The sequence below is a fragment of the Pseudomonas sp. RGM 3321 genome (assembly GCF_022836805.1).
Classification (GTDB): Bacteria; Pseudomonadota; Gammaproteobacteria; order Pseudomonadales; family Pseudomonadaceae; genus Aquipseudomonas.
Window position 1 is genome coordinate 1 of sequence record NZ_JALHBH010000114.1, and the last position, 56781, is coordinate 56781.

The 56781-nt window shown below is 58.2% G+C and carries 53 protein-coding genes (1 of these 53 only partly in view); 33 read left to right on the forward strand and 20 right to left on the reverse strand.

Annotated elements, in window-relative coordinates; all coding sequences use genetic code 11:
• Positions 1–53: 53 nt before the first annotated feature.
• Positions 54–839, forward strand: a complete 786-nt coding sequence (locus tag RGM3321_RS17320; RefSeq protein ID WP_244394085.1) for an aldo/keto reductase — start codon at positions 54–56, stop codon at positions 837–839.
• 221 nt (positions 840–1060) lie between these two features.
• On the opposite strand, the gene RGM3321_RS17325 is transcribed toward RGM3321_RS17320, so the two are convergent.
• Positions 1061–1651 (reverse strand): alpha/beta hydrolase, encoded by a 591-nt coding sequence (locus RGM3321_RS17325; RefSeq protein WP_244394086.1) that lies wholly within the window; start codon positions 1649–1651, stop codon positions 1061–1063.
• A 548-nt stretch (positions 1652–2199) separates the two neighbouring features.
• A complete protein-coding gene (locus tag RGM3321_RS17330; protein WP_244394087.1) occupies positions 2200–3777 on the reverse strand; it encodes a diguanylate cyclase in 1578 nt (525 codons plus the stop codon).
• 222 nt (positions 3778–3999) lie between these two features.
• Here RGM3321_RS17330 and RGM3321_RS17335 point away from each other — a divergent pair, with 222 nt between their 5' ends.
• On the forward strand, positions 4000–4692 hold the full coding sequence (locus RGM3321_RS17335) for a hypothetical protein (RefSeq protein ID WP_244394088.1): 693 nt from the start codon (positions 4000–4002) through the stop codon (positions 4690–4692).
• 107 nt (positions 4693–4799) lie between these two features.
• Here the strand turns inward: RGM3321_RS17335 and RGM3321_RS17340 are convergent, their stop codons facing one another.
• Entirely contained in the window at positions 4800–5987 is a 1188-nt protein-coding gene (locus RGM3321_RS17340; protein WP_244394089.1) for an MFS transporter, read from the reverse strand.
• A gap of 110 nt (positions 5988–6097) precedes the next feature.
• Between RGM3321_RS17340 and RGM3321_RS17345 the strand changes: the two genes are divergently transcribed.
• From RGM3321_RS17345 to RGM3321_RS17355, 3 genes are all read left to right on the forward strand, one after another.
• Positions 6098–6724 (forward strand): TetR/AcrR family transcriptional regulator, encoded by a 627-nt coding sequence (locus tag RGM3321_RS17345; RefSeq protein WP_244394090.1) that lies wholly within the window; start codon positions 6098–6100, stop codon positions 6722–6724.
• Between the two features lie 101 nt (positions 6725–6825).
• Positions 6826–8679, forward strand: coding sequence for an ABC transporter ATP-binding protein (locus RGM3321_RS17350; RefSeq protein WP_244394091.1), 1854 nt, complete (start codon positions 6826–6828; stop codon positions 8677–8679).
• A gap of 58 nt (positions 8680–8737) precedes the next feature.
• Complete coding sequence (locus RGM3321_RS17355; protein WP_244394092.1) at positions 8738–9610, forward strand: LysR family transcriptional regulator; 873 nt, start codon at positions 8738–8740, stop codon at positions 9608–9610.
• A 54-nt stretch (positions 9611–9664) separates the two neighbouring features.
• Here RGM3321_RS17355 and RGM3321_RS17360 read toward each other — a convergent pair whose 3' ends face one another.
• The 3 genes from RGM3321_RS17360 to RGM3321_RS17370 all read right to left on the reverse strand — a co-directional run bounded on the left by RGM3321_RS17360 (position 9665) and on the right by RGM3321_RS17370 (position 11445).
• Entirely contained in the window at positions 9665–10090 is a 426-nt protein-coding gene (locus RGM3321_RS17360; protein WP_024660034.1) for a VOC family protein, read from the reverse strand.
• A gap of 178 nt (positions 10091–10268) precedes the next feature.
• Entirely contained in the window at positions 10269–11144 is an 876-nt protein-coding gene (locus RGM3321_RS17365) for a nickel/cobalt efflux protein RcnA (RefSeq protein ID WP_244394093.1), read from the reverse strand.
• 7 nt (positions 11145–11151) lie between these two features.
• Positions 11152–11445, reverse strand: coding sequence for a metal-sensing transcriptional repressor (locus RGM3321_RS17370; protein ID WP_244394094.1), 294 nt, complete (start codon positions 11443–11445; stop codon positions 11152–11154).
• Positions 11446–11607: 162 nt separating this feature from the next.
• Between RGM3321_RS17370 and RGM3321_RS17375 the strand changes: the two genes are divergently transcribed.
• The 5 genes from RGM3321_RS17375 to RGM3321_RS17395 all read left to right on the forward strand — a co-directional run bounded on the left by RGM3321_RS17375 (position 11608) and on the right by RGM3321_RS17395 (position 15332).
• Complete coding sequence (locus RGM3321_RS17375) at positions 11608–12189, forward strand: TetR/AcrR family transcriptional regulator (protein ID WP_011268097.1); 582 nt, start codon at positions 11608–11610, stop codon at positions 12187–12189.
• A gap of 56 nt (positions 12190–12245) precedes the next feature.
• Positions 12246–13349, forward strand: a complete 1104-nt coding sequence (locus tag RGM3321_RS17380) for an alkene reductase (protein WP_244394095.1) — start codon at positions 12246–12248, stop codon at positions 13347–13349.
• 72 nt (positions 13350–13421) lie between these two features.
• A complete protein-coding gene (locus RGM3321_RS17385) occupies positions 13422–14165 on the forward strand; it encodes an SDR family oxidoreductase (RefSeq protein WP_244394096.1) in 744 nt (247 codons plus the stop codon).
• Between the two features lie 62 nt (positions 14166–14227).
• Positions 14228–14614, forward strand: coding sequence for a nuclear transport factor 2 family protein (locus RGM3321_RS17390; protein WP_003400789.1), 387 nt, complete (start codon positions 14228–14230; stop codon positions 14612–14614).
• Positions 14615–14675: 61 nt separating this feature from the next.
• Positions 14676–15332, forward strand: a complete 657-nt coding sequence (locus RGM3321_RS17395; RefSeq protein ID WP_244394097.1) for an NAD(P)H-binding protein — start codon at positions 14676–14678, stop codon at positions 15330–15332.
• Between the two features lie 16 nt (positions 15333–15348).
• Here the strand turns inward: RGM3321_RS17395 and RGM3321_RS17400 are convergent, their stop codons facing one another.
• Positions 15349–16446 carry an NADH:flavin oxidoreductase gene (locus RGM3321_RS17400; RefSeq protein WP_244394098.1) on the reverse strand — a complete coding sequence of 366 codons (1098 nt, stop codon included), beginning with the start codon at positions 16444–16446 and terminating at the stop codon, positions 15349–15351.
• 139 nt (positions 16447–16585) lie between these two features.
• On the opposite strand from RGM3321_RS17400, the gene RGM3321_RS17405 reads away from it, so the two are divergent.
• On the forward strand, positions 16586–17470 hold the full coding sequence (locus RGM3321_RS17405; protein ID WP_244394099.1) for a LysR family transcriptional regulator: 885 nt from the start codon (positions 16586–16588) through the stop codon (positions 17468–17470).
• 26 nt (positions 17471–17496) lie between these two features.
• Here RGM3321_RS17405 and RGM3321_RS17410 read toward each other — a convergent pair whose 3' ends face one another.
• From RGM3321_RS17410 to RGM3321_RS17440, 7 genes are all read right to left on the reverse strand, one after another.
• On the reverse strand, positions 17497–18453 hold the full coding sequence (locus RGM3321_RS17410) for a diguanylate cyclase (RefSeq protein ID WP_244394100.1): 957 nt from the start codon (positions 18451–18453) through the stop codon (positions 17497–17499).
• A gap of 18 nt (positions 18454–18471) precedes the next feature.
• Positions 18472–22101, reverse strand: coding sequence for a PAS domain S-box protein (locus tag RGM3321_RS17415; protein ID WP_244394101.1), 3630 nt, complete (start codon positions 22099–22101; stop codon positions 18472–18474).
• A gap of 332 nt (positions 22102–22433) precedes the next feature.
• On the reverse strand, positions 22434–23306 hold the full coding sequence (locus RGM3321_RS17420) for a transporter substrate-binding domain-containing protein (RefSeq protein WP_244394102.1): 873 nt from the start codon (positions 23304–23306) through the stop codon (positions 22434–22436).
• A complete protein-coding gene (locus RGM3321_RS17425; RefSeq protein WP_244394103.1) occupies positions 23303–24064 on the reverse strand; it encodes an amino acid ABC transporter ATP-binding protein in 762 nt (253 codons plus the stop codon). Before RGM3321_RS17425 ends, RGM3321_RS17420 begins: the two co-directional genes overlap by 4 nt.
• Positions 24061–24720 carry an amino acid ABC transporter permease gene (locus RGM3321_RS17430; protein ID WP_244394104.1) on the reverse strand — a complete coding sequence of 220 codons (660 nt, stop codon included), beginning with the start codon at positions 24718–24720 and terminating at the stop codon, positions 24061–24063. Before RGM3321_RS17430 ends, RGM3321_RS17425 begins: the two co-directional genes overlap by 4 nt.
• Positions 24701–25366, reverse strand: a complete 666-nt coding sequence (locus tag RGM3321_RS17435) for an amino acid ABC transporter permease (protein WP_011268107.1) — start codon at positions 25364–25366, stop codon at positions 24701–24703. Before RGM3321_RS17435 ends, RGM3321_RS17430 begins: the two co-directional genes overlap by 20 nt.
• Positions 25367–25673: 307 nt before the next feature.
• A complete protein-coding gene (locus RGM3321_RS17440; protein ID WP_244394105.1) occupies positions 25674–26576 on the reverse strand; it encodes a LysR family transcriptional regulator in 903 nt (300 codons plus the stop codon).
• Positions 26577–26718: 142 nt separating this feature from the next.
• Here RGM3321_RS17440 and RGM3321_RS17445 point away from each other — a divergent pair, with 142 nt between their 5' ends.
• From RGM3321_RS17445 to RGM3321_RS17465, 5 genes are all read left to right on the forward strand, one after another.
• Positions 26719–26916, forward strand: a complete 198-nt coding sequence (locus tag RGM3321_RS17445; RefSeq protein WP_003400770.1) for a 4-oxalocrotonate tautomerase family protein — start codon at positions 26719–26721, stop codon at positions 26914–26916.
• 86 nt (positions 26917–27002) lie between these two features.
• Positions 27003–27356 carry an antibiotic biosynthesis monooxygenase gene (locus RGM3321_RS17450; protein ID WP_003400769.1) on the forward strand — a complete coding sequence of 118 codons (354 nt, stop codon included), beginning with the start codon at positions 27003–27005 and terminating at the stop codon, positions 27354–27356.
• A 76-nt stretch (positions 27357–27432) separates the two neighbouring features.
• On the forward strand, positions 27433–28047 hold the full coding sequence (locus RGM3321_RS17455) for a nitroreductase family protein (protein ID WP_244394106.1): 615 nt from the start codon (positions 27433–27435) through the stop codon (positions 28045–28047).
• 85 nt (positions 28048–28132) lie between these two features.
• Positions 28133–28717, forward strand: a complete 585-nt coding sequence (locus tag RGM3321_RS17460; RefSeq protein WP_011268111.1) for a hypothetical protein — start codon at positions 28133–28135, stop codon at positions 28715–28717.
• A gap of 198 nt (positions 28718–28915) precedes the next feature.
• Positions 28916–29863: an alpha/beta hydrolase gene (locus RGM3321_RS17465; protein WP_244394249.1), complete on the forward strand. Its 948-nt coding sequence runs from the start codon at positions 28916–28918 to the stop codon at positions 29861–29863.
• 128 nt (positions 29864–29991) lie between these two features.
• On the opposite strand, the gene RGM3321_RS17470 is transcribed toward RGM3321_RS17465, so the two are convergent.
• Positions 29992–30891, reverse strand: a complete 900-nt coding sequence (locus RGM3321_RS17470; protein ID WP_244394107.1) for a LysR family transcriptional regulator — start codon at positions 30889–30891, stop codon at positions 29992–29994.
• A 110-nt stretch (positions 30892–31001) separates the two neighbouring features.
• On the opposite strand from RGM3321_RS17470, the gene RGM3321_RS17475 reads away from it, so the two are divergent.
• The 15 genes from RGM3321_RS17475 (at position 31002) to RGM3321_RS17545 (ending at position 49349) form a co-directional block, all read left to right on the forward strand.
• The gene (locus RGM3321_RS17475) at positions 31002–31631 is read left to right on the forward strand and encodes an NAD(P)-binding domain-containing protein (protein ID WP_244394108.1); all 630 of its coding nucleotides are present in this window, start codon (positions 31002–31004) and stop codon (positions 31629–31631) included.
• A 30-nt stretch (positions 31632–31661) separates the two neighbouring features.
• A complete protein-coding gene (locus RGM3321_RS17480; protein ID WP_244394109.1) occupies positions 31662–32495 on the forward strand; it encodes a class III extradiol ring-cleavage dioxygenase in 834 nt (277 codons plus the stop codon).
• A gap of 4 nt (positions 32496–32499) precedes the next feature.
• Positions 32500–33171: a phospholipase gene (locus RGM3321_RS17485; protein ID WP_244394110.1), complete on the forward strand. Its 672-nt coding sequence runs from the start codon at positions 32500–32502 to the stop codon at positions 33169–33171.
• A 33-nt stretch (positions 33172–33204) separates the two neighbouring features.
• Positions 33205–33606: a DoxX family protein gene (locus RGM3321_RS17490; protein WP_003400759.1), complete on the forward strand. Its 402-nt coding sequence runs from the start codon at positions 33205–33207 to the stop codon at positions 33604–33606.
• 71 nt (positions 33607–33677) lie between these two features.
• Positions 33678–34787: an S-(hydroxymethyl)glutathione dehydrogenase/class III alcohol dehydrogenase gene (locus RGM3321_RS17495; protein ID WP_244394111.1), complete on the forward strand. Its 1110-nt coding sequence runs from the start codon at positions 33678–33680 to the stop codon at positions 34785–34787.
• A 70-nt stretch (positions 34788–34857) separates the two neighbouring features.
• A complete protein-coding gene (gene gfa / locus RGM3321_RS17500) occupies positions 34858–35436 on the forward strand; it encodes an S-(hydroxymethyl)glutathione synthase (RefSeq protein WP_244394112.1) in 579 nt (192 codons plus the stop codon).
• Positions 35437–35809: 373 nt separating this feature from the next.
• On the forward strand, positions 35810–37441 hold the full coding sequence (locus RGM3321_RS17505; RefSeq protein ID WP_244394113.1) for an ABC transporter substrate-binding protein: 1632 nt from the start codon (positions 35810–35812) through the stop codon (positions 37439–37441).
• The gene (locus RGM3321_RS17510) at positions 37438–38388 is read left to right on the forward strand and encodes an ABC transporter permease (protein WP_244394114.1); all 951 of its coding nucleotides are present in this window, start codon (positions 37438–37440) and stop codon (positions 38386–38388) included. The genes RGM3321_RS17505 and RGM3321_RS17510 overlap by 4 nt, the downstream gene beginning before the upstream one ends.
• Positions 38389–38392: 4 nt before the next feature.
• Positions 38393–39325, forward strand: coding sequence for an ABC transporter permease (locus tag RGM3321_RS17515; RefSeq protein ID WP_244394115.1), 933 nt, complete (start codon positions 38393–38395; stop codon positions 39323–39325).
• Entirely contained in the window at positions 39322–40968 is a 1647-nt protein-coding gene (locus RGM3321_RS17520; RefSeq protein WP_244394116.1) for an ABC transporter ATP-binding protein, read from the forward strand. Before RGM3321_RS17515 ends, RGM3321_RS17520 begins: the two co-directional genes overlap by 4 nt.
• A 450-nt stretch (positions 40969–41418) precedes the next feature.
• Positions 41419–42660 (forward strand): multidrug efflux RND transporter periplasmic adaptor subunit MexE, encoded by a 1242-nt coding sequence (gene mexE / locus RGM3321_RS17525; RefSeq protein WP_002553305.1) that lies wholly within the window; start codon positions 41419–41421, stop codon positions 42658–42660.
• A 12-nt stretch (positions 42661–42672) separates the two neighbouring features.
• A complete protein-coding gene (locus tag RGM3321_RS17530) occupies positions 42673–45864 on the forward strand; it encodes an efflux RND transporter permease subunit (RefSeq protein WP_244394117.1) in 3192 nt (1063 codons plus the stop codon).
• Positions 45864–47261 carry a TolC family protein gene (locus RGM3321_RS17535; protein ID WP_244394118.1) on the forward strand — a complete coding sequence of 466 codons (1398 nt, stop codon included), beginning with the start codon at positions 45864–45866 and terminating at the stop codon, positions 47259–47261. The genes RGM3321_RS17530 and RGM3321_RS17535 overlap by 1 nt, the downstream gene beginning before the upstream one ends.
• A gap of 144 nt (positions 47262–47405) precedes the next feature.
• Entirely contained in the window at positions 47406–48500 is a 1095-nt protein-coding gene (locus RGM3321_RS17540; protein WP_244394119.1) for a tetratricopeptide repeat protein, read from the forward strand.
• A gap of 486 nt (positions 48501–48986) precedes the next feature.
• Positions 48987–49349 (forward strand): histone-like nucleoid-structuring protein, MvaT/MvaU family, encoded by a 363-nt coding sequence (locus RGM3321_RS17545; protein WP_002553302.1) that lies wholly within the window; start codon positions 48987–48989, stop codon positions 49347–49349.
• 485 nt (positions 49350–49834) lie between these two features.
• On the opposite strand, the gene RGM3321_RS17550 is transcribed toward RGM3321_RS17545, so the two are convergent.
• Positions 49835–50443 (reverse strand): DUF4946 domain-containing protein, encoded by a 609-nt coding sequence (locus RGM3321_RS17550; RefSeq protein ID WP_024639549.1) that lies wholly within the window; start codon positions 50441–50443, stop codon positions 49835–49837.
• A gap of 100 nt (positions 50444–50543) precedes the next feature.
• On the opposite strand from RGM3321_RS17550, the gene gloA reads away from it, so the two are divergent.
• A complete protein-coding gene (gene gloA / locus RGM3321_RS17555; RefSeq protein WP_244394120.1) occupies positions 50544–51065 on the forward strand; it encodes a lactoylglutathione lyase in 522 nt (173 codons plus the stop codon).
• Positions 51066–51158: 93 nt separating this feature from the next.
• On the opposite strand, the gene ahpF is transcribed toward gloA, so the two are convergent.
• The 3 genes from ahpF to RGM3321_RS17570 form a co-directional block, all read right to left on the reverse strand.
• Positions 51159–52721 carry an alkyl hydroperoxide reductase subunit F gene (gene ahpF, locus RGM3321_RS17560; protein WP_003315309.1) on the reverse strand — a complete coding sequence of 521 codons (1563 nt, stop codon included), beginning with the start codon at positions 52719–52721 and terminating at the stop codon, positions 51159–51161.
• A gap of 124 nt (positions 52722–52845) precedes the next feature.
• On the reverse strand, positions 52846–53409 hold the full coding sequence (ahpC, locus tag RGM3321_RS17565; RefSeq protein WP_002553298.1) for an alkyl hydroperoxide reductase subunit C: 564 nt from the start codon (positions 53407–53409) through the stop codon (positions 52846–52848).
• Positions 53410–53519: 110 nt separating this feature from the next.
• On the reverse strand, positions 53520–54479 hold the full coding sequence (locus tag RGM3321_RS17570) for a tyrosine-type recombinase/integrase (RefSeq protein WP_244394121.1): 960 nt from the start codon (positions 54477–54479) through the stop codon (positions 53520–53522).
• Positions 54480–54655: 176 nt separating this feature from the next.
• Here RGM3321_RS17570 and RGM3321_RS17575 point away from each other — a divergent pair, with 176 nt between their 5' ends.
• Positions 54656–55666, forward strand: coding sequence for a DNA-binding protein (locus RGM3321_RS17575; RefSeq protein ID WP_244394122.1), 1011 nt, complete (start codon positions 54656–54658; stop codon positions 55664–55666).
• Between the two features lie 9 nt (positions 55667–55675).
• Here RGM3321_RS17575 and RGM3321_RS17580 read toward each other — a convergent pair whose 3' ends face one another.
• Positions 55676–56781 carry the 3' portion of a PAS domain-containing hybrid sensor histidine kinase/response regulator gene (locus RGM3321_RS17580; protein WP_244394250.1) on the reverse strand. 169 nt of this gene lie beyond the right edge of the window, so only the last 1106 of its 1275 coding nucleotides appear in the window; its start codon lies beyond the right edge, outside the window; it ends in the stop codon at positions 55676–55678.

A 56781-nucleotide genomic window follows, 5' to 3' on the forward strand; every position in this document is an offset into this window, starting at 1 on the left:
GTGGCAGCATCATTTTCAGCAGTGCAGCTTTACGTTCTTCTGAGTAGAAAGGCATGACCATACTCTTGCCGCCCCCGGAATACTTTTTAAAAAGCGGGGGACACGACAACTACCCTGACACCGGGGGGAACAGCCGGCCGGACCACATAAAAAAAGTCGTCGAAGAGTCACTCAAACGACTACAGACCGATCGTATCGATCTTTACTACCAACATCGCGTTGACCCTAACGTACCCATCGAAGAAGTAGCGGGTGCTATCAAGGATCTAATCGCAGAAGGCAAGATCCTGCAGTTCGGTCTGTCTGAAGCCAGTGCCAAAACCATTCGCCGTGCGCATGCGGTGCAGCCTTTATCAGCGATTCAGACGGAATACTCGTTCTTCCATCGGGACCCGGAACACAACGGCGTACTAGCGGCCTGTGAAGAGTTGGGGATTGGTTTCGTGCCATGGGCGCCGCTGGGAGAAGGCTATTTGACTGGCACAATGGACGCTAACACCAAGTTCGATCCAAAGACCGATTTCCGAGGCACATTCCCGCGCATGTTCCCCGAAAACATGAAAGCAAACATGCCGGTCGTAGACATTCTGAGAACAGTAGCCAAGACAAAAGACGGAACGCCTGCGCAAGTCGCGATTGCCTGGTTGCTCGCTCAAAAGCCATGGATCGTGCCTATCCCAGGTACACGACGAGTAGACCATCTGACTGAAAATCTCGGTGCTTTGAATATTCAACTGACCCATGATGATCTCCTGGCAATGGAGCGTGACTTCTCCAAAGTGACGGTGCATGGCGAGCGGATGTCAGACATGCACATGCAGCAGATCGACCGCAACTGATCCGATAGTTTCGTGAAAGGCATCCGCTGAGCATGGCGCTCACTGCCATATACAATGACCAGCGGATTCCTCCACCCTACCTAGTTCTGATGCCCACGAACGAGCTCGCACACTTAGCCGACGAAGGTAGGAGAAGTGGCTGAATTTGCTTTTGATTTTAAAACGTCTTGGCTTGGCCAGGTTCCCGTGAACGAATCGGGAACCCGTCAGTTCGGACTTGTTCACCCGGCAAGGCTGCTCGCCTGGAAATTGGCGATCTGTTGCCACATCGCGATGGGGTTGGAATACATCGGAAAATGCCCGCAATCAGGAATCGGCGCTAGCCGGACACCCTCGGCCTGGATATGCGAGAGATAGGACAATGAAGCGTTCTGTTCTCCGTACATGAACATCCTTGGGCATTTCAACCCGAGGAATTTGCCCATCAAATCGGCGTTATCGGAGAGATCGACCATCGACTGAAAAATCCCCCGCACCGCGCCAGCACGTACCTTGTGCTGCAAGCTCGCAGAATACAGCGCGCTGGCATAGCCCGGGGCGTGTCGGGGACGTTCGATGCCGAAATGTGCCAGCACCTGCAGCGCTGTCTGCAGAAGAAAGGGAATGGCAATCCTGGAAAGATCATCGCACTGACTTTCACCACAACCCGATGCGTCGTACGCCACGAAAGGGTGACCTGCGAACGCGGGCTGCTGCACGATGTCGGCATAGTCCTCCTTGGTCGAACCAAAACCATGCAGGAACACGATTGGGGCAAGGACACCGGCGCGATGTATGGCAGCCACGTTCAGCTGAACATCTTCCACGGTCATCGGGAGTTGCACGTGAGTGAACGTTTCTGGTGAGGGGGCATTTCGCCTCAACTTCCGATGGGCACATCGACTCATCGAACCACCAAGGGTTTGCCGGATCCGAGTTGGTCATCAAGTATATGGGGGAGCATTGAATACCTGCCATGACCACCCAGATCCGCGTTAGAAATCGCCATTCGCGATCGCTCGTACACTCGGCGCAATTGGGGTGTAGGCGCTGATGAAGAATTGACCCATCTGCCGAAAAAACGCTGACCCAGGCAACCTTCAAGGCTAAGGCCGTCTGTACTGGGCATCTACCTATCCATGTTGGGGCAGTCTTGCCCCATCAGGGAGGGCAATTCTGCATCACCGCCAACAGATTGACGTGAAAAACAAGGCAGCTCGGGGAGCTAAATTGAGGTTTCGGAGGCGCATGCGAGATTCCCGCCTTTCAATTATGATTGACATATTAAAGAGGCTATCGACTCAAAGCTGGAAACTTTAAGCTCGTCGTCGAAAGGCCCTTGGGATGATAGAAAGCTGTCACGACTTTATAAGACCCCTACTCAGCAGTGGCCTGAATCCAGAACGGGCTGGCCTATGAACTGCTTTCGTGTGGAATGGACCATCGACCGCCCCTCGACGCAATTGCGACCTCTGGTTTTGGCGCAGTAAAGAAGTCGATCTGCTTCCCTGAGGGCTGCTGTGTAACCCTCCTTCTCGGATGCGTTGATCGCCACCACGCCCGAGCTGATTGTTACGTTGCCCAGCGGGCTGGCGGAATGCTCTATTAACGCGTTTTCAATGGATAACCTGACCTCTTCGGCAACGCTTAAAGCACCTGTTAAATCTGTGCCAGGCAACAGAATCACAAACTCTTCTCCGCCATATCGTGCGGCCAGGTCGCCAGGCCGCTTGATACCACTTCCGATAAGCCCTGCTACCTGGCTTAGGCAGTCGTCGCCCCGCAGATGGCCGTAGCGGTCGTTGTATTGTTTGAACCAGTCAATATCCAACAAAATAAGGGCGATGGATGAGTTATCTCTGGAAGCTCGTTCCCACTCCAGTTGAAAGGTAGCGTCGAAACAACGCCGATTGGCCAGATGCGTCAAACTGTCGGTCTTGGCGATGATCTCAAGGTCGGCTCTGGCGATACTCAACTCATTTTCCGCAGTGATCAGGTGCCGGATTTGCCTGTATAACAGGATGCCGAGTAAAACCAGGGTCAAACTGATCATGCCGACCAAAGCCATGGATCGATATGCATAAGCCCACCAAGGGGCGAATACATGCTCGCAGGACACACCAGCGGCGGCGACGATGGGCAATCCGGACACCCGCCGATAGGCATAAATTCTTTCCACGCCATCCACTACAGACCTCAACACAGCGGTGCCGCTGTCGCTGTATGGCAGATAGCGAGTGAACAGATCACCTTTGGCGATATTGGTGGTCATCAATGCTGCCAGCGTCGGTCGTCGAGCCAGCAGGTCGCCATTGTTCAGCGCGAGAAAAATAACGCCCTTGTCGTCCACATCCATGCGTTTGAAGAATGATTGAAAATAGGCCACAGGCACAGTCGCCAGAGCCACACCTGCAAATGTGCCATCCGCAGTATTGATACGTCGGCTGATAGGGATGACCCTGTCTCCCGTGCTGCGGCTCTCAATGATGGAACCGATGTGGATGGACTCGTCGGCGTTGTCGCGGTGATAGACGAAGTACGCGCGGTCACCGTTGTTTTTTACCTGTATACCTTGAGAAAAAGAGTTGGCGACCCAGTTGCCTTGGGCATCGTAGATAAAAAGCCCCTGAATGCCGTTGACGTTCAACACGTCCTGAGCCATCCGCTTCGCCAGTCGAGCTTGCTGAGGCCCTTCTACACCATCGTGCTCCACGCGTTCCACGAGATCACGCAGCGTATTATCAGCCTGTCGTACCGTATCCTGAGCTTGCTGCTCAGCAGCAAGAACGATGTTTGAAACCGTAATTGTGGCGGTAGCGACACGCTCACGTCTGGACTGGTTCATCTGCCAGGCTGTAGCCAAAACCAGCGATACACACACCAGAGCAATAAAGCCAATCAGTGCTTTGGTGAGCATGGAAGGCGCGAGCCTGACTGAGGAACGGTATACATGCTTCATGGGTGCGTCATCAAATTGACTTTTGAACGCTCTATGCATCTTTCGTACCCTGATAGCGGGTCTGGCCAGCGCCTTCACTTCTTGCTTGTCTTCGGTTAAAGCCTAGCTGCTGACTGGACCTCCTGGCTAATGGTCCGTGACATCCTCGCGCTGCTCCACTAAATTACGCCCCCCGAAACGCCGTGAGCCTTTCGCGCCTCAAACCTGAAATAGTGAAATTCAATGCCTGATTCCCAGACCAACCAAGCCCTGACCTCCTCCAAGCTGGAATACGAAAGCGCAATTGGTCTTTCCCAGCACGTGCCGCAGGCCAAGACCATCAGCGAGATGGTGCTTGATGCGTTCCAGACCGCCAAGGAAAGCGAAGAAATACGTGAGCTGCGTGCCGCCATTCGCTTGGCGCAGGATGAGCACGATGACGACAAAGCCTACGAACTGATGGGCGAACTGAAACGCCTCAAGGATGCCGAAGCGGCAGACAGCGCAGCACTGGCCGATCTTGGCACGCAGTTCCCTATCAGCCGGATCCTGTCCAGCTACAAGAATGACCCTGCGTTTCAGGAGCTGGTCTACGGCCTGGCGCTCAAGGTGCTGAACCAGACGCATCAGGCGATCAGCAACCCCAATACCGCCAAGAGCAAGACGACGCGTGCCCGCAAGGAAGCCGAGGTCTACACCATCAGCAAGGACGGCCAGAGTGTCAGCCTGCCGTTGCGCCCCCCGCGTTCCAACCTTAATGTCGACCGAGAGGCCCTCGAGTTCCTTGGTTTCACCTTTGTTGGTGAAGGCGATACCGCCGAACTGCAGGAAACAACCTTCGTCGACAATGAAGGCAGCGAGCTGCCGGTGACCCGTAAAAACATCGTCACCGCGCTGCAACAGGGCAAGGCATTCAACGCTTACAGCATCGCCTGATGAGTGATCGGCCGGTGACCCGATCACGCCATGGCGCCCGCCTGGCCGACCGCCGTCTGTTGAGCAAAGAGCAAGTCCAGTGGTTGCCTCCAGCCACTGGCACCGATTTACTCCAGGAGCCGATCGCCTCTCGCAAAACCATGAACCTGCGCCCGTAGCGCAATAATCAGGCTCAGCACTGACAACACAAACAAGACCCAGGGAAATACACCCACGCCCCAATGTCCAAGCAACACACCACCCAGTAACCCGCCGCCTGCAATAGCGCTGTTCCAGACAACGACATTCATCGAAAGCGCCACATCAGCGCCCTCGCCTGCCGAGTCGGCGAGCGCGGTCTGCAGAAGCGTGGCGGCACCGCCAAAGGTCAGACCCCAGATAAATACGCCTGCATAGATGGCCAGGGCCGAGCCAGAAAACAGACCCAGGAACACCGAAACCGCCGCGAAGCTCGCGAGGCTGGTCAACACCGTCTTGCGTAAATGACGATCAACCAGCCGTCCCGTTACCCAGATGCCCGCCAGCGCGGCGACACCGAATGCCAGCAATACCAAATCGACGTCCCTCGCCAACCCGGCCTCGGAAACAAACGGCGCGACGTAGGTATAAAGAATGTTGTGAGCCAGCATCCAGGTGAAGACCACTCCCAGTACCGAGCGTACGCCTGGGGTGAAAAAGACCTGACGCAATGCCATGCGCTTTGACGCGGACTGGCCAGGATAGTCCGGCACTTTGATCAACACCCAGACGATCGACAGCAGGGTCATTGCGGACATCAACCCGAATGCCATGCGCCAGCCCATCAACCCGCCCAGCCAGGTTCCCAGAGGCACGCCGAATGACAACGCGATGGGCGTTCCCACCATTGCGATTGCCAGCGCGCGGCCCTGCAACTGGGGAACGACCATACGTCGTGCGTAGCCCGCGATAAGGCTCCAGGCCAGCCCCGCAGAGACGCCAGCGAAAAACCTCGCGATCAGGGTCAGCCAGTAGCTGGAAGACAGCGCAGTGACGGAGTTGAACACCAGGAAGCCGACAATCGTCAGCAACAAGACTGTTCGGCGGCGCCAGCTTTGCGTAGCGATGGTCAGCGGAATGGCTGCCAGCAGTGAGCCCAACGCGTAAACAGTCACCATTTGCCCTGCAAACGATGCCGAGACTCCCAGGCCACTGCCGATCTCGGGCAGCAAACCCGCAGGCAACGTCTCGGTCACGATGCAAATGAACCCTGTCATAGCCAGGGCCAGCAATGCCCCGAGCGGAAGTTTTTCGCTCTGTTTCTCGTCTGTCATCATTCGAATCTCTGCACTAATATACTGATCGATACAAATATAGGCAGCGCCTGCCAGGTAGTCAACGACTTATGTATCGACTAGTATTTAAATAATTCTGGAGGAGACCTGGTATGGCACAGATGGGACGTCCACGCACGTTTGACCGTGACGTGGCAATCACTCAGGCGCTGCATTTGTTCTGGGAGCATGGATACGATGCGACATCCTTGAGCCAATTGAAGGCGAACATAGGTGGAGGCATTACCGCGCCAAGCTTTTACGCCGCCTTTGGCTCGAAACAAGCGCTGTTCAATGAGGTGATGGAGCGCTACCTCACCACCCACGGCCGGGTTACCGACAGCCTGTTTGACAACACTCTGCCGCCCAGGGAGGCGATTGAACTCACCCTTCGCCGGTCCGCAAAAATGCAGTGCGAGCCCGATCATCCCAAGGGCTGCCTGGTGGCGTTAGGCCTTATGAGCACGTGCTCGGAAGAGAGCAAGGCGATTTCCGCACCGCTCGCAAAAGCCAGGAACCTGAATCGTGCGGGTATCGTTGCCTGCATCCACCGCGCCGTTGCTACAGGGGAATTGCCCGCGACGGTGATACCGGAGGCTCTCGCTGCTGCGTTCGACAGTTTTCTTCTGGGCTTGTCTACACTGGCTCGCGACGATGTTCCACATGCCACACTGGATGCCGCAGTCACTCAAATGATGGGCCTGTGGGATAGTCTGCGTATTGTTACCGACGACCAATGACCCGCAGGTCCAGACACGTCTGCATTCCCTGGTAACGCCTTGATGCATTGCGCACAGGCGTCCAATGCCAGAATCTTCACTAAATCCTTTCGGAGAGCACCATGCTTCGCGCGTTTGAAAAATGGCTCAACCCCTTCCCGCCCGACGAGGTGCCGCCGCCTCCAGACGGTCTGGTGCGGTTTCTCTGGGCCTGCACACGGGGAGCCCGTGGCTACATCCTGGCGCTTGCGCTACTGAGTGCCGGCGTATCGATTTACGAAGCCTGGCTGTTTTCTTTTCTCGGGCAGGTAGTGGACCTGCTGTCGGCCTGGAAGGCCGGCGACGATACGGCCATGCAGGAAAGCAGCGTGCTGTGGGGGATCGGCCTGGTATTGCTGACCAGCATCGGGCTGGTCGCGTTGCGTACGATGGTCCAGCACCAGGTATTGGCGATCAACCTGCCATTGCGTCTGCGCTGGGATTTCCATCGGTTGATGCTGCGACAAAGCCTTTCTTTTTTCTCCGATGAGTTCTCTGGCCGTGTCACCACCAAGGTGATGCAGACGGCACTGTCGGTGCGTGAGGTGCTATTCACACTCATCGAAATCGCACCCGGAATCGGGGTGTACTTCATCGCGATCATTGCATTGGCCGGCGGCTTCGACCTGAAGCTGATGCTGCCTTTCATTGCCTGGATCGCCCTGTTCGGTCTGGCCATGCTGTACTTCGTGCCCCGCCTGGGCAAAGTTGGACAGGAGCAGGCTAACGCGCGGTCATCGATGACCGGGCGTATCTCGGACGCCTACACCAACATCACCACGGTGAAGCTGTTCTCCCACTCCAAACGTGAAGCGCACTTCGCACGCGCAGCGATGGAGGACTTCAAGCTGACCGGCTTTCGCCAGATGCGTCTGGTCAGCCAGTTCGAGATCGTCAATCAGGTGCTGGTGGTCGCGTTGATCATGGGTGCAGGTGGTTATGCACTGTGGCTGTGGCATCAGGGTCAGGTCGGCACCGGTGCCGTAGCGGCGATTACCGCCATGGCGTTGCGCGTCAATGGCATGTCGCACTGGATCATGTGGCAAATGACCTCGCTGTTCGAGAACATTGGCACCGTACAGGACGGTATGGAAACCTTGACCCGCGGCCCCAAGGTTAAAGATGCGCCGGATGCAGCCGCCCTGGTCACCACGGGTGGCGCGGTAACCTTTGACAATGTGAGTTTCAATTACAACGGCGAACGTCAGGTGCTCGATGCCCTGAACCTGACCATTCGGCCGGGTGAAAAAATCGGCCTGGTGGGTCGCTCCGGTGCCGGGAAATCCACACTCATCAACCTGCTGTTGCGCTTCTATGACGTAGATGAAGGAGCAATCAGTATCGATGGGCAAAATATTGCGCACGTCACTCAAGACAGCCTGCGTAGCGCCATCGGCATGGTCACTCAGGACACGTCCCTGCTGCACCGTTCCATTCGCGACAACATCGCCTATGGCCGCCCTGACGCGACTGACGCGCAAATCCACAGCGCCGCGGCCAGTGCCCAGGCCGATGGGTTCATCAGCCAACTGAGTGACAAGCAAGGCCACAGTGGCTACGACACGCTGGTGGGTGAGCGCGGTATCAAGCTGTCGGGCGGCCAGCGCCAACGCGTTGCCATCGCCCGGGTGATGCTCAAGAACGCCCCGATCCTGCTGCTCGACGAAGCCACCAGTGCGCTGGACTCGGAAGTCGAAGTGGCGATCCAGGAAAGCCTCGATGAAATGATGAAAGGCAAGACCGTGATCGCCATCGCCCATCGCCTGTCTACCATCGCAGCGATGGACCGGCTCATTGTCATGGACGACGGCCGCATCATCGAACAAGGCACCCACGCAGAACTGCTGGGCAAAAACGGCACCTATGCGCGGCTGTGGCAGCACCAGAGCGGCGGGTTTCTCGGGGAGGATCAGGGTGTGGCCGAGGACATGGGATAGACAGCAAAAACAAAATAAACAAATGCATTTTCAGTAAAAATACAATTATTCTTTGCCCATGATCAAAGAACTGAAAACGTTTATTGCCGTGGCGAGAGAAGGCACGTTCGCTGCGGCGGGCAGCAAGATCGGGCTCACCCAGGCCGCTGTCAGTGCGCAGATGCAACGCCTTGAAGCTGAACTGGGCGTCGAGCTGTTCGACCGAAAAGGACGTTCAGCCCAGCTCAACCGCATGGGGCAGCAGGTGTTGCTGCAAGGTCAGGACCTGGTGCGCCAGTTCAGCAGCCTGGGCACTACTACGGTCGGGCTACCCGCCAGCGTACTGGTGACCATCGGCGCAATTGCCTCTGTGCAACGCTCCTTTCTGCCGGAAGCGCTCGCTCGGTTTCATCAGCAATTCTCCGCATGCAGGACGCGCGTCATACCCGGCCTTTCCATGGACCTGGTCAATCAGGTGGACGCTGGCGAGATCGACATGGCAGCGATCATCCGCCCGCCCTTCTCACTGCAAAGCGACCTGCGCTGGACGACGCTGGTCCGTGAGCCCTATCGCCTTATCGTGCCTGCCGATATGCCGGGGGATGACTGGGCCGAGCTGGTTTCGGCTCATCCATTCATTCGTTACGATCGATCGTCGTTCGGTGGCCGACAGGTTGACCGGTTCCTGCGCCAGACCCATGTCTCGCTGCGCGAAGTCTGCGAGCTCGATGAACTGGATGCGATCATCAAACTGGTCGCCAACGGCGTCGGCGTAGCCTTGGTTCCGGAAACGGCAACCCTGCAGACATGGCACGCCGGTGTGCGCTCTGTAGACCTGAAAGAGCACACGTTCCATCGCGATATCGGGCTGGTACATCGCGCTCGCCGCAGCCTGACCGAACCGGTGAGCGCACTGGTGCAACTGATTAACGAGCACGCTCTGACTCGTTAGCGCTGCGCCCGCGCAAGCAGGCCCGGCGCAAAATGATGTGCGCCAGGCCTTTTACTATTTTGCGAACAGCTGACTCATGTCCTTGAACGCCTTGAACTCAAGCGCATTACCGCAGGGATCGAAAAGGAACATGGTGGCCTGCTCCCCCACCTGCCCCTTGAAGCGAATGTAGGGTTCGATGACGAACTCGGTGCCGAAGGATTTCAGGCGCTCGGCCAAAGCTTCCCACTGGGCCCATTCCAGAATGATGCCGAAGTGCGGAACCGGCACGTCGTGGCCGTCTACCGGGTTGCTGTGCACGCTCTCTTGAGAGGCGGTTTTCGGGTGTTCATGAATCACCAACTGATGCCCGTAGAAATCGAAGTCGACCCATTGGGCGCTGGAGCGCCCTTCGGAAAGACCAAACACTTCACCGTAAAAGGTACGTGTCGCGGCCAAGTCATAAACCGGGATTGCAAGGTGGAAAGGAGAAAGACTCATCAGGACTCCGATTGCAGCTCTTGGTGGCGTGTGAGGCCGGGCGGCTTAATCACTGCCCGGCGACTTGTTCAAGTTCCACTCATGCTAAAGCCGGGCGACACCAATAAAAATCAATATATATTTTCAAGAAACACAAATTATTTTTGTGACAGCCGCCACGCCCAAGTATCAGGCCAGCTCACGAGTGCAGGCCGATCCAGCCGTTGATTCCTACATACATCCCGACACAAATAATCAGGACGCTGGACAGGTAAGGTGCGCGTCGAGCGGCGGCACTGAGCCAGGGGAAACGATTCGAGGCTCTTCGCGCACCGATGGCGGCGGCCGCACCAACGGTGACCAACGTGATGGCAAGTCCCACGCTGAAACAGATCACCATCATCGCGCCCAGCGTGACCTGCTGCACCTGCAGGCACAGCAGCAGCACGGTGATGGCCGCCGGGCAAGGGATAAGTCCCCCGGTCAAGCCGAACATCAGGATCTGGCCATTGCTGACCTCTCGATGGGTGAAGCGCTTGCGGATGTCGTCGGCATGGGCCTTTTCATGGGCATCCTGGTAGCCCTCGGCGCTCAGGCTCAAGCCGCCCAGATCGCTGTGGTCATGGCTGTGACCGTGCTCATGCTCTTTGAAGTCAATGTCGTGCTCATGGCCATGGCCATGGCCTGTATGCCGGTGACTGAGCCGGGCACTTTCGAACTTATACAGCTGCTCGCCACGCCAGGTGCGCCACAGCATCCACAGCGCGATGGCGATGATCACGGCAGACGACGCGAGCTGAAAATAAGGCTCCGTGGTTTCAGCGTCCAGCCCCTGCCCCAGATACATCCCGCCGATGGCCACCAGCCAGACAACGGCAGTGTGCGAGACGGTAGCGGCGACGCCGAGCATCACGGCCTGTTTCACGGAGCCACGAATGGCCACGATGAACGCCGCCATCATGGTTTTCGAATGCCCGGGCTCCAGCCCGTGCAACGCGCCCAGCAGAATGGCGCTGGGGAAATACAGCCAGGCATGCGAACCACCTTGCTGCAACAGCTCTACGAAATTCGGCATGCGAGACCTAAAGGTATTTGGTGATTTGCTTGAAGGCTTCCAGCGGTGCCCGCTCACCCTTGGCGAGTGAACCGAGCATGTCTTCGAGGCAGTGATCGATATGATCCTGAATCAACGTGCGCTTGGCCTGGCACACTGCTTTCTCGACCGCGTGCAGTTGCTGGGCGATGTCCACACACTCGCGCCCTTCTTCGATCATGGTGATGATGCCGCGCAAATGACCGTCGGCCCGTTTCAGGCGCTTGATGACAGCTTCGTGGGACTGGTGCGTATGGCCGTGGGGATGGTCGTGTTCACTCATGGCTTGAGTTCCAGTCTGGATAATTCAGACCGGCACTGTATCCCCACAGGGGGGATAGAGTCAAAGCCTATGCGGTATACATTTGCTGAGTTTTTTTGCGCAAGCCTATTCAGAAAAACCTACTAGACGACTGGTCGGTTTACGTTTAGGATGCTCGGCATTATGAAGAAACCAGCTCAGGACATGCGACAGCACATCATTGATGTGGCCCGCTCGCTCATGACGAACAAAGGCTATACCGCCGTCGGCCTCGCAGAGGTGTTAAGCACGGCTGGTGTACCCAAAGGTTCGTTCTATTACTACTTCAAATCGAAGGAAGAATTCGGTCAGGCGCTGCTGGAAGAGTATTTTTCCGAGTACCTGGGTCGAGTCGACGCCCTCATGGCACGCCCCGGAAGCGGCGCCGAGCGGTTACTGGCCTACTTCAACTATTGGATAGAAACCCAGGGCACCGACTTTCCCGAAGGCAAGTGCCTGGTCGTCAAGCTGGGGGCGGAAGTCTGCGATTTGTCTGAAGACATGCGTGGCGTGCTCGAGGTCGGCACAGCAAAAATCATCAAACGCATCACTGCCTGTGTCGACATGGGTGTCGCCGACGACAGCATTCATCCCGAGGGCGATCATGAAGGATTCGCAGAATCCCTCTATCAGCTCTGGCTTGGCGCTTCCCTTCTGGCGAAGGTGAACAAGTCCACCGAATCTTTCGAAAAAGCACTGACCATGACCAAACGCCTGCTGCGGTAGCGGGCATTTTTTTTGTCTTTTTAAGTAGACGACTGGTCTACTATATGGAGTATTTGATGAATGATTCCCGTAAAACTACCGACCTGTTTTCCCCCGTCACCCTGGGCTCCATGGAGCTGGCGAACCGTATTGTGATGGCACCGGTAACACGCAGCCGCTACGGCGAGGATGGTGTTCCCAATGAACTGCACGCAACTTACTACGCACAACGCGCTACGGCAGGGCTGATCGTCGCCGAGGCGACAAACATTTCCGCTCAGGGTCGAGGCTATGCCGCGACCCCGGGAATCTGGAGTGACCGACAAGTCGCAGGCTGGCGCCTGGTGACCGACGCTGTACATGCAGCAGGAGGCAAGATTGTCAGCCAGCTATGGCACGTGGGGCGATTTTCCAGTGTCGACCTGCAACCCAACGGCGAGGCACCGGTAGCGCCCTCCGCCATCAAGGCCGAGGGCAATACCTACACCGCCGACGGTTTTGTACCTGTCTCCATGCCGCGCGCACTGGAAACCGGCGAAATCCCCGGCGTCATCGAGCAATACAAACACGCCGCAGAGAACGCCAAAAGGGCCGGTTTTGATGGCGTTGAAGTCCATTCGGCCAACAGTTACCTGCTGGACCAGTTTCTGCGCGACTCGACCAATCAGCGCACCGACCAGTATGGCGGTTCGATAGAAAACCGCGCTCGCCTGACGCTGGAAGTCACCCAGGCCATCGTGGATATTTGGGGCAGTGACCGCGTGGGTATTCGCTTGTCGCCCGTGACCCCCGACGCCGGTAATACGGCACCCGACAGCAACGTCATGGGCCTTCATGGCTACCTGATCCAGCAACTGAACACATTCAATCTGGCCTATCTGCACTTTGTCGAAGGCGCCACTGCCACCTCCCGTGAAGTGCCGGAGGGTGTCGACATGGATGCCCTGAGCGCCGGGTTCAACGGTCCGTTCATTGGCAATAACAACTATGACCTGAAGATGGCGATCGAGCGTCGGGCGCAGGGCAAGATCGACGCCGTGGCTTTCGGCCGCTTGTTCATATCCAACCCCGACCTCGTCGCCCGTCTGCGCCACGGTGCCGAGCTGACCATTGCACCACGTGAGTCGTACTACGGCGGCGGTGCCAAAGGCTATATCGACTGGCCAATGGGCAAGTACTAAGCCACTGCCGGCCTCCTCCCCTTCATCAATTCCCAGGATCCCGGAAATACCGCGACAAAGGAAAAACACCACATGAATTATCTCGACAAGAAAACAGTCATCGTCACCGGCGCCTCGTCGGGGATCGGCGCAGCAACAGCCAAAGCGCTGGCGGCATATGGTGCCCATGTCGTGGCTGCCGCACGCGACGAAGAAGGTCTGGTCGTTCTGGTCAGTGATCTACAGGCTTGCGGTTACAAGGCAGTGAGCTGCGTGACTGACGTCACCAGCGCTGACGAAACACAACGGATGGCGCAGTTCGCCAATGACACCTATGGCTCTGTGGACATTCTGGTCAATAACGCAGGCCTGATGCTGTTCTCCAACTGGGTCGATCTCGCGACTCGGGACTGGCACGCGATGGTCGACGTAAACATCAAGGGCTACCTGAACTCCATAGCGGCAGTCCTGCCGTTCATGCTCGAACAGAAGGCTGGTCAGATCCTGAACATGGATTCGGTCGCAGGTCATCAGGTCGGTTCGGCAGCGGGCGTTTACAGCGCTACCAAGTTCTTTGTCCAGGCGATGACCGAATCGATGCGCAAGGAACTGGGCGTGCAGCACGGTATCCGCGTCAGCACGGTCAGCCCCGGGGTGATCAACACCGGCTGGGCCGACAAGGTCACTGATCCTGAAGGCCGCAAGGCAGCCAAAGCGCTTAATGAGATCGCCATTGCGCCTGAGGATATCAGCCGCGCCGTGATCTACGCCCTCAATCAGCCAGCCAACGTAACCGTGAACGATCTGATCATTTCGCCAACCCGTCAGGACTGGTAACCGGACAGACAATCCTGATTCACCCGCAAGGCAAACAATTCCTAATCCAGGAGTAATACCCCATGAGCAAGAACATCAAAGCCGTCCCGACCACCGATTACAACGCAGTTATCGCAACGGCCGGCAAGTACGTAGAAGGCTTGCGTACAGGCAGCGTTGCCACTATCGAGGAAGCCTTTCATAAAGATGCGGTGATGTATGGTTTCACCAATGGTCAACTGCTGGGTGGACCGATCAGTAACCTGTACACCTTCGTCGAAACCAATGGTACCGCTCCAGACATCACAACGCGCCTGGACGTCCTTGCCATTACGCCCACCACGGCAGTGGTCCGGGTCGATATGGAAAAGGATGCTATTGGTGCGGACTACAACGACTACCTGACGCTGATCAAAATCGACGACAGCTGGAAAGTGATTGCCAAGGTCTACCATCAATTCGAAGGTTAACGCGGCTGGAATGCGCCGATATTGCTGAGCGTCGGCGCACGGCCAACCAGAGGAAGATTTCATGTCAAAAGTTTTTGTCATCGGCGCAGCCGGAAAGGTCGGCCAGCGCCTTCTGAAAAACCTTGGCGGCGGCGCTCATGAAGTGATCGCACTGCACCGTAAAGAAGACCAGTCGGCGGCAATCAAAGCGACTGGCGCCATACCATTGCTCGGCAACCTCACCGAGCTGGACGCTTCGCGATTGGCCGCTGCGATGACAGGCAGCGATGTCGTGGTTTTCACCGCCGGGGCTGGCGGCGCGGGCATTGAGCTGACCAATGCCATTGATGGCAAGGGCCTGGAAACCGCTGTTGATGCAGCCGTGCTTGCCGGGGTCAATCGCTTCCTGTTGGTGTCGGCATTTCCTGAAGCAGCACGCGGCACGGACACCTCCGCTGGCTTCGAGAATTATATGCGGGTGAAAAAACAAGCCGATGTGTATCTGGCCTCTTCCGCACTGGACTGGGTGATTCTCAGGCCAGGCACCCTGGTCGACAACCCGGGGACCGGTGAAGTCTGCGCAGGTCCGGCTATGGCATATGGCGAAGTACCGCGCGATGACGTAGCCGCTTTCCTGGCTGCACTGGTCGATCGACCCGAGATATCCCGCCAGATCATCGAACTGGCAAAGGGCGCAACACCTCTCAACGAGGCATTGCGCATGCTCAGCCAGCGCTGATGTTCGTCACAAACGACTAGACCAGCTCACTGTCTTTGATGTTGGCAATCGGCCCGAGAATGGCTGGATCGAAGTCGCGCAGTGGCGCGCCCTGACGCAACAACTGTGGCAGGTCCGGATTGGCCAGCGCACCCTTGCCCACTGCGATGATGTCCGCACCCTGGCGAAGCACCTGGTCGGCTTTTTGCGGATCGTGCAGGCCGCCATTGGCGATCAGCGCAACATCCGGCGCGTAGCGACGGGCCAGTTCGACCAGGCTGGCTTGACCCTGGGTAAAGGCCGGCTGCCATGCTTCGTGTTCGGTCACATGGATGTAATCGACCCCGGCATCGGCCAGCGCAGCGAAAATGACTTCGGCATCGCCCTCGCCCCCGGCCCATTTGTGCTGAAAGTCGTTGACCTTGCCTTGTGAAAGACGCACGCCCACCGGTGCCTGCCCGGCGACCTTTTTCACTGCGGCGATGACATCGAGCGTCAGTCGCAGGCGCTGTCCGACCCCACCGCCCCACTGATCGGTGCGCTGATTGCTGTAGTCGGTCAGAAACTGATCCAGCAGGTAGCCGTTCGCACCATGTATCTCGACACCGTCAAAGCCTGCAATGCCGATAGCCAGTTGCGCCGCGCGGGCGAACCCATCAATGGCCTCGGCAATATCCTTGTCACTCACGCCTCGCGGAACCTGGTAGCTGCCCGCGCCGTAATAGAACGCCATCTGTTCGCCCTTGGGACGAATGGCCGAAGGGCCCGCCGACTCGCTGACGAAGCGATTGGTCTGGCTGAGTGCGCCGGCGTGCATGAGCTGCGCAATCATGACACTGCCATGCCGGTGCACAGCATCGGTCGTGGCACGCCATGCCTGCGCCTGCTCGTCATCAGTGAGCCCGGGCTGGAAGCGGTAGCCCTGGGAAAAACGGCGATCGGTGTAGTTGCCCTCGGTGATGATCAGGCCAAAACCGCCCTTGGCGAACCGCTCGTAATAGCGCGTCATGGCCTGCGTTGCACTGCCCTGCTCGTCCGCGCTCACGCGTGTCATGGGCGCCACCGCAAACCTGTTCTTCAGTTTCAGATGACCTCTGTCGAACGGGGCTGTAACGTGTTTGTTTGTCTCGCTCATGCTTCAAATCCTCACTGTGCAGACCGGCTGCGGATTGCCCGCAGTCATTGACAGAACCTGCAGTAACGGTAAGGGCTGGCGCAGCCCATTGGAACCCGGCCGTGTAGATAAGGCGCTTTAACGAAAATGGATAGAATCCATGCAAATATCTGATATAGAGGTGTTCGCCGCCATTGCTTCCAGCAGGAGTCTGTCGGAAGCGGCGCGTCGACTCGGGTTGTCGCCGATGGCCATCTCCAGGCGTCTGGCTGCGCTGGAAAACGACCTGGGCGTCAGGCTGGTGCACCGCACAACCCGCTCGGCATCACTGACGCCGGAGGGCGAAGTGTTTCTGCCGCACGCCAAAACCATGCTGCACGCCAGCGAAACCGCCCGCGCGACGCTGAAGGCCGATGCCGGTACGGCCAGTGGCGTATTACGGGTCACAGCACCCAGCGTGTTTGGTCAGACCGTCATCATGCCGCTGCTGCCAGCCTTGATGCAGGACAATCCGGCACTGAGCATCGACCTGACGCTGTCGGACAGCATCGTGGACATTGCCGGGCTGGGCATCGATGTCGCCATTCGGATTGCCACGATACGTGACTCCGCCCTGGTGGCCAGATCGCTGGCACCCAACCCTCGGGTCGTGTGTGCAAGCCCCGACTACCTGGCGCGGCGCGGCCAGCCATCGTTGCTGGACGAACTCGGTCAACACCCGTGCATCACCTTGCATGCGATGCCTTACTGGCCGTTCATCAGAGAGGGCGAACCGGTGGCCATCCGCGCTCAGGGGGCATTCTCGGCCAACAGCGTCGAAGCGGTGCGCAAGGCGTGCAAACAGGGCCTGGGGCTGGCCATGCTGACCTATTGGGACGTTCAGCAGGAAATCCGTGAAGGTAGTCTTCAACAGATACACTTCGAGGATGTCATCCCAGAGCAGCTGTCGGTGACGGCCGTATTGCCAACCCGCCACCGCGTACCTCACCGGGTACGCCTGTTCGTTGACCGTCTTGAAGCAGAGCTCAAGAAGAATGCGGTTTGAAGCAAGATGCCATCGGTATGGCAGACTCAAGGCGCAACCTGTATCGGCTCAAACCGGCTACAGTTTCGCCCCTCATGCTTGGCCCGGTACAAGGCCCGGTCGGCTTCCGCCAGCAACGCTATGGCGATCAAGTCAGGCGCAAGGCCGATTGCAGCGCCCGGGCTCGGGACGGGCAGCGCACCAGCCTCCAGACTTGCTACCCCCACCGACACGGTCACCCGGCCGAAGTCACTGGTTTCATGGGGCTTGTTGAGGCCTTGAATGTGCTGCACGATTTCATCCGCCAGACGACAGGCGCCCTCTGCCCCGGTATCCGGCAACAGCACGGCAAACTCCTCGCCCCCATAACGAGCTACCAGATCGGTCGACCTGTGCGCGCACTTTTTCAAGGCGTGTGCGATGGCAATCAGGCAATCATCGCCTTGCAAATGGCCATAGTGATCGTTGTAACGCTTGAAGAAATCGATGTCGAGCAACAGCAGCGAAAACGCACCTTGGTTGCGCCGCATACGCAGCCATTCGCGCGCGATACTCTCGTCGAGGAAACGCCGGTTGGCCAGCCCCGTCAGCCCATCGGTCTGGGCCAGCAGGTTGAGCTGGTCCATCGCCATTTTCAAGCGCAGGTGGGTCTTTACTCGCGCCGTGACGATCAACGGCTGAATAGGCTTGCCGATGAAATCCACCGCCCCCAGCGCCAGTCCGGCTTCCTCGATACGGGTTTCGATGTGGCTGGTGATGAAGATGACGGGAACGTCTTCCAGCAATTGATCGGCCTTGAGCGTCTCACAGACTTCAAAACCGCTCATTCCGGGCATCTCGGCGTCGAGAAGGATAAGGTCAGGACGCATTTCCCGGACCATCTTCAAGGCCTGGGCACCGCCCGTGGCAAAACGAATCCGCCCCAGACCGTTCAGAATTTTGCTCAATACGCGAATGGCGGAAATATCATCATCGACAATCAGCAGGCTAGGTACAGGTTGCATGGTGGGTGACGCTCCTTTTTATAATTCCGCACGCTCGAGCAGGTGCAGTGCCTGCTCGAACTCGAGCCCTTCAATGGTCTGCCAGAGCTGTTCGACCAGTGCCTGTCCGGCCAGCTCCTGAAGCGCCACAGCAGCCAGCGGAAACTGGTCCAGCGCAGCGATATCATGGTTTTCAAGCAGTTCACGCAAGGTCGACAATGCCTGTCGGGAAACATCGGGATCCGCATCGATACGCGGGGCCGGTGTCCTTTCCTCAAGCAACGGCGTGCGGTCTTGCAAAGCATGGAAAGCGGCACTCAGGGCTCGCAACGCTTGCTCCGGGTCCGCACCGTTGCGCAGCAGGGTTTCCGCCTGCCCGGCATGCAGGCCCACTTGTGTGGCACCAAGCAGCAGTGCAGAACCGCGCAATTTGTGCAGATCAGCCATTGTTTGATCGGGGTTTTGTCGCGCCCGTGCCAGAACACTCTCGCTCTCGCCGAACGCGGCAAATTCACTGAAAAAGCGCCGCAGGGACGAGAGAAACAAGGGCACATCATTGCCTAGCCGAGCGGCGACCTCCTGGGTGTCGATACCTTCGATAACCGGCCATGCAGAGCCTGTCGATGCTTCCTGCAGCAAGGTGCCAACCGCCAGCGGAGCGCCTCGAACACGCTCGACCGCACGACGTACCGCCCGGATCAAGGCCGCGGGGTCCAGAGGTTTGGTGAGGAAATCGTCCATACCCGCCAGCTCGGCCTGCCGCCGCTCTTCTGCCAGGGCGCCTGCGGTCAACGCCAGCACGGGCAATCGTGTCAGGCCCAGTTCGCTGCGCAAGCGCCGCGTCGCCTCATAGCCATCCATTTCCGGCATCTGCACATCCATCAGCACAGCATCGAAGAAATCCGGTGTCTGCCGCAGTCGTTCAAGGGCCAGCAGACCATTGCTGCAGGTCTGGACCACAGCGCCCTGCTGCTGCAACAACAGGCTGGCGACCTCCAGGTTGATCTCGCTGTCGTCCACCAGCAGCAGGTGCAATCCACTCAACCATAGCGTCATGGAGGTATCCATCCGCGTGGCCTGGATCACCCGTTCGGTGCTGCCCTGATACCTGGCGATACAAGCGTTGACCGCGTTGAACAAGGCCGAGCTGTCCAGCGGCTTGAGCAATACCTTGTCGACCAGAGGGTGCAGTTCTGCCCGGATCTCGGACGGGGTCACCAGAATGACCGGAAGCGGCGTTGCCTCGATCAACTGCTGCACCTCCTCAACCTGCGGCTGCTGCCAGTCCACCAACAGTACATCCGGCAATGCCGCGTTAACGTGATTACGCTCCTGCAAGGCAGTGCGCAGGTCATGTTCGCCGGTCAGACTCGCCACACGCCAGCCCAGGCCGCGGCATAAGCGTTGCAACGCCATGGACGATTGCGCGTCGTCGCTGAGCAGCATGACCTCCAGACTGCTTCCCGGGCCGGACGGCTCCAGGTCGCTCTGGCTGATCTGGAACGGCAACTCCACCCAGAACTCGCTGCCTGTGCCGAGTTCGCTCTCCACCCCTATCCGGCCGCCCATCTGCTCGGCCAGCCCGCGCACGACCGACAAACCCAGTCCGGTGCCGCCAAACCGCCTTGTGGTAGACGCATCCGCCTGTGTGAACGGCGAAAACAACTGGCCGAGCACATCGCCCGGTATGCCGCAGCCGGTGTCCTGCACAGAGAAGCGCAAGCAGCAGGTGTCGGCGTGATCGTCTTCACGCCTCACCGTCACATCGACACCACCCACGGTAGTGAACTTGAGCGCATTGCCGACCAGATTCATGAGGATCTGGTTGACCCGCAAAGCGTCACCTCTCAACTGGCCAGGCAGCGGCGTTACAACGTTGATAGAAAAGCGCAGGCCTTTTTCCTGTGCCTGGGGCGTGAACAGCTCGCCCAGTTCGTCGAGCAATTGCCGGGGACTGAAGGGGTTATGTTCCAGGCGCATCTCTCCCGCCTCGATCTTGGCGATGTCGAGGATATCGTTGATGATCCCCAACAATGTCCGGCCGGCGATCTGCAATTTGGTCAGCAACTGACGCTGCTGGTCGTTCAAGGCGGTGTTGTGCAGCAGGTGGGAGATGCCGATCACGGCATTCATGGGCGTGCGGATTTCATGGCTCATGTTGGCCAGAAACAGACTCTTGGCCGCGTTGGCGGCCTCGGCGCTGGACTTGGCCGCGTGCAACTCGGCGCTGTGGTGCAGCCGTTCGGTGATGTCCTGAGCAATACCCAGATGACCGATGAGTTCTCCGTCGGCGGTACGGATCGGGGTGATAATCATCAGCACAGGCACCGTCGTGCCATCCTTGCGCACGTAGGTCCATTGCCGGGTTTCCGAGCCTTCACGGGACGCTTTGCAGCAAAAGACGTCAATACCTTCGATCAGGGTGCCGTATTCACGACTCAGCTCAGCGGAGCGTGCAGCCACTTCTTCAGGAAGATGAAACACCCCTGGGCCATTGCCACTGAGCATTTCCGAATTACTGTAGCCCAGCAGCAATTCAGCGCCCCGATTGAACACAAAGATCTGCCCCTGTGTATCGGTAGCGATGATCGAAACCTCCGAAGAAGCGTCCAGCACACCCTGCAGCAAACCCGCCACTCTGGACAGCTCCGCAGTGCGCTCGCTGACCTGCTGTTCAAGCTGTGCGTTGAACTCCATGAGGTAGCGTTCGACGCGCTTGCGGTCGGTGATGTCGTGCATCATTTTCGCCGCGCCGAGTATGGTGCCGTCAGTCTCGCGGATGAAACTGCAGGTAATGGTCACATCGATCAACTGGCCGTTCTTGTGCAGCCGCCGGGTTTCCAGCGTCGGCCCGCGCTCACCGCGGGCCACCCTTTCCAACAGCTGTTCGTCTTCATGAACCAGCTCTGGCGGAACCAGCAGTGGCGCCAACGGGCAGCCCAGCACTTCGTGCTCGTCGTAGCCAAACATCTGCTCGGCAGCCCGGTTCCAGGTGATGATTCGACCGTCCAGGGCTTCACCGATAATCGCGTCGCTGGAGTTTTCGACGATTGTTGCCAGCCTGGCCTGACCGGCAACCACCTGCTGTTTGCGCTGACGGGACAGCAGCAGCGTGCCGACCAGCACCGTCAACATCAGGCTGACCAGCGTGCCGATGAGGAACACCCTGCCCGCCGGGACCGGATCGAGGGCCGCGATAAATACCGGGTGAGCACCTACCTCCATGCGCCACACGCGCCCATAGATCTCCCGCTCGAAAGCATAGGTCTGCAAGACCTCCTGATCATGATCGTTTTCCGGGGTCTGGTAGATCAGTTGCCGACCTTCATTGACGTCATAAAGCTTCAAGTGCAGCCTGTGGTTCAAGGGGTCCAGATTGCTCATCACCTCCCGCATGGCCAACGGTGCATAGGTCCAGCCGATCAGGGACGTTTCACGCTGGGCGATATCGGTGGGGATTTCAGGGGTGCTGTAAACCGGTAACAGGAATAGAAACGCGCGCATGTGATCATCGTTGTCCTGCAGCAGCGTAAGAGGCGCCGACAGGGTTGCAGCGCCGCTGCGCATGCCCTGGCGCGTCTCTGCGACCTCAAGCGTAGATTGTCTTCGACCAAGCGCCAGTGACGTCGCCATGGCTGCCGGTTTATCGCGCGCGCGGTCGCACGGCATCTGTCAGCAGCCACCTGCAACTCATGGAATCGACCCAGCTGATGGCTAAATGATAGTTATCCTTTTTTAAGGAAACCTTAGCGCCTTTATCGACTGAGCACAGGCAAGACTTGACAAGCCATCAGTGCCTTATTTATGCGGGTGTGTTCGACAGGTTGCGGTGTACGACGAAGGAAGGAAGTTGGCTGGGCCCGGTCATGCTGGCCAGCCCTGCGGTTTCAGCTTGAATCGTAAGCTTGTTCGGCGTAACCAGTGCGATTGCCGCTTATGCAGGAAAACGAACCGGCATTGAGCCGGTTCGCCATTCAGTCAATACCGTCAGGCCTCTGCCATCAAGGCTTCCAGCTTCCGCCTTCGACGATGACCGCGTTGGGGTCTGTGCCCTCGGCAAGTTCCGGGCGTACATACTGGTCGTAGAGCTTGAGCAGGTATTTCTCTTCGCCCAGTCTGGCCAGTTCGGTATTGACCCAGTCGCGCAGCTCGATATTGCCTTTTTTGACTGCAGGGGCGATTGGCGCTTCGTCACCGAGTTTCTGCTCCAGCACGCGGTAGCCGGGGTTTTTCTTCGCCCAGCTGAACAGCACCAGATTGTCCTGCGCATATGCATCGCCACGACCATTGGCCAGCGCCTGCAGCGACTCGGAGTTTTTCTCGAACTTCAGCACTTTCCAGTCAGGGTGATTTTTCGTCAGCCAGATATCAGCGGTGGTGCCGGTGGTGACGATGGTGGTCTTGCTCGCCAGATCGTCCAGGGTCTTGACCGGGCTGGCTTGCGGCACCAGCGCCTGGACTGCAACACGCAGATTCGGATGGGTGAAATCCACCGCCTGCCGACGTTCCGGCGTGACGGTCATGTTGGCCAGAATCAAATCTACCTTGTCACTCTGCAGAAACGGTATGCGGCTGGCGGGTTCAACCACCACGAACTCGACCTTCTTCTCGTCGCCCAGCAGGTCCTTGGCGAAACGCTTGCCCAGGTCAGTGTCGAAACCGACGTACTGGCCCTGCTCGTTGACGAAGCCAAAAGGCGGTTTATCGCTGAACACGCCGACAATCAGCTTGTCACGGGCCTTGATGGTTTCCAGGTAGCTGCTGGACGGTGAAGGGGCAGCCTTGGCCACGGGCTTCTGTTCGGCAGGCTTGTCGCAACCGGCCAGCAGGGTGAAGGCAATCAACGGTAATACGAGGGCAGTCTTGAAGCTCACGATGCTTTCCTTTTTGGCATGTTTTCCACGTAGGAGAACCTCTCCAGGAACTGCTGCGCGCGTGCGGTCTGCGGGGCGCTGAAGAAAGTTTCGGGGTCGTTCTGTTCCGCGATCCGGCCGCGGTCCATGAACAGGATTCGGTCGGCCACCGCTCGGGCGAAGGCCATTTCATGAGTGACGATGAGCATGGTCATGCCGCCTTGGGCGAGGTCGAGGATCACTTCCAGCACTTCCTTGACCATCTCCGGATCGAGGGCTGCGGTCACTTCATCGAACAGCATGACTTTTGGGTTCATGCACAGCGCGCGCACGATAGCGATACGCTGCTGCTGGCCGCCGGACAGCTCGCGCGGATAGGCGTCACGCTTGTCCGCCAGGCCCACCCGCTGCAGTAACGCCTCGGCCTGCTGACGAGCCTCGGCTGCACTTCGTTTTTGCACGCGCAACGGGCCGAGCAGAATGTTGTCGAGTACGGTCATGTGCGGAAACAGGTGATAGCTCTGAAAAACCATGCCGATTTGTTGCCTGACCAGCCGCCAGTCGGCGTTGGCGGGCAGCGCCTTGCCGGCAAAGTGCAGGCTGCCGGCATGACCGAGCTCGAGGCCGTTGAGGCAGCGCAGCAAGGTGCTCTTGCCACACCCGCTGGGGCCGAGAATCACCACGACTTCGCCCTCTTTCACGCTCAGGTCGATGTCTCGGAGCACCGGAGTGTCACCGAAGTTTTTGCTGAAACCGGACAGTTCGATCAATGTGCTCATGCGTGATTCCAGCGCCGTTCAAGCACACGCGAGGCGGCCGACAGCGGATAACAAACGATAAAAAAGAATAGAAACAGAAAGCCGTAGATCAGCACCGACTCGTACGTGCGCTCGATGATCTGCTGGCCGACCTTGGTCACGTCCACGACTCCGATCAGGACGGCGAGCGAGCTGGTCTTGATCAGCCGCGTATAGACATTGATCACCGGCGGCGTCAGTCGCTTGAGTGCCTGTGGCAGCAGCACGCGACCATACAACTGGCCGAGACCAAGGCCGATTGCCAGGCCTGCTTCGCGTTGCCCGCGAGGAATCGAACGCAACCCGCCGCGCACCACCTCACCGACCTCGCTGGCCCCCCACAAAGAAAGCACCAGCACTGCGCACCAGAACGCTGGAATACTCACGCCAAGGAAAATCGGCAACCCGAAGAAGAACAAGTACAGCCAGACCAGCACCGGAATCGCCCGGAACAGCTCCAGATAGATCCGCAACGGCACCTCCAGCCAGCGTTTGCCAAGGCTGCGCAGCACGCCGTAACCCACGCCGCCAATACTGCTGAAGACAATTGCCAACAGTGAAATCCCTAATGTGCGCCCTGCCCCCGTGATCAACTGCGGCGCAGACACCCACAACAACTCAAGATCCGAACTGGCCATGCTGGAGCCTCCTTTCCAGAAGACCGAGCAACAAAGACAACGGCAGGAACAGCAACACACACAGGCCGGTCATCACCGCGAGCATCTCGTAGGTTTTGTAATACAGGGCAATGTAGCTCTTGGTGGTGTAGAGAATTTCCGGCACCGCGACAGCCGAGACCACGGTGGTCTCCTTGAGCAGAAAGACGAAATTGGCGAACAGTGCCGGCAGGCTGAGGATGCCCGCCTGCGGCAGAATCACGTGGCGCAGTAACTGCCAGCGGGACAGGCCGATGGACAACCCCGACTCGATCTGTGTCTTGGGCACCGCCTCTATGCCGGCGCGCAGAATCTCGGTCAGGTAAGCACCGCCGAGAAAGGTCATGGCAATCACTGCCGACGCGAAACCCGACACGCGAATCCCCAGCGTCGGCAAGGCGAAATAGATGAAGAACAGTTGAATCAGCAACGGCGTGTTGCGTGCCAGCTCAACATAAACCGGCACCAGACGGTGCAGGACCGGCACCTTGAACGTAGCAATCGCCGCGTTGACAACCGCCACCGTCAGTGAGGTCAGAATTGCAATCAGCCCCACCTGGAGGGTGACACCAATGGCTTTGAGGAAAGCAGGCAAGGTGGAAATGGCAAATGCGTAATCGAAGGTCATTGCTGGCCTTCCACATCGGGATAAACGGACAGAAAACACATCAGGCGGGGCCTTGAACTTACGTATTGATATATAGCTTAACCTTCTGTTTTGTATAAATTTAATACCTTTTTCGCATAAACATAGCGCGAAAAAGGTGCCTGCCTGGGCGCCCCATACCCGTCACGTGCCAGTATCAAGTGGAATGAACACTTGCCCAATCAGTATGCGTGGGGCTCCATGAATTGGCGGTAGCGGGTTCTGCAAAACCGGATTGGCCCGAGGTGATGCAGGGCGTCTGCCTGGCTGGAATGTCTTCGCGAAGACGCTACTGCCAGTGCTCACACAACCGCACCAGCTCATCAACCACATACCTCACCTTGGGCCGCAAGTGAGAAACCCTGGGCCATACGGCATGTACTTCAACGGGCTCTGGTTCATAGCCTGCAAGCACCTCAACCAGTCGGCCCGCGTCAATGTCGTCCTTGAACAGGCAGCGCGGCATCTGGCACAGGCCGACGCCGGCGACGGCTGCCAGGATCATGGCCTCGCCATCGCCGATCTGATGTGCGGAAGGTGGCGCGTAGCGAACGGTTTCCTGACCTTCATTGACTCGCCAGGAGAGTGGTTGGCCCCGTCGATGGCCGACGATGCAATGGTGACGATTCAGATCTTCCAGGGTGTCAGGTACGCCAAAACGGGCGAGATAAATCGGCGCGGCGCAAATAGCCCAGCGTTGTCGCGCAAGCCGGCGAGCAACAAGGCCGCTGGTATCCTTGAGTTCTCCAAAACGAACCAGCAGGTCGATCCCCTCTTCAATCGGATCGACCAAGTGGTCAGAAAAAGTCATATTCAACTGCAGCGCGGGATACTTGTTAGCGATTTCAAATAACAACGGGGCGACAACCCGGCGCCCGAATGCCACGGGTATATCGATGCGCAATCGTCCGGACGGTTCGCGGGTTCCCGGAGCCAATCCGCTTTCAGCCGCACCGATTTCTTCGAGCGCGTTCGAGCAGGCGATGAAATAGGCATCGCCATCAGCAGTCAGAGATATTCGACGGGTAGAGCGATGAAACAGCTGGACGCCCAGTCGCGCTTCAAGGCGGGCTATGGATTTGCCGACGGCCGATTTCGAAATACCCAGTCGCCCGGCTGCCTCGGTAAAGCTATTCGAACGCGCTGCCACCACAAAGGTGATGACGCCTTGGAACGAGTCTATGGGAATCATAACCGCCCTGAAAAGTAGACAATAACTCTACCCACTTTAGAGTTTCAGGCAGTTTATCGCCAGACACTTCTACCCTAGCATGGCGGTATGTCTCTGGCTGATCACATCAGACCGAGTTTTCAATCCCAAACAGGAATACATCATGCCCGTCGTACGCGTCAGCTGGTTCGAAGGTAAAGAGCATGCTCAGAAAGCCGCCGTAGCTGCTGAAATCACCGAAAGCATCGTCAAAAACACGGGGACTCCTGCCGAATACATCTACGTCATTTTCGAAGACGTAGCACCGTCGGATTGGGCAGGTGCGGGCAAATTGTTCGGTGAAACTCCCGCCACGCCCTGAACCTGCAGACTGCATAAATGCAACGACTGGATCAGCGTTGCATCCTCACCTGTCCCCCTTGGGGGCCGACCGTGGAAGAGATCACCATGCATCCACATATTTCCTGCTTATTCTCGCTTGCAATCAAACCCGGCGACTTTGCCGAGTTCAAAGCGCTGATCGCCCAGGTCGTTGCCGCCACCCGGAAAGAGCCCGGCACCCTGGTTTACGAGTACAGCGTGAATGAAGATCAAAGCGTTGCGCATATCCTTGAGCGCTATAACGTCGAATCCGTTGTCAGCCACGTAGACATCACCTTCGCCCCGTTCGGCAAGCGCTTCCTCGAACTGTGCACCATCACCAGTCTGGTTGTGTACGGCACACCAGATGCCGAGATCCGTAAACGCCTGGATCCGTTCGGTGCCGTGTACATGACGCCGTTCGACGGCTTCAGCCGCTAATTGATTTGATCTGCGCAGACTCGACTGCAAAAAATCGGGGCTGCACTTGTTTCCCCCTTACGGCACAGAGAGCACCATGTCTATTATCGCTGACCTCATCAAGTCCCGATTTTCCGCCAACAACTACGACACTGAGCGCAAACTATCAGATCAAGCGATCACTGATCTGATTGATCTGGCCACCCATGCGCCGTCCGCCTTCAACCTTCAAAACTGGCGTTTCGTGGCCATACGCAGTGAAGAAGCAAAAGCACGTTTGCTGCCCTTGGCCTATGGACAAAAGAAGGTGGTGGATTCAGCCGTGACATTTATTGTGTGTGGCACCCTGAATCCGCATCAAACGATTGCAGCGTCGCTGAAGCCTTCGATGGATGCCGGGGTCATCGACAAGGCCATTTATGACATGTGGGTGGGCGCCGTTCAGGGTATGTACGCTGAAAATCCACAACTGCAGCGCGATGAAGCCATCCGTTCAGGCTCGCTGGCCGCCATGACGCTGATGCTTGCAGCTAAAGGCCAAGGCCTTGATTCAACCCCCATGATCGGCTTCGACCCAGCGGCGGTTGCAGAAGCATTCAATCTTTCACCTACTGAAATCCCCGTGATGCTGGTGACCGTCGGTTATCCAGGCGAGAGCAACTGGCCGCAAAAGCCGCGTAAAGCCGTTCGCGAAGTGCTTGAGTTTATCTAGCACACAAAGTGCGAACGACGCATCGCTTAAGCAACACTGTCAAACCCGACATCACGACGACCAGGTCACTCTGAAGGAGCGTCCCATGGCCAACCCGACCGGCCCGCATGACAACATCAGTTCCAAAGTTGAAATCGAGTATCCCGATTTTACAAAACTGCCTGATCAGGTACGGGAAAAATTCGAGAAGCTTCCAACGAAGGTCAACTTCTTTCGAATGCTGGGTTACAGCCCCGGAGCATTTATTCCTGTCATCGACCTGACCAACGCAATATTCAGGGACCTCACCCTCTCCGACTATCATAAGGAGATGATGGTATTGCTGCTGGCTGCGCATGAGAACGTCGCCTATGAGTGGGAACAGCATGTTTCCATCGCTCAAGTTGCGGGGGTTCGTCCTGATCAGTTCGTCGCCATCGCAGAAGGCTGCCTGGAGGATGCCACAGCGTTCAAAGAGGACGAGCGCGTCCTGCTTCGGTTTGGCCAGGCCATTATCGACAAAGGCAAGGCCCCGGGTGTGCTGTTCAAGCATACCTTGCAGCACTTCTCGCTCCAGGAGCTGAGCGATGCCATTCTCGTCATTGGTTTTTATCGGATGTTGTCAGGCTACATTCAGACCTTCGATATCGCCGTTGATGCCCAGTCGGATGGCAACTGGATCAAAGGCTGATACCGACGCATGCCTGCTTCCTGAAGCATGGATCGATGGCTGTCCCGCCATCGACCCACCTCCTCCTTTCAACGGTCGCGGCACGCGGAATGATCGAGCCTGGTCTGCGTGGGCAACGATCAACCCGTACGGCCTGCCAAAGGCCTGGGGCGATGCCAGGACCTGTCCATCACCCTTTTTAATTGCAGGTGTTCCTTCTTGAAATACCCATTAAAAGCCATATCGCTCAACGCATTGCTTGATGAAGATTTCTACTTTCCCCATGAGATCATTGGTCAGCCCTTTCGTACCTCCGACTTTACTGATCTGAAGATAAGCAGCTTCACCACCAGCGACGGCGTTAATCTCGGCTATTGGGAAGCCGGCGCCGGGCAACCGTTGATCTTCATCCCCGGCTGGTCTGCCAACGGCGCAATGTACTTTCACCTGATGCACATCCTGAGCCAGCACTACCATGTGTATGTGCTGGACGTGAGAAATCAGGGCCTTTCTGAGCGCGTCGACTTCGGTAATCGCATTTCACGGTACGCCATGGACGTGAAGGAGTTCGCCGGCCATTTGGGCGTTTCGCAGGCCGACTACTGCGGCTGGTCCATGGGCGCATCGGTGATGTGGGCCTACATCGATCTGTTTGGCACGCAAGGCATTCGCACCCTGAGCATCATTGACCAGGCACCCTCGATTTATTGCCACGCCGACTGGACGGAGCAAGAACGGCTCGAGGCCGGGGCGTTCACCACGTCGCCCGAGCGAATGATTGCATCCTATGCGCAAGGCATCGCCACCAACAGGCTGGTTTCCGCAAGCCGGGTTGTCGAGCGAGCGATGGCGATGGACTCGCCCTACTTCCATAACGTCATCAGCCTCGTACAAGAGGTGTTTAAAGATGACATGGCATTTACCAGGCAGGTGCTTTTCGATCACACAACCAACGACTGGCGAGACGTCATTCGGTCAAAGATCAATGTGCCGACCGCAATCTTCACCGGTGAGTACAGCGACTGGCTGGAGAGTCAGCACTGGATGAGCTCGGTTATCCGGAACTCGGTACTTCATGTGTACACCAAAGCCGAGCAAGGCGATCACTTCCTGGCGTTCAAGAATCCAGTGAAATTTGCGGCAGACCTGCGCAGCTTTTTGCAGTAACGGCGATTCGGTGGGTGGCCGTACTTCCGGGTTTCTGTGTGTACGGACGTTCCTGATACAGCGCTCCTTTTATCCGGCTGATACCTTCACTGCCCCTTATATCAGCCGGTTTTTTTTCCAAAGGTCTGTCACTGCTCCCATACTGGATGGGCGAATCGCTCAACCAGAAAGTTGATCAGCGATCTTACCTTCGCGGGTAAATGTTTACGGGTTGGATACACCACGTAGATCCCCAACTCGACCGATTGATACTCGGGAAGTATTTCGACCAGATCGCCTCGGCGTAGATCCTGCGCCACCATAAAACTCGGCTGCAAAGAAATGCCACCACCGGCCAATGTGATGGCGCGGCAGGTGTCCCCGTTATTACACCGAACCACCGAGCGCGTGTGCACACTTTCACTGCCTTGGGGCCCCTCGAATTGCCATTCAGTGCCACTGGCAAAGTTGCTGTAGGCCACTACCCCGTGCTCTGCCACATCCGATAGTTTTTCAATGGGCGCGTGGCCGGCCAGATACGCAGGCGACGCACACAGGCACATCCGGGTGCTGGCCAGGCGTCTGCCTACCAACGACGAATTATCCATGCGTGCGATACGCACCGCTGCATCAATACCTTCGTCAACCAGATCCACCAGCCGATCGCTCAGGCTGATTTCCAGCTCGACCTTGGGGTAGGCGCTCATGAAATCGGCCCAGATCGGAGCCAGGTGCAGCACGCCAAAACTGACCGGGGCGTTGACTCGAAGCACTCCGCTGGCCTCCGGCGAAGCAGACGATACAGCCTTCTCTGCCTCATCTATCATGGCCAGCACCTCACGGGCCTGGTGATAGAACTGACGCCCCTCATCCGTCAAGGAAAGCCGCCGAGTCGTGCGGTGCAACAACCGCGCGCCGAGACGCTCCTCCAGCGTGCTCACGTAACGCGAGATGGCTGCCTTGGACATGCCGAGTGGCGCGGCTGCCCCGACAAAACTGCCCTTATCAACAACGGTGCAGAAGACCTGCATTTCCAGTGCACGATCCATGATTGGCTCACTTAGTGGAACTATTCATCACATTCAGCCCGATTTATCCCTGCCTGGCAATCTATAAACTGGGCCCATCGAAACGCAACTCAACTCAGAGAGAGGCAGTCATGAAAATCACAGTAATCGGTACCGGCAACATGGGCTCAGCCTTTGCGAAACAGCTTTCTGCCGCAGGGCACAGCGTCCGCATCACTGGCCGTGACAGCAGCAAGGCGCAGGCCCTGGCCGACCAGCACGCGAATGTCAGCGCTTATGTAGCGTCCGAAGCGTTGGGTGACAGCGAAGTGATCGTGGTGGCCACCGCCTATGCCGATGCGACCGCTGCACTGCAAAGCCTGGGTGACCTGACCGGTAAAGTGGTGATCGATATCACCAACCCGCTGAGCGCCGACTACATGTCATTGACCGTCGGCCACGTCACCAGCGCCTCGGAAGAAATCGCGAGGGCTGTGCCGCAAGCCAACGTTGTGAAAGCGTTCAACACCCTGTTCGCTCAAGTGCTCGCCGATGGTCCGAAGTTCGCCAACGACCAGACCGGCAGCGTATTTGTCGCCAGCGACAGTGAACGCGCCAAGCAAACCGCTATCGCGCTGGCTCGCAGCCTGGGCTGGAACACCGTGGACGCTGGCGGCCTGGTTAACGCTCGCTATCTGGAGCCACTGGCGGGTTTCAACATCTACCTCGGCTACGGCGCGGGTCTGGGCACTTCGGTCGCTCCGGTCTGGCTGAGCAAGTAAGCAACACATCATCAATCAGGAGCAGTCACCATGAATACTTCATTCCCCCTGCTGTTTGTGTCTCATGGTGCTCCCACGTTCGCCATCGAGCCCGGCCTGGCAGGCCCGAGACTGGCCAGGCTCGGTCGTGAGCTGCCAAAACCTGATGCCATCGTGGTTGTCTCGCCGCACTGGATGACCCGTGGCGAAGTCAGGGTTACGTCGAGCACAGCACCTGAAACCATTCATGACTTTGGTGGTTTTCCGGGCGCTTTGTATAAGTTGTCCTACCCGGCTCCGGGCGCACCAGCGTTAGCGAGTCATATTGTTGAGCTGCTGCAGACGGCGGGCTGGCAATCGCGGCTCGATTCCGCTCGCGGCCTGGATCACGGTGCCTGGATACCACTTATGTATCTGGCACCCGACGCAGACATACCGGTCGTTCAGGTGTCCATGCCCGCCACGCTTGACACACGCAGCGCCTGGCAGCTCGGCGCAGCACTCAAGCCACTGCGCGAGATGAACGTATTGATCGTGGCGTCAGGCAGCCTCACCCACAACCTGTACGAGTTCCGCGGCGCAACAAGCCACGGCGCCGACTACGTCAAACAGTTCGCAGCATGGACCGGCCTGACCCTGCAGGCAGGAAACATTGATCAGTTGCTCGACTACAAGCAGTACGCACCTTCAGCCGAACGTGCACATCCGACCGATGAGCATTTCCTGCCGCTGTTTATTGCGCTCGGGGCAGCCGGTCACGGTTATCAGACACAGGTAATGGACGGCGGTATTACCCACGGCGTTCTGGCAATGGACAGCTACCTGTTTACCTCAATTGATAGCGAACGATTCGAGTCAGCTCAAACCGTTCTAGGTGTGAAATAACCTCATGCAAAACATCAACTTCTCTGAACCCGCACGCGAGTCCGAGTCGGGTATTTTTTTCCGTAAGGCATGTAGCACTGTCAACCCAAAGGCACGGTTGCTACTGCTTCACGGAGTAGGATCGAACGAAGCCAATCTCGCCAGTCTGGCCGCGTCGCTGCCCGAAGAGATCGAAATTCTGTTGCTCCGCGGCCCGCTGCAACTGGGCCCTCAAGGCTTCGCCTGGTACCAGGTCAACTTCACCAGCGATGGACCTTCTTTCAACCAGGAGCAGGCTGAGTCCAGCCGCCAGTTATTGATCCGGTTTATTCAGGCGCTTCCCCCGCTGCCCACTGTGATCGCCGGGTTCAGCCAGGGCGGCATCATGAGCTCAAGCGTCGGCGTCACAAGACCTGAGCTAGTGGCAGGTTTTGCGCTGCTGAGCGGGCGGATGCTGCGAGAAATCGAGCCAAAGATTGCGCCACGTGATCAGTTGCAAGGCCTCTCAGCCTTCATCGCTCACGGCCAGCAAGACAACGTACTGCCGATTGACTGGGCACATGAAGCTGACGCCTGGCTCAGCCGGATCGGAGTGCAGCACCAGACTCATTTTTACGACATGGCCCACGAGATCATTCCGCAGGAACTGGCTGACTTCTCGCAATGGCTGGATCGGACACTTTTGCTTTCCAACTGAACCCCACTGCTTATTTAACACAAGGAATTTTCCATGATCGATTCACGCACCGCACCTTACGCCGCTTTTGTATTGCGTCTGGCACTGGGCCTCATGTTCATCGCCCACGGCCTGACCAAAGTATTGGTCTTTACTCCGGCAGGTACTGCTGGCTTTTTCGAATCCATTGGCTTTCCAGGCTTCCTTGCCTATCCGGTTATGGCCTTCGAAGTGATCGGCGGTTTGATGCTGGTACTGGGGGTCTACGCCCGCTGGGTTGCTGCAATCGCTGTTGTTCAACTGTTTGTCGCCGCCACCGTGCATTTCGGCAACGGCTGGAGCTTCACCAATGCTAACGGTGGCTGGGAATATCCGATCTATCTGTCCGTCACAGCGCTGGTGCTCGCTCTGCTGGGTGATGGCGCATTTGCTGTGAAATCTTCCAGAACGCAGTGACAGGCACCTATCGATGCTCGGCCCAAAGACAACGATCCAAGGGTCGAGCATCATCAATTGGAGAAAATCACATGAAGTCTCGTGCTGCAGTTGCATTTGAACCTGGCAAGCCGCTCCAGATCGTCGAGATCGACGTCGAGCCGCCACGCAAGGGCGAAGTGCTGATCAAGATCACCGATACCGGTGTATGCCATACGGATGCTTTCACACTTTCGGGCGATGATCCGGAAGGCCTGTTCCCGGTAGTACTTGGCCATGAAGGCGCCGGCATCGTCATGGAAGTAGGCGAAGGCGTGACCAGCGTGAAAGTCGGTGACCACGTCATTCCGCTGTACACCGCCGAATGCGGCGAGTGCCTGTTCTGTAAATCGGGCAAAACCAACCTGTGCACCGCTGTGCGCGCCACTCAGGGCAAAGGCGTGATGCCGGACGGCACTTCACGCTTCTCCTACAACGGCCAACCCCTGTACCACTACATGGGTTGCTCGACCTTCAGCGAGTACACTGTTGTCGCTGAAGTTTCTGTCGCGAAGATCAATCCAGACGCCAACCCCGAGCACGTCTGCCTGCTCGGCTGCGGCGTGACTACCGGCATTGGCGCGGTGCACAACACGGCCAAAGTCCAGCCTGGCGACACAGTCGCGGTATTTGGCCTGGGCGGCATCGGTCTGGCGGCGATTCAGGGTGCGCGTCAGGCCAAGGCAGGACGCATCATCGCTATCGACACCAACCCTGCCAAGTTCGAACTGGCCCGTTCGTTTGGCGCTACCGACTGTGTGAATCCAAAAGATCACGAACAGCCGATCCAGCAGGTGATCATTGAGATGACTGGCTGGGGTGTCGACCACTCCTTCGAATGTATCGGTAACGTGCATGTGATGCGCGCTGCGCTCGAATGTGCCCACCGCGGCTGGGGCCAATCGATCGTCATTGGTGTCGCCGGTGCCGGTCAGGAAATCTCGACCCGTCCCTTCCAGCTGGTCACCGGCCGTACCTGGAAAGGCTCGGCGTTTGGCGGCGTAAAAGGCCGTAGCCAACTGCCTAAGATGGTTGAAGACGCGATGAAAGGCGAGATCGAGCTGGCACCTTTTGTCACTCACACCATGGGCCTGGAGCGCATCAATGAAGCGTTTGACTTGATGCACGAAGGCAAGTCGATCCGCACCGTCATCAAATACTGATGTCGTCCACTGTTCCGGGGCAGTTGCCATGGAACCTGTTCCAAGTCACCCCTATAGCTGGAGGTACACTGTGAGCGATGTAAAACTTCACCCTGCGCTGGATAACGGCATTAAATCCGCTGCTACCGACTTTGCAGGCGGCACTCTGCAGTGCCTTTGCCCGACCGACAAGGTTGAGGTCAAAGTCGATGCTCAAACACTGCATAACCACGCCTGCGGTTGCAGTAAATGCTGGAAACCAGCGGGCGCCAGGTTTGCCGTCATCGCGGTAGTCGATCGCAACAAAGTCAGCGTTACCGTCAACGCAGCCAAACTGACCATCATTGATGCAAGCGCTACCATCCAGCGTCACGCCTGCAAAGAATGTGGTGCCCACATGTATGGTCGCATCGAAAACCAGAACCACGCGTTCCACGGTCTGGATTTCGTGCACACCGAACTGTCTCCTCAGACAGGCTGGGCTGCGCCCGGTTTTGCCGCGTTCGTCTCGTCGGTCATTGAAACGGGTACGCCGCCAGCTGAAATGGACGGCATTCGCGAACGTTTCAACACGATGGGTTTGCCAACCTACGACTGTCTTTCCCCGGCACTGATGGATGCCTTGGCAGCACACGTAGCGAAGCAAAATGGCGTTCTTCAGGCGAGCTGAGATAATCCCTGGCGGGCATCGCCCACCTTACCAAGCGTGGTGATGGCTTATCCGGAACGCATGCACTGAACCATACAGCACTCACAAAGCCCTCCTGACTCGAGGGCTTTGTCGTTTCCGGGGCGCGCTGCAGACCCGTTACAGAAATTGGCCATGCACCATAAAATACCAATAGAGCATAATTAATAACTTTATAAATCATAAAAACCTATATTAGCTTAGAACAAAAAAGAATTTTACAGCGCATAACCATAAGAATACGGTCTTAAGAAATCAGTGCTGAAGCACTGTGCTCGACTTGAAGAGGACCTTCCATGCGCCGTACACCACCTTCGACTTTCTCAGATGGATTCGTGACTCGGAGCACAATGCGATGACCCGGCGCCCGCTCCTCTCGCGCCTGCTGTTTACCGTCGTCACAGCCGTTACCCTGCTTGGCTGCTCACCTTCCGGCCAGGACAACCAGGCAGCCACAACCCTCAAGGTGGCGTTCTTCAGAGACAACACCACGCTGGTCAGCCTTGACCCCTTTCAGGTGTACTGGCTGGAGCATCGGGTGGTGCTGCGCAATATTGCCGAGTCCCTGACCGATCAGGACCCGCAGACCGGCAAGATCATTCCCTGGCTGGCGGAGCGCTGGGAAATCAGTGACAACGCGCTGGAGTACACCTTTCACTTGCGCAAGGACGTGACCTTCAGCAACGGCACACGTTTCGACGCTCAAGCGGTGAAGACGGCCTACGACGCGGACAAGTCGTTCGCCGCACAATTGCCAGCCACCTTCGGCGCCACTTACCTCAAAGGTTACGACCATGCCGAGGTGCTGGACGACTTCACCATCAAACTGGTGCTGGCCCAACCCAATGCGGGCTTTCTGCAAGCCACCTCAACCACCAATCTCGCCATCCTGGCTCCAGAGTCTTACACGCTCAGCGTCAAGGAGCGCTCTTTGGGCGCGATCATTGGCACCGGGCCATTCGTGCTGGAGCGCTATACCCCGGAAAGCGGTTTGCGCCTGACCAAACGCAAGGGCTATGCCTGGCCATCGGCCAATGCGCAGAACAAGGGCGAAGCGCATCTGGACGCAGTCGAGGTCAGCTACGTGCCGGAAGAAAGCGTACGTAACGGCCAGTTCGTTCAGGGGCAGGTCGATATTCTCTGGCCGCGCAACCCGTTCTCCGAGGTGGATCTCAACCTGTTCAAGTCCAGGGGCGCGACCATTCAAAGCCGGTCGCTGCCAGGACCGGCACTGAACCTGTACCCCAACACACGCGGCAATCGCATTCTTGCCGACCGTAACGTGCGCCAGGCTTTGCAAAAGGCAATCGACCGCAAGACCTATGCAGCGACGGTCTACAACCCGCAGTTCCCGGTGGTCTCCGGTGTCTTCGACATCACTACACCGTTTTACAAAAACCAGGCCGACAAGCTTGCCTATGATCCTCAGGGTGCCGAGCGCTTACTCGACCAGGCTGGCTGGCAGAAAAATGCCGACGGCTATCGCTACAAGGACGGCAAACGCCTGAAGCTGGCCTACAACCTGTCACCCGCCGAAACCGCTGGCGATGTACTGATCCAGGATCAACTGCGCAAGGTGGGCATCGAACTCAAGCTCAACGTGGTGACCACCGCCGAATGGGCCGCTGCCAATGCGGCAGGCAATTATGACCTGACGTACAACTACATGACCCGCGCCGACCCGATCATCCTGCAGACCATCATCGACCCGCGCAGCGCTAACAGCTCGACACTGGCGACCAACCTTTACGCGCTGCAAACACTGCCCAAAGCCCTCGCGTTGTTCGACGCCGGGCTTACCGCGACGCAAAGCGAACAGCGCGCCAGGGCCTATGGCGAGTTGCAGGACCTGCTGATCGATGAAGGTTCGGCATTCCCGGTCTACGAGCGGGTCTGGCAAGCCGCCACGGCGAAAAACGTACGCAATTTCCACTGGACGGCGGAAGGCTTTGCGCTGTTCAACGACATCGAGATCGCCACGCCATGAGCCGTTATATCCTCAGCCGGATCGCCCAGGCGCTGCTGGTACTCTGGGGTGCCTACAGCATCACCTATTTCATCCTGTATCTGCTGCCCGGCGATACCTTGTCGATCATGCTCAGCGCCTCAGGTGTCGAAATCGACTCCCTGTCCGCGCAGGACCTTGCTCAAGCCAAGCTCTATTACGGGCTGGACCGAGGCGTCTTCGAGCAATATGTCGATCTGCTGTGGGGCGCTGTTCAGGGTGACTTCGGCAATTCGCTGACACTCAATCGTCCGGTTTCGGAACTGCTGGTCGAACGTCTGCCGCAAACCCTGAGCCTGGCGGGGCTGGCCATTGTTCTGTCGCTAATCGGTGGCGTCGGGCTGGCTTATCTCACCGCCTACGTGCGCTGGCAGCCGTTGAAGGTCGCCTTATCCCGGCTGCCGTCGCTGGGTTTTTCAGTACCGGTGTTCTGGATGGGCCTGTTGTTCATTCAGCTGTTCGCATTCAGCCTTGGCTGGTTTCCAGCGACCGGCAATCAGGGCTTTTCCAGCCTGATATTGCCCGCCGTCACACTGGCGATACCCAGCGCTGCGGTGTACGCGCAGGTTTTGCAACGCGGCTTTCAGGGCGTCTGGAAAGAGCCCTATATCGTCACCGCTTATGCCAAGGGCCTGACCCGCGCGCAGGTTCAGGCCCGCCATGCGTTCAAGAATGCTGCCCTGCCGCTGCTCACACTGATCGGCCTGCAAGTGGGCAACACGGTGTCCGGCGCAGTGCTGGTGGAAACCATTTTCGCCCGCTCCGGGGTCGGAAGACTTGCCCAGGAAGCCGTTCTGCGCCAGGACATCCCGGTGGTACTGGCCATCGTTGCGGTCTCCGCAGCTGCGTTCGTCGTGGTCAATCTGATCGTTGACCTGCTGTATCCCGCGCTGGATCCGCGCATCGCCCACACGCCAAAGGTCTCCTGACGCCATGACTATCTTCGACAACCGCCTTGCGCGCCTGGCCCGCTTTGTTGATTCCGCTCAAAACCTTCCCGGCAAAAACGCACCTGCCGCGCAGTGGCGGCGACGCAGCAGCCTGAGTCGCGCCGTGCAGGCCGCCAGGCCCCTGCTGCGCCGCCCGGGGTTTCTGCTCGCTGTGGCAATGGTCGCCTTCGCATTGCTGGCCGCGCTGGCACCCAACCTGCTAAGCAGCTACGCGCCTTACGCCACCTCGCCCAGCGACAAGCTCACCGCGCCAAATGCCGCGCACTGGTTCGGCACCGACGAACTGGGCCGTGATCTCTACACCCGCGTGGTACACGGATCGAGCCTGTCGGTACAAGCCGCATTGCTGGCGGTGGGCATCGCTATGGCCGGAGGCCTGAGCCTGGGGGTGGTTTCCGGTTTTGCAGGCGGGCGCATCGATGCGGTGATCATGCGCCTGATCGATGTATTGCTGGCCCTGCCCGGCCTGTTACTGGCGCTGGCGATTGTCACCGCCATCGGTTTCGGCACCATTCCGGTGGCCATCGCGGTGGGCGTAGGGATCATCCCCGGCTTCGCACGCACCACCCGTGCCGAAGTGCTGCGGGTCAAGACCCTGCCTTACGTCGAAGCGGCGCGTCTGGGCGGTGCCAGCTGGACCCGAACCCTGCTGCGCCACATTCTGCCCAACGCCTGGGGCCCAGTGGCGGTGCTTGCCACACTGGATTTCGGTGCAGCGATTCTGGCGACTGCGGGGCTGAGTTTCCTCGGCTTCGGTGCCGAACCACCGGCTGCCGAATGGGGCACGCTGATCGCCAACGGTCGTCACTTCCTGATGACCGCACCCTGGGTGTCGCTGCTGCCGGGCCTGTTCGTGGTTGGCGTAGTGTTCAGCTTCAACCACATCGCCCGCACTCTGGAAGAGACTCAACGATGACCGATACCGCTCAACTGATCGACATTCGCCATCTGAGTGTCGCCTACCGTTTCGACGGCCAGACCAACCAGGCCGTAAGCGGCGTCTCGTTTCAGGTGGCCAGGGGTGAAACCGTGGCAATTGTCGGAGAATCCGGGTCCGGCAAGTCGACCCTGGCCAACGCCATACTCGGCCTGTTGCCAGACAACGCGACGATCACCGGCGGCGAGCTTCACGTCGATGGTCACGACCTGAGCCACGCCTCCGAGCGAGAAAAACGTCGGGTTCGCGGCCGAGTGATCGGTCTGGTGCCGCAAGACCCGATGGTCGGCCTCAACCCTACCCTGCGCATCGGCCGGCAAATTGCCGAAGCACTGATTCAGGCCCACGGCCGGCGTTACCCGGCGGTGGATGCCGATGTGCTGGAGTTGCTGCAACAGGTCGGTCTGGACAAGCCGGTATTGCGCGCCCGCCAGTATCCGCACGAACTGTCCGGTGGCATGCGTCAGCGCGTGCTGATCGCCATTGCGTTGGCGGGCAACCCTCGCCTGATCATCGCCGATGAGCCCACCAGCGCTCTGGACGTGACAGTGCAACGCAAGATCCTCGATCACCTGCAACGCCTGGTGGCCGAGCGTGGCATTTCCCTGCTGATCATTACCCACGATCTCGGCGTGGCTGCCGATCGTGCTGACCGTGTGCTGGTAATGAACAAGGGCAAGCTGGTCGAGCAAGGCCCGCCGCAACAGATACTCATCATGCCTCGCCATACCTACACGCGCGCTCTGATCGCGGCAGCACCGGCTTTCGGCCAGCGCAAGAGCCCGGCAACAGTGCGCGCGGTCGCGAGCAGCGACACACCTCTGCTGACCCTGAGCAACATCGGCAAGACCTATCGTCTGCCCTACGTAAAAGGTGAAGAAGCAGACTTCCAGGCATTGCAGGACGTCAACTTCAAGGTTTATCCCGGCCAGACCCTGGCCATCGTCGGTGAGTCCGGCTCTGGCAAAAGTACTGCGCTGCGCATTGCGCTAGGCCTGGAAAAACCCACGCACGGGCGAGTTTTGCTGGACGGCCAGAATGTCACCGACCTGGGCTGGCGCGAGTTCAGACCGCTACGGCGGCGCATCCAGCTGGTCCAGCAAAACCCTTTCGCAGCCCTCGATCCACGCTTCACGCTATTCGAAAGCATCGTCGAGCCACTGGTCTCGTTCGGCCTGCTCAAAGGCCGCGAACTGGAGCAGGCCGCGCGCCAGTTGATTGAGCGAGTGCACTTGCCCGTGGCGTATCTGGACCGGCTGCCCCGTGAGCTTTCCGGTGGCCAGCGTCAGCGCGTGGCGATTGCCAGAGCGCTGGCCCTGCAACCGGATCTACTGCTGCTCGATGAGCCGGTTTCGGCACTGGACGTGTCAGTGCAGGCCCAGATTCTCGACTTGCTGGTCGAACTGCAATCCGAATCCGGCATCGCCTACGTGCTGGTTTCACACGATCTGGCAGTGGTCGCCAGCGTTGCCCACCAGGTACTGGTGCTCAAGCATGGCAAGACCATCGAACAAGGTCCTGCCAGCGACGTTTTCGAGCGGCCTGAAGCCACCTACACGCAGGAATTGATCGCTGCGATACCTGGCCGCCGCGTTGAACTGCAGGTCGCCGCGCAGCAGTAATCGCCCGAGTCGCACCGATAAAACAAAAGCCCTGACGCGTAAACGTCAGGGCTTTTTGTTATGGAATGTGTGGGCAGCACTTTGGCGCTGCCTTGAACCACCGCTCAACAGGTGCAGCACATCATCGGCATACCGGCTGATTTGCGCTTGAGCATCGCCTATACCTTTGGCGCCATAGCCTCACCGGTTCGGCGTTTGATAATTCATGAGCGCCGTTTGAAAGCTATGCGTACGTAACCAGAATCAAGCCAAAGAACATAATTGTTAAACGGTTCAGTGATTGATAAGCCGTGCGCCGGGTGCCGCGCAGATACCGGCAGGTATCGACTCACTACTCACTGATGGCAATGCATCATTCCGGGTGATAGTAACCTTCGTTTTATTCGATTCGTTAATAACACCCCCCGCGCAACAGAATCCGTCCATTCTTTACTATCGGCGGAACTTCCCATGCATCAGACACTCAGCCATCTGCGCTACCCCCTCACCGCCCTCGCCCTTATCGTTATCAGTGCTTGCGGCCGCGCGCCTGAAGCCACCAGTGCGCCTGGCGCAGCCAAGGTCAGCGTGGCCAAGGTGCTGGAGCAGCCGATCAACGAATGGGATGAATTCACGGGTCGTCTTGAAGCACCGGAAACCGTCGAGGTTCGCCCAAGAGTGTCTGGTCAGATCGATCAGGTAGCGTTCACCGACGGTTCGCTGGTCAAGAAAGGCGACCTGCTGTTCCAGATCGATCCGCGTCCGTTCCAGTCCGAAGTTCGTCGTCTTGAGGCACAGCTGCAACAGGCCCGTGCCGTTGCACTGCGCAGTGACAATGAAGCCCAGCGCGGCGAGCGTCTGCGTACCAACAACGCGATTTCCGCCGAACTGGCCGACTCGCGCACTACCTCGGCGCAGGAAGCCAAGGCCGGTGTCGCGGCCATTCAGGCGCAGTTGGATCTGGCTCGACTGAACCTCAGTTTTACCCGTGTTACCGCACCGATTACAGGTCGTGTCAGTCGCGCAGAAATCACCGCTGGCAACATTGTGACCGCAGATGTCACCGCGCTGACCAGCGTGGTCTCTACCGACAAGGTCTACGCCTACTTCGACGCTGACGAACGCGTGTTCCTCAAGTACACCGAGCTGGCCCGCAAAGGCCAGCGCGGCCAGACCACACCGGTTTACCTGGGCCTGTCCAATGAAACCGGCAACCCGCACCTGGGCCAGATGAACTTTGTCGACAACCAGGTCAACCCCAGGACCGGCACCATTCGCGGTCGGGCGGTGTTCGATAACGCCGACGGTGATTTCACCCCCGGCCTGTATGCCCGTCTGAAACTGGTGGGCAGCGGCACTTACTCGGCGGTGCTGATCAATGACGAAGCAGTGGGCACCGACCTGGGCAAGAAGTTTGTGCTGGTCATGGACAAGGACAACAAGCCTGCCTATCGGGCTGTCGAGCTGGGCCCGAAAATCGAAGGCCTGCGCATTGTCCGTAACGGTCTGGGCAAGGACGATACCATCGTCGTCAAAGGCTTGCAGCGCGTGCGTCCCGGCCAGCCTGTGGACCCTGAAGTGACACCGATGGCCAGCGCCGACACCCTCGCAGCATTGCTCAAACAACGCCAGGCTCTCGAAGCCAGCAACCTGCCACAAGTGGCGCCCAAAGCGGCCGTCAAAATCGCCAGCGCCACTGCGCCGCGCGGCTAAGGGACTCGTCCGATGAACTTCTCCAAATTCTTTATTTCCCGGCCGATCTTTGCCGCAGTGCTGTCGCTGCTGATCCTGATCGCCGGTGCTATCTCACTGTTCCAGCTGCCGATCAGTGAATACCCGGAAGTGGTGCCGCCCACGGTAGTCGTGCGCGCCAACTTTCCCGGCGCCAACCCCAAGGTCATCGGCGAAACCGTAGCCTCGCCGCTGGAACAGGCCATCACCGGTGTGGAAGGCATGCTCTATATGTCGTCCCAGGCCACTGCCGATGGCAAGTTGACCCTGACCATCACCTTTGCGCTGGGCACTGAACTGGACAACGCGCAGGTGCAGGTGCAGAACCGTGTGACGCGTACCGAGCCCAAGCTGCCGGAAGAAGTGACGCGCATCGGCATTACCGTGGACAAGGCCTCCCCCGACCTGACCATGGTTGTGCACTTGACCTCGCCGGACCAGCGCTACGACATGCTGTACCTGTCCAACTACGCCGTGCTCAACATCAAGGATGAGCTCGCGCGACTGGGCGGTGTCGGTGACGTGCAACTGTTCGGTATGGGCGACTATTCGCTGCGGGTCTGGCTGGACCCGAACAAGACTGCCTCACGCAACCTGACCGCCACCGATGTGGTCAATGCGATTCGCGAACAGAACCGTCAGGTTGCCGCAGGTCAGTTGGGCTCACCGCCCTCGCCGAATGCCACCAGTTTTCAGATGTCGATCAACACCCAGGGCCGTCTGGTTACCGAGGAAGAGTTCGAGAACGTTGTGGTTCGCGCAGGCGCTGACGGTGAAATAACTCGCCTGAAAGACGTTGCGCGCATCGAGCTGGGCTCCAGCCAGTATGCGCTGCGCTCGCTGCTGAACAATCAGCCTGCCGTGGCCATCCCTATTTTCCAGCGGCCCGGCTCCAATGCCATCGACATCTCCAACGATGTACGGGCCAGAATGGCCGAGCTGAAAAAGAGCTTCCCGGAAGGCATGGACTACAGCATCGTCTATGACCCGACGATCTTCGTGCGCGGCTCCATCGAGGCGGTGATTCACACCCTGTTTGAAGCACTGATCCTGGTCGTGCTGGTGGTGATCCTGTTCCTGCAGACCTGGCGCGCTTCGATCATCCCGCTGGTGGCCGTACCGGTGTCACTGATCGGCACCTTTGCCGTCATGCACATGTTCGGCTTCTCTCTAAACGCGCTGTCATTGTTCGGGCTGGTGCTGGCAATCGGCATCGTGGTGGACGACGCCATCGTGGTGGTGGAGAACGTCGAACGAAACATCGAGCTGGGGCTTGAACCGGTTGAGGCCACGCACAAGGCCATGGCCGAAGTGACCGGACCGATCATCGCCACCGCGCTGGTGCTGTGCGCGGTGTTCGTACCGGCAGCGTTCATTTCCGGCCTGACCGGACAGTTCTACAAGCAGTTCGCATTGACCATCGCCATCTCGACAGTGATTTCGGCCTTCAACTCGCTGACCCTGTCGCCTGCGCTGGCCGCGGTACTGCTCAAAGGCCACGATGCGCCCAAGGATCGTTTCTCGCGTTTCCTTGACAGAATCCTTGGCGGCTGGCTGTTCCGTCCGTTCAACCGCTTCTTCGAAAAAGCCAGTCATGGCTACGTCGGCACCGTCGCGAGGGTCATTCGCAGCAGCGGCATCGCGCTGTTGGTGTATGCAGGCCTGATGGTCCTGACCTGGCTGGGTTTCGCCAGCACGCCGACCGGTTTTGTACCCAGCCAGGACAAGCAATACCTGGTGGCCTTTGCCCAACTGCCGGACGCTGCCAGCCTCGACCGAACCGAAGACGTCATCAAGCGCATGTCCGAGCTGGCACTCAAACAACCGGGCGTGGAAAACGCGATTGCCTTCCCCGGCCTGTCGATCAACGGCTTCACCAACAGCCCGAACAACGGCGTGGTGTTCGTCGCCCTCAAACCGTTTGACGAGCGCAAAGACCCCAGCCTGTCGGCCAACGCTATTGCCGGCGCCCTGAACGGCCAGTTCGCGTCGATCCAGGAAGCGTACATGGCGATCTTCCCGCCACCTCCGGTACAGGGGCTAGGCACCATCGGCGGTTTCCGACTGCAGATAGAGGACCGTGGCAACCTGGGTTACGACGAGTTGTACAAGGAAACCCAGAACATCATTGCCAAGAGCCGCAGCGTGCCGGAACTGGCCGGGTTGTTCACCAGCTACACCGTCAACGTGCCGCAGGTGGATGCCGCCATCGACCGCGAGAAGGCCAAGACGCATGGCGTTGCGGTCAGCGACATCTTTGACACCCTGCAGGTTTATCTGGGCTCGCTGTATGCCAACGACTTCAACCGTTTTGGCCGCACGTATCAGGTCAATGTCCAGGCGGAGCAGCAGTTCCGTCAGGATGCCGACCAGATCGGTCAGCTCAAGGTGCGCAACAATCTGGGGGAAATGATCCCGCTGGCAACCTTCGTCAAAGTCAGTGACACCGCAGGTCCCGACCGCGTAATGCACTACAACGGCTTCATCACGGCAGAAATCAACGGTGCTGCCGGTCCGGGCTTCAGCTCTGGTCAGGCGCAGGCGGCGGTCGAGAAACTGCTGCGTGAAGAGCTGCCCAACGGCATGGTTTACGAGTGGACTGACCTTACGTACCAACAGATTCTTTCGGGCAACACGGCGCTGTTCGTCTTCCCGCTGTGTGTTCTGCTGGCATTTTTGGTACTCGCGGCTCAGTACGAAAGCTGGAGCCTGCCGCTGGCGGTGATCCTGATCGTACCAATGACTCTGCTTTCGGCGATTGCCGGGGTGATGATTGCCGGTAGCGACAACAACATCTTCACCCAGATCGGGCTGATCGTACTGGTGGGCCTGGCGTGCAAGAACGCGATTCTTATCGTCGAGTTTGCCAAGGACAAACAGGCCGAGGGAATGAGCCCGCTGGATGCAGTCCTGGAAGCATGCCGACTGCGCCTGCGTCCGATTCTGATGACGTCCTTCGCGTTCATCATGGGTGTTGTGCCACTGGTGCTTTCCAGCGGTGCAGGTGCAGAAATGCGCCATGCCATGGGGGTTGCCGTGTTCTCCGGGATGCTGGGGGTCACGTTCTTCGGCCTGCTGCTGACGCCGGTGTTCTACGTGCTTATCCGTAATTATGTCGAGCGCCAGGAGGCCCGCAAGGCCGCCAGGGCACAAAGACTGCAAAACCTGCCTGCGGAGATGCATTGATGAGCGCGTTCAAACTCTTCCTCCCGAGCCTGCTGGTCATGGCGCTGGCAGCCTGCGCCGTCGGCCCGGACTACAAGCCACCGGTTACGGCGCCAGCACAACTAACGTCCGCAGCCAAGGGCAACTATGACCGCAGCAAAGTGGACACCGTCTGGTGGCAGCAGTTTGAGGACCCGACCCTCAATAAACTGGTGGCCCGGTCGCTGGACGGCAACCGCGATCTGAGTGTCGCCTTTGCCCGCCTGAAAGCTGCACGGGCGATTCGCGATGACGTTGCCAACGACGCCATGCCGGTGATCACCAGCCGGGCCAGCAGCGACCTGGGCAAGGGTCAGCAACCAGGTGTGACAGAGCGGCGCGTCAATAGCGAGCGTTACGACCTTGGCTTGGACATGGCCTGGGAGGTCGACCTGTTCGGACGTATTCAGCGCCAACTGGAAGCCAGCGATGCCGATCAGGAAGCCGCCGAAGCCAATCTGTATCAGCTTCAGGTGACTTTGATTGCCGAGGTGGTCGACGCCTACGGGCAGCTACGCGGCGCGCAGCTGCGTGAAGCCATTGCCCGCGACAATCTGAAAAACCAGCAGAGTTCTCAAGACGTGACCACCCAGTTGCGTGATGCGGGTGTGGGCAACGAACTGGATGTGGTACGCGCCGAGGCACGACTGGCAGCCGTTGAAGCGACCGTGCCGCAGTTGCAGGCCGAACAGGTTCGCCAACGCAATCGTATCGCCACGTTGCTGGGCGAGCGCCCGGAAAACCTCAGCGTCGACCTGAGCCCGAGCAAACTGCCCGCTATCGCCAAGGCCCTGCCGATTGGCGATCCGACACAGGTGCTGCGCAATCGGCCCGACATCCGCGCCGCCGAACGCCAGCTAGCCGCCTCGACCGCACGCATCGGCGTGGCGACCGCTGACCTGTTTCCACGGGTCAGTCTAAGCGGCTTTCTGGGCTTTACCGCTGGCCGCGGCTCGCAGATCGGTTCGTCAGCGGCCAAAGCCTGGTCACTCGGCCCCAGCATCACTTGGGCAGCTTTCGATCTGGGCAGCGTCAGGGCGCAAATTCGCAGCGCCGACGCCGATGCCGAAGGTGCGCTGGCCAACTATGAGCAGCAGGTATTGCTCGCCCTGGAAGAATCGGAGAACGCCTTCAGCGATTACGACAAACGCCAGCAACGGCTGGTTTCGCTGATGCGCCAAAGCGATGCGAGTCGTTCCGCAGCCAGGCTGGCTTCAGTGCAGTACCGCGAAGGTACAGCGGACTTCCTGGTCCTGCTGGATGCCGAGCGCGAGCGTCTGGCCGCCGAAGACTCTCAGGCACAGGCAGAAATCGAGCTGTACCATGGCATCGTGGCCATTTACAAGGCACTGGGGGGCGGCTGGCAACCTCAGGCCTGATATGCCGAGCAGGTCGTAAACCCGCCCCGCGCCCATTCAGGACGCGGGGCTTTTTTTGTCCATAAGCCGACGGCATCATGATTGCCGTTTGACAGCTGCCACCCACTCCCCGAAGCTGCAACCCGTCAAGCATTGGAAATCGATATGCCCAGACTTTCTACCAAGGGGTTATCGCCTCAACCCACTACTCGACATCGCTGGCTGATCGGCGCAGCGGCTGCGGCGATGCTGGCGCTATCACTGGCCTTCTGGTGGTGGCGCCTACCCGTTCAGACCGTTCCCGCCAGGTTGAGCCACACCTACGCTCAGGCACTGGAACAGGCGCAAGACGGCAAGCCCGGCGCTGCACGCGTGCTGTACCAACAACTGGCACGAACCGACCTGTCTGACGAGCAGCGCATCAACCTGCTCGCCGAATTGAGCGACTACCCCAGCCCTCAGGCCCTCAAATTGCTCGATGCCGCGCTGGGTGACCGATCCGCACAGGTGCGCGAAGCGGCTATCGATGTCAGCGTCAGACTGGTCTCCAACAGCCAGCGCAGCCTGCTGCTGGGCCCATTGCTGGACGACGACGAACAATCCGTCAGATTCCGCGCCACCAGTGCCCTGCTCGGCCTGTCACCGGATGAACTGGGCGTGTACTTTGCCGTGCTGCAGCAAAGTGCCGAGGCGTTTCAAGAGTCGCTAAAGAGCCAGCCGCAAAACGCACAAAACCAGTTGCAACTGGCCAGACTGTACCTGCAGACCGGCGACCTGGAGCCGGCAGTCGCCGCGCTACAGAGGGCCACAGCTCTGGAGCCGGGCAATATCGAAGCGGCGCTGGCGCACATTGAGCTGCTGGATCGCAAGGGTCAGGCTGAGCAGGCTCGCAGCCTTTTCGCCCAGTTGCTGGAGCATAACCCCGGTTCGTCCATGCTCCAGCACGCGCTGGGCATGTGGCTGCTTAACCACGGGCAGGCAGAGTTTGCTGTGCTCAGCCTGGCAAAGGCTACAGAGCTGGCGCCCGATAACACCGACTATCGCTATGATCTGGCGGTTGCCCTGCATTCGTTGCACGAGCTTGAGGCGGCGCAAAGACAGTTGACGCAGATTGTTCAAAGCCAGCCCGCGAACCGCAAGGCCAGAGTGCTGCTGATTCAGTACTGGAAAGAAAATGGTCAGCTGCAAAACGTTCAGATTCTGCTGGCGGAGCTCGAGCAGCAGAACCCCGACGACCCGGTGTTGCAACAGGGACTGTAGGGTCAGAAAAGCAACAAAAAGGCAGGCCAAGGGCCACCTTTGATGCGGCTACACGCCTTTCCATCCGCTGCCTTCAGACATTTTTGCTCTTTTCGCATCTGCCAACCCTCATGCCTGTCAGATGTTTCTCCTTTTAAGCCGTCCAGTGTCGCATGGCACGTTTTCCATCAGCGACTAATGTCGGAAATAACTTACACAACAGCTCACCTGATAAAGCAGGCTTCATCGCCTATATTCAACATCCCCCACCACGAGTATTTAACGAATTTGAAAAAGGCTATTTTCTAACTGGAAAAAAAGGTGCATCATTTGCGGGCTACTGAGTTATAACTATCCTCTGCCTGCGCAATGATAAGCCGCAAAGGCCATGTTTCAGCATAGAAACCGCAGGTACAGGGCAGCATCGAGTGAGCGAATCGGTCAATCAGTTTTGTCTCATCGCTTTATAGGGCTGACAACAGCCATTACATTGTTGGAGTGTATTACTTGTCCAGACTTGCCGAGTTTCGAGCAGCAGAGAAAGCCCTTCAAGAACAGCTGGCACAGCTGGAATCCTTGAAGAATGACGCCGGGTTGAAGAAGGAAATCGAGTTCGAGCAAAAGCTCCAGGACCTGATGGGCACCTACGGCAAAAGCCTGCGTGACATCATCGCAATCCTTGACCCATCAAGCGCTACGTCGCTGGTCGCACCCGCCGGGCCAAAGCGCCGTCGTGCACGCGTGGTCAAGGTTTACCAGAACCCGCATACCGGCGAGCTGATTGAAACCAAGGGTGGTAACCACCGCGGTCTCAAGGCGTGGAAAGAGCAGTACGGTGTAGACACTGTTGATTCGTGGCTTCGCGCCTGATTAAAACTTTGTCAATTGAAGCCCTGCACTTGCGGGGCTTTTTTTATCTACCCGTACGTCAACTGAGCACCTTCACACTGCATCTGCCTGATCAAACGCCCATACACAGTTGACTGCCTACCCGCCTCTGACATTCATACACATGATTAAGTGAACTGCCCGGTACATATACTTCCAGCGCGTCAGGCATTAATACCGTTGAAATAATGACGCCAATAAAAATTCATCGATTATTCGTTTCAGCACGCAGTTACAAACCTGAACAGTTGCTGAAATGTGTAGAGTAATTGTTCGGTTTATTCGGTGTAATGAGCGATAAGGCAATTTGTTACTGCGTGCTTCGCCGCATCGAAGATCGGCGGATGGCCGATACCGCGCAGCTTCACACTTTTTTCACATGGATTCTCGGATGATGAAGACCGCTAAAGGAATAGCGCCCCATGCCCGCCTCGGCGGGCTTCTTTTTGTCTGCGAAAAGGCAGATGTCACTGCGTAACGTCCAGACGCAGACTCTCGCGAATACGCAGTGCCTCATCCTTGTTGCTCGCATAGCCGTCTGCCGATCCCGCATAAGACAACGACCAGGCCAGATCCTTGCTGGCGGCCGCGACCAGTGTCTGGGTCAGCACGTGCACACCGTTCTGGGTAATGGTGCAGGTGGTTTCGAGCGCGGGCACCACGCTGAGCCGGCTTTCGCGGACATGCGTGCAGGCGCTCTGCAATCCGCTGCGGGCAAAATTGACCTGAACCGACTTGCGCATTTCCAGCAGAACGCCCTGAACGTTGACTTCATGCCCCGGCGTCAGGCGCGTCTGGGTGAGCTCCATGACCATCAGCGGATTTCCACTTTGATCGTTTTTAACCGCGCGCTGTCTGACCTGCACGGAAGGTTGAACGGGCTCGCCCGACTCGGTCGGTAACGACTCGACCTCCCAGCCTGCGGGCCAGACGATCATTGCATCGGCGGCATGGACCTGGGCAGTGCCCAGCAGCAGGAACAGGCACAGGCTTGGCACGGAGCGTCGGTAGTGCGAAAGGATCATGATCGGGTCGCCAGAACGGTTGACCGGAAATTCTGAGCCTGTTGTCGGCATCGAGCAAGGCCGACGCGACGTTATCCAAGCCGGGTTTGGCACTGCTCGCCCTGCCCCGTATCATTTGGCATTATTTGTACATTCTGTTGGAGACACATTGATGAGCTTGCACGAACTCAACACCCTACCGGGCGTCACAGCCAATCCTGAAGCGGCCACCCGGCAGTTTGTGTTCAACCACACCATGCTGCGCGTCAAGGACATCACCAAATCGCTGGACTTCTACACCCGCGTGCTGGGCTTCAGCCTGGTCGAAAAACGTGACTTCCCGGAAGCCGAATTCAGCCTGTACTTCCTGGCGCTGGTCGACAAGGCGCAGATCCCGGAAGACGACGCTGCGCGCAACGAATGGATGAAGTCGATCGCCGGCATTCTGGAGCTGACCCATAACCACGGCACCGAAAGCGATGACAGAGCGTCGTACCACAACGGCAACAGCGACCCGCGTGGCTTTGGCCATATCTGCGTGTCGGTGCCTGACGTGAAAGTCGCCTGCGAGCGATTCGAAAGCCTCGGCGTCGACTTCCAGAAGCGCTTGTCCGACGGCCGCATGAACAGCCTGGCCTTTATCAAGGACCCGGATGGCTACTGGGTAGAGATCATCCAGCCTACACCGCTCTGAGACTGGCGGTGATCGCTCCGGCAAGGAGCGATCAGCCTGAAAAACAAAAAGCCCCGTGATCGCTCACGGGGCTTTTTGTTTACCACTGTCCGATCAAGCCGGTGCGGAGGTACGGATCAGGTGGTCAAAGGCGCTCAGGGAGGCCTTGGCACCTTCGCCCAGGGCGATGATGATCTGCTTGTACGGGGCGACTGTCACGTCACCGGCAGCGAAGATACCCGGCACCGAAGTTTCTCCACGGGAATCGACCACGATCTCGCCACGCGGCGACAGCTCGATGGCACCTTTGAGCCATTCGCTGTTGGGCAGCAGACCGATCTGCACGAAGATACCTTCGAGCGGCACGGTGATCTCTTCGCCTGTGGTGCGGTTCTTGTAGCGCAGGCCGTTGACCTTCTGCTCATCACCCGTCACTTCAGTGGTTTGCGCACTGGTGATCACGGTCACGTTCGGCAGGCTGTGCAGCTTGCGCTGCAGCACCGCGTCGGCACGCAACTGCACGTCGAACTCCAGCAGTGTCACATGGGACACGATACCTGCCAGGTCGATTGCAGCCTCGACACCCGAGTTACCACCACCGATGACAGCGACGCGCTTGCCTTTGAACAACGGACCGTCGCAGTGCGGGCAATAAGCCACGCCCTTGTTACGGTACTGCTGCTCACCCGGCACGTTCATCTCCCTCCAGCGTGCGCCGGTGGCAAGGATCAACGTCTTGGCCTTGAGGCTGGCACCGCTGGCAAACTTCACTTCATGCAACTCGCCGGCTGCGCCAGGAATCAACTTGTCGGCGCGTTGCAGGTTCATGATGTCGACTTCGTACTGCTTGACGTGTTCTTCAAGCGCCACGGCCAGTTTCGGCCCCTCGGTATGCTGTACCGAGATGAAGTTCTCGATGGCCATGGTGTCGAGCACCTGACCACCGAAACGCTCGGCGGCAACACCGGTGCGGATGCCTTTGCGGGCAGCGTAGACCGCCGCCGCAGAGCCCGCGGGGCCACCGCCCACGACCAGCACATCGAAAGCCTGCTTGGCGTTGAGTTTTTCCGCCTGACGCGCACCGGCACCGGTGTCGATTTTGGCCAGAATCTCTTCCAGGCCCATGCGGCCCTGGCCGAACAATTCACCGTTCAGATAGATGCTCGGTACCGACATGATCTTGCGATCGGTGACTTCGTCCTGGAACAGCGCACCGTCGATAGCGACGTGCTTGATACCAGGGTTCAGTACTGCCATCAGATTCAGTGCCTGGACAACGTCCGGGCAGTTCTGGCAGGACTGCGAGAAATAGGTTTCGAAATGGAATTCGCCCTCAAGCGCGCGAACCTGTTCGATGGTTTCCGCACTGACCTTGGGTGGATAGCCGCCGACTTGCAGCAGCGCCAGGACCAGCGAGGTGAATTCGTGACCCATGGGGATACCAGCAAAACGCAGGCTGATATCGTGGCCAGGGCTGCTCAGCGAGAACGACGGAGTACGTGCGTCGGTGCCGCTGTCATTCAGGGTGACGTCCTTGGAAACGCTGATCACATCATTGAGCAGTGCAAGCATTTCCTGGGACTTCGCGCCGTCATCAAGGGACGCGACGATCTCGATGGGGCGAGTAACCCGCTCCAGATAGGATTTCAACTGGGCTTTAAGATTGGCGTCCAACATGTGGCGGCTTCCTGTTTACAAAGGGTAGAAATAACAACGCCCAGGCGATGACCGCCCGGGCGTTTTTTGGGGCGATGCGGTTTACTTGCTCAAGAGCTCAACGCCCCCAGCCGATTCATGCGACTCAGATCTTGCCAACCAGGTCCAGGGACGGAGCCAGAGTAGCTTCGCCTTCTTTCCACTTGGCTGGGCAGACTTCGCCCGGGTGAGCGGCAACGTACTGAGCAGCCTTGATCTTGCGCAGCAACTCGGAAGCGTCACGGCCAACACCGCCGTCGTTCAGCTCGACGATTTTGATCTGACCTTCAGGGTTGATCACGAAAGTACCGCGATCCGCCAGGCCGGCTTCTTCGATCAGTACGTCGAAGTTGCGGGAGATGGTCAGGGTCGGGTCACCGATCATGGTGTACTGGATCTTGCCGATGGCTGGCGAAGTGTTGTGCCATGCAGCGTGAGCGAAGTGCGTGTCAGTCGAGACACTGTAGATCTCAACGCCCAGCTTCTTGAACTCTTCGTAGTTGTCAGCCAGGTCTTCCAGCTCGGTCGGGCAAACGAAAGTGAAGTCGGCCGGGTAGAAGAATACGACAGACCACTTGCCTTTGAAGTCGGCGTCCGAAACGTCAACGAAAGCGCCGTTCTTGAATGCGGTAGCCTTGAACGGTTTTACTTGGCTGTTGATGATAGGCATCGGTATATCTCCTGATGGGTTGGATGGGTTGTTAATTCGATGGAGTGAAGCTTACGCATGATCAGTGACAATCGCTCATTGGCAAACCTGATGTCACTGATTGCTTTTCACTATGAAGGCAGCTTATCGATAGAAGAAACCTTCGACCCGTTCCCTGTCTCCAGGTTGCCCGGGAACGGCGCGGCGTCAATGTAGCGCATCGCCGACTTGATGTCCCTCCAGCCTACATAAGACATCAATGACTTGAGGTCCCAGCCATTGCTGTGCGCCCAACTCGCGAAGCCGCGGCGCAACGAGTGGCTGGTGTAGTGTTCGGCGGCAATGCCTGCACGCTGGAGAGCCTGACGCAGCAACGGGATAACGCTGTTGGAGTGCAGCCCCTCCTCGCCAAGATTACCCCATCGATCCACCGCCCGAAACACCGGACCGCGCACCAGCGCAGCGCAATTGATCCACTCTATATAAGCCTGCACCGGGCAAAGCCGCTGCAAGGCGGGGGTCTGATACGTTCTGCCCAGGTTATCGCGATCACCCTTGCTGCGCGGTAGATAAAGGCTGATGCCCGAGTGGGCGATGGCCTTAACGTCCTGCACTTGCAGGCGACACAGCTCGTCGCTACGAAAGCCGCGCCAGAACCCCAGCAGAATCAGCGCCGAGTCACGACGACAACGCAATAGCCGCGGCTGATCGTGTTGCGCCTCTGCATCACGTATCTCGATCTCCAGCCAGGCAATGACTTTCTCCAGGTCTTGCAACTGCAAAGGCTCAGCCTGCTTCTCTTGTGCCGGATGCAACGCACGAATGCCCTTGATGACTTTACGCACCATGGGCGCCTTGGTGGGATCGGCAAAACCCTGACTGATATGCCATTGCGCAAGCGCTGACAGACGCAGCTTCAAGGTGTTGGCCGATAACTTTCCGGCATGGCTGGCCAGGTAACGCGCCACGCTTTCGCTGGTCGCCGGCAGAAACCCGCCCCACGTCACTTCGAAATGCTCGATGGCCGCCCGATAACTGCGGCGCGTGTTGTCACGGGTTGCCGCATCGATATAGCGATCAACGTCATTCATGGTTCAAGCCTGCACGGTGTACCGGAGAAAGCGCCGAAAAATGAACTGACAACGCCTGACACGGGATAATACGCCAATATCCCGCGTTAATTAATTCAAAAAATAGCTAATTATTTCAAAACATATAGTATGTAATTACAGAGTACATACCACAGTACGAAATCGTAGGAGAGAGCATGGCCCGCGGCGGTGTAAACAAGGCATTAGTGCAGAAAGCGAGAGCGTCGCTGCTGTCCCGAGGCGAAAACCCCAGCATCGATGCGGTACGTATCGAAATGGGCAATACCGGCTCGAAAACCACCATCCACCGCTATCTGAAGGAGCTTGATTCCACGCAAGCCCCGGCACCGGATATCAATGAGGAATTGAGCGACCTGGTCGCGCATCTCGCCCAGAGGCTTCAGGAACAGGCGCAAGAGCGTATTGATCAGGCGCACGATCAGCACCAGACCGAACGCGACACCCTCCAGCGGCAACTTGCGGCCACTCAGGAGCAGATCGGTCAACTGGAACGGCACGCACAGCAGCGTGAAGAAGCACTGGAACAGCAGGCTGCCGCCCTGCTCCACACGCAACGCACACTGCAGGATGTACAGACAGAACACGCCAGACTGCTTCAGGCCAATCAGGACATGGAGGCTCGCCTGCACGACAAGGACGGGCAGATCCACTCCCTCGAAGAAAAACACCGGCACGCACGCGAGGCGCTGGAGCACTATCGCAACGCGATCAAGGAACAACGCGAGCAGGAGCAGCGACGCCACGAAGGTCAGGTTCAGCAGTTGCAAATGGAACTTCGACAGACGCAGCAAGGTATCTCCATGCGCCAGGAAGACATCACACAGCTGAATCGTGACAACGAGAGATTACTGGCTGAAAACCGCAGCACCCTGCGTGAACTGCACGAACGAAAAGACCTGCTGAACCAGGCCACTACCCAGGCTGCCGCTCTGGCAGAACAACAGCATCACGCCCGCACCCAATGCGCCCTGCTGGAAGAACGGTTACGCGGCGCGCAGGACGAAAACGCCGCGCTCAAACAAGGCATGAGCGATGCGCAGCAACAGAGCCGCATGCTTGAACTGTTGCTGACCAAGAAGGAAGCAGCACTGGAGAACCTGCAGATCAGGCTCGATCAGCCGGACAAGCCTAAAGCCACAAGAAAGAAGCCAGCGGACAAGCCATGACCAGAAGCTTCAGGCAACCGCAGCCTTGCCGCATGGCAGCTGCAAATGAACCCGGGTACCCTGACCTTCAGTGCTTTCTATATGCACGTGCCCGCCACTCTGCCGGGTAAAGCCGTAGACCATCGACAAACCCAGCCCGGTGCCCTGACCTACCGGTTTGGTGGTGAAAAACGGGTCGAACACCTGGTCGATAACATCCCGAGCAATGCCGCAGCCGTTATCTTCGACACTAAGCTGTACGTAGTCGCCAGGCAGCAAACCCTCTTTTTGCGCCGTCAGTGTTAACGAGCGACTGCGCACGCACAGCCTCCCTCCGACAGGCACAGCATCGCGAGCGTTGATGACCAGATTCAACAAGGCATTTTCCAGCTGATGCTCATCGGTGCGCACCGCGCTCAAGCCCTCCTCCAGCTCGATCTGCAGATGCGCATGAGCACCGACCGTGCCTCGCAACAGCTCCTCCATGGAGCGGACCATGCAATTGACGTCCACTACAGTGACGTTGAGCGACTGCCGGCGGGCAAATGTCAGCAGCCTGCGGGTCAGCGCGGCAGCACGGTTCGCCGAGCTCGCTGCCGCATCCAGGTAACGCTCGACCTCACCGATCCGCCCGGCCGCTACACGCAGCCTGATCATGTCCAGTGCGCCAATCACGCCGGAAAGTACATTGTTGAAGTCATGGGCGATGCCTCCGGTCAACTGACCGATCGCATCCATCTTCTGCGCATGACGCAAGGCCTCTTCAGCCATCGCCCGCTCGGCAATTTCGGCCTGCAGCAACTTATTGGCGGTTTCCAGCTCGCGCGTACGCTCGGCGACGCGTAACTCAAGACTCTCGTTGAGTTCGCGCAACGCCTCTTCTGCATTGACCTGAGCGGTGATATCGGTGTGAGTACCCAGCCAATGGGTGATATGGCCCTGAGCATCGCGCATGGGCAGTGCACGCGACAGAAACCAGTTGAAGGCACCGTCCTTGCCGCGCAGTGGAAAGGTGTCTTCCCAGATCGAGCCCGTCGAAAAGCAGTACTGCAAACGCGCCAGCACACGCTCGCGATGCTCGGGATGCAGTAACGAACGCCAGCCCAGAGCCGTCATCGCCTCGAGCGACGTCCCGG

Coding starts and splice junctions, on each gene's coding strand:
- RGM3321_RS17415 (WP_244394101.1), bottom strand. CDS start 22,101: ATGCCGTGCGACCGCGCGCGCGATAAACCGGCAGCCATGGCGACGTCA.
- RGM3321_RS17485 (WP_244394110.1), top strand. CDS start 32,500: ATGCAAAACATCAACTTCTCTGAACCCGCACGCGAGTCCGAGTCGGGT.
- RGM3321_RS17505 (WP_244394113.1), top strand. CDS start 35,810: ATGACCCGGCGCCCGCTCCTCTCGCGCCTGCTGTTTACCGTCGTCACA.
- RGM3321_RS17400 (WP_244394098.1), bottom strand. CDS start 16,446: ATGAGCGAGACAAACAAACACGTTACAGCCCCGTTCGACAGAGGTCAT.
- RGM3321_RS17395 (WP_244394097.1), top strand. CDS start 14,676: ATGTCAAAAGTTTTTGTCATCGGCGCAGCCGGAAAGGTCGGCCAGCGC.
- RGM3321_RS17430 (WP_244394104.1), bottom strand. CDS start 24,720: ATGGCCAGTTCGGATCTTGAGTTGTTGTGGGTGTCTGCGCCGCAGTTG.
- RGM3321_RS17455 (WP_244394106.1), top strand. CDS start 27,433: ATGTCTATTATCGCTGACCTCATCAAGTCCCGATTTTCCGCCAACAAC.
- RGM3321_RS17345 (WP_244394090.1), top strand. CDS start 6,098: ATGGCACAGATGGGACGTCCACGCACGTTTGACCGTGACGTGGCAATC.
- RGM3321_RS17435 (WP_011268107.1), bottom strand. CDS start 25,366: ATGACCTTCGATTACGCATTTGCCATTTCCACCTTGCCTGCTTTCCTC.
- RGM3321_RS17510 (WP_244394114.1), top strand. CDS start 37,438: ATGAGCCGTTATATCCTCAGCCGGATCGCCCAGGCGCTGCTGGTACTC.
- RGM3321_RS17530 (WP_244394117.1), top strand. CDS start 42,673: ATGAACTTCTCCAAATTCTTTATTTCCCGGCCGATCTTTGCCGCAGTG.
- RGM3321_RS17520 (WP_244394116.1), top strand. CDS start 39,322: ATGACCGATACCGCTCAACTGATCGACATTCGCCATCTGAGTGTCGCC.
- RGM3321_RS17535 (WP_244394118.1), top strand. CDS start 45,864: ATGAGCGCGTTCAAACTCTTCCTCCCGAGCCTGCTGGTCATGGCGCTG.
- RGM3321_RS17490 (WP_003400759.1), top strand. CDS start 33,205: ATGATCGATTCACGCACCGCACCTTACGCCGCTTTTGTATTGCGTCTG.
- RGM3321_RS17340 (WP_244394089.1), bottom strand. CDS start 5,987: ATGATGACAGACGAGAAACAGAGCGAAAAACTTCCGCTCGGGGCATTG.
- RGM3321_RS17425 (WP_244394103.1), bottom strand. CDS start 24,064: ATGAGCACATTGATCGAACTGTCCGGTTTCAGCAAAAACTTCGGTGAC.
- RGM3321_RS17335 (WP_244394088.1), top strand. CDS start 4,000: ATGCCTGATTCCCAGACCAACCAAGCCCTGACCTCCTCCAAGCTGGAA.
- RGM3321_RS17495 (WP_244394111.1), top strand. CDS start 33,678: ATGAAGTCTCGTGCTGCAGTTGCATTTGAACCTGGCAAGCCGCTCCAG.
- RGM3321_RS17380 (WP_244394095.1), top strand. CDS start 12,246: ATGAATGATTCCCGTAAAACTACCGACCTGTTTTCCCCCGTCACCCTG.
- RGM3321_RS17550 (WP_024639549.1), bottom strand. CDS start 50,443: ATGCCGACAACAGGCTCAGAATTTCCGGTCAACCGTTCTGGCGACCCG.
- RGM3321_RS17350 (WP_244394091.1), top strand. CDS start 6,826: ATGCTTCGCGCGTTTGAAAAATGGCTCAACCCCTTCCCGCCCGACGAG.
- RGM3321_RS17320 (WP_244394085.1), top strand. CDS start 54: ATGACCATACTCTTGCCGCCCCCGGAATACTTTTTAAAAAGCGGGGGA.
- RGM3321_RS17385 (WP_244394096.1), top strand. CDS start 13,422: ATGAATTATCTCGACAAGAAAACAGTCATCGTCACCGGCGCCTCGTCG.
- RGM3321_RS17405 (WP_244394099.1), top strand. CDS start 16,586: ATGCAAATATCTGATATAGAGGTGTTCGCCGCCATTGCTTCCAGCAGG.
- RGM3321_RS17410 (WP_244394100.1), bottom strand. CDS start 18,453: ATGCAACCTGTACCTAGCCTGCTGATTGTCGATGATGATATTTCCGCC.
- ahpF (WP_003315309.1), bottom strand. CDS start 52,721: ATGTTGGACGCCAATCTTAAAGCCCAGTTGAAATCCTATCTGGAGCGG.
- RGM3321_RS17540 (WP_244394119.1), top strand. CDS start 47,406: ATGCCCAGACTTTCTACCAAGGGGTTATCGCCTCAACCCACTACTCGA.
- ahpC (WP_002553298.1), bottom strand. CDS start 53,409: ATGCCTATCATCAACAGCCAAGTAAAACCGTTCAAGGCTACCGCATTC.
- RGM3321_RS17575 (WP_244394122.1), top strand. CDS start 54,656: ATGGCCCGCGGCGGTGTAAACAAGGCATTAGTGCAGAAAGCGAGAGCG.
- RGM3321_RS17445 (WP_003400770.1), top strand. CDS start 26,719: ATGCCCGTCGTACGCGTCAGCTGGTTCGAAGGTAAAGAGCATGCTCAG.
- RGM3321_RS17365 (WP_244394093.1), bottom strand. CDS start 11,144: ATGCCGAATTTCGTAGAGCTGTTGCAGCAAGGTGGTTCGCATGCCTGG.
- RGM3321_RS17515 (WP_244394115.1), top strand. CDS start 38,393: ATGACTATCTTCGACAACCGCCTTGCGCGCCTGGCCCGCTTTGTTGAT.
- RGM3321_RS17370 (WP_244394094.1), bottom strand. CDS start 11,445: ATGAGTGAACACGACCATCCCCACGGCCATACGCACCAGTCCCACGAA.
- gloA (WP_244394120.1), top strand. CDS start 50,544: ATGAGCTTGCACGAACTCAACACCCTACCGGGCGTCACAGCCAATCCT.
- RGM3321_RS17375 (WP_011268097.1), top strand. CDS start 11,608: ATGAAGAAACCAGCTCAGGACATGCGACAGCACATCATTGATGTGGCC.
- RGM3321_RS17470 (WP_244394107.1), bottom strand. CDS start 30,891: ATGGATCGTGCACTGGAAATGCAGGTCTTCTGCACCGTTGTTGATAAG.
- RGM3321_RS17460 (WP_011268111.1), top strand. CDS start 28,133: ATGGCCAACCCGACCGGCCCGCATGACAACATCAGTTCCAAAGTTGAA.
- RGM3321_RS17360 (WP_024660034.1), bottom strand. CDS start 10,090: ATGAGTCTTTCTCCTTTCCACCTTGCAATCCCGGTTTATGACTTGGCC.
- RGM3321_RS17330 (WP_244394087.1), bottom strand. CDS start 3,777: ATGAAGCATGTATACCGTTCCTCAGTCAGGCTCGCGCCTTCCATGCTC.
- RGM3321_RS17390 (WP_003400789.1), top strand. CDS start 14,228: ATGAGCAAGAACATCAAAGCCGTCCCGACCACCGATTACAACGCAGTT.
- RGM3321_RS17570 (WP_244394121.1), bottom strand. CDS start 54,479: ATGAATGACGTTGATCGCTATATCGATGCGGCAACCCGTGACAACACG.
- RGM3321_RS17480 (WP_244394109.1), top strand. CDS start 31,662: ATGAATACTTCATTCCCCCTGCTGTTTGTGTCTCATGGTGCTCCCACG.
- RGM3321_RS17450 (WP_003400769.1), top strand. CDS start 27,003: ATGCATCCACATATTTCCTGCTTATTCTCGCTTGCAATCAAACCCGGC.
- RGM3321_RS17440 (WP_244394105.1), bottom strand. CDS start 26,576: ATGATTCCCATAGACTCGTTCCAAGGCGTCATCACCTTTGTGGTGGCA.
- RGM3321_RS17475 (WP_244394108.1), top strand. CDS start 31,002: ATGAAAATCACAGTAATCGGTACCGGCAACATGGGCTCAGCCTTTGCG.
- RGM3321_RS17355 (WP_244394092.1), top strand. CDS start 8,738: ATGATCAAAGAACTGAAAACGTTTATTGCCGTGGCGAGAGAAGGCACG.
- mexE (WP_002553305.1), top strand. CDS start 41,419: ATGCATCAGACACTCAGCCATCTGCGCTACCCCCTCACCGCCCTCGCC.
- RGM3321_RS17325 (WP_244394086.1), bottom strand. CDS start 1,651: ATGACCGTGGAAGATGTTCAGCTGAACGTGGCTGCCATACATCGCGCC.